The sequence below is a fragment of the Sphingobium agri genome (assembly GCF_023051225.1).
GTDB lineage: Bacteria > Pseudomonadota > Alphaproteobacteria > Sphingomonadales > Sphingomonadaceae > Sphingobium > Sphingobium agri.
This window is the reverse complement of sequence record NZ_JALKHS010000021.1, coordinates 1-53,905: the sequence shown is the minus strand read 5'-3', so window position 1 is coordinate 53,905 and position 53,905 is coordinate 1. Positions and strand designations below refer to the sequence as shown.

At 62.7% G+C, this 53,905-nt stretch carries 65 protein-coding genes, 1 tRNA gene and 2 pseudogenes (1 of these 68 cut by a window edge); 44 read left to right on the top strand and 24 right to left on the bottom strand.

Annotation, left to right across the window (positions count from 1 at the left end):
* From MU848_RS17865 to MU848_RS17825, 9 genes are all read right to left on the bottom strand, one after another.
* On the bottom strand, window positions 1-937 hold the 5' portion of the coding sequence (locus tag MU848_RS17865) for a cryptochrome/photolyase family protein (RefSeq protein ID WP_247234633.1). 599 nt of this gene lie to the left of the window's left edge; the window shows 937 of its 1,536 coding nt (coding positions 1-937); it begins with the start codon at window positions 935-937; the stop codon falls past the left edge of the window.
* 42 nt (window positions 938-979) lie between these two features.
* Window positions 980-2,725, bottom strand: coding sequence for a DEAD/DEAH box helicase (locus MU848_RS17860; RefSeq protein WP_247234631.1), 1,746 nt, complete (start codon window positions 2,723-2,725; stop codon window positions 980-982).
* Window positions 2,726-2,956: 231 nt separating this feature from the next.
* On the bottom strand, window positions 2,957-3,655 hold the full coding sequence (gene rplA, locus MU848_RS17855) for a 50S ribosomal protein L1 (RefSeq protein WP_097091083.1): 699 nt from the start codon (window positions 3,653-3,655) through the stop codon (window positions 2,957-2,959).
* Window positions 3,656-3,659: 4 nt separating this feature from the next.
* Window positions 3,660-4,091, bottom strand: coding sequence for a 50S ribosomal protein L11 (gene rplK / locus MU848_RS17850; protein WP_167301861.1), 432 nt, complete (start codon window positions 4,089-4,091; stop codon window positions 3,660-3,662).
* 248 nt (window positions 4,092-4,339) lie between these two features.
* Complete coding sequence (nusG, locus tag MU848_RS17845) at window positions 4,340-4,876, bottom strand: transcription termination/antitermination protein NusG (RefSeq protein WP_097091085.1); 537 nt, start codon at window positions 4,874-4,876, stop codon at window positions 4,340-4,342.
* A 57-nt stretch (window positions 4,877-4,933) separates the two neighbouring features.
* The gene (gene secE / locus MU848_RS17840) at window positions 4,934-5,140 is read right to left on the bottom strand and encodes a preprotein translocase subunit SecE (RefSeq protein ID WP_066529257.1); all 207 of its coding nucleotides are present in this window, start codon (window positions 5,138-5,140) and stop codon (window positions 4,934-4,936) included.
* Window positions 5,141-5,308: 168 nt separating this feature from the next.
* Window positions 5,309-5,384, bottom strand: a tRNA-Trp gene (locus MU848_RS17835).
* Window positions 5,385-5,441: 57 nt separating this feature from the next.
* A complete protein-coding gene (locus MU848_RS17830; protein WP_247234629.1) occupies window positions 5,442-6,665 on the bottom strand; it encodes a dihydroorotase in 1,224 nt (407 codons plus the stop codon).
* Window positions 6,662-7,657: an aspartate carbamoyltransferase catalytic subunit gene (locus MU848_RS17825; protein ID WP_201514910.1), complete on the bottom strand. Its 996-nt coding sequence runs from the start codon at window positions 7,655-7,657 to the stop codon at window positions 6,662-6,664. The genes MU848_RS17830 and MU848_RS17825 overlap by 4 nt, the downstream gene beginning before the upstream one ends.
* 81 nt (window positions 7,658-7,738) lie before the next feature.
* Here MU848_RS17825 and MU848_RS17820 point away from each other — a divergent pair, with 81 nt between their 5' ends.
* A complete protein-coding gene (locus MU848_RS17820; RefSeq protein WP_201514909.1) occupies window positions 7,739-8,170 on the top strand; it encodes a DUF488 domain-containing protein in 432 nt (143 codons plus the stop codon).
* Window positions 8,171-8,173: 3 nt separating this feature from the next.
* Here MU848_RS17820 and MU848_RS17815 read toward each other — a convergent pair whose 3' ends face one another.
* The 4 genes and pseudogenes from MU848_RS17815 to MU848_RS17800 all read right to left on the bottom strand — a co-directional run.
* Window positions 8,174-8,896 carry a TIGR02186 family protein gene (locus MU848_RS17815; protein WP_201515464.1) on the bottom strand — a complete coding sequence of 241 codons (723 nt, stop codon included), beginning with the start codon at window positions 8,894-8,896 and terminating at the stop codon, window positions 8,174-8,176.
* A gap of 38 nt (window positions 8,897-8,934) precedes the next feature.
* Complete coding sequence (locus tag MU848_RS17810) at window positions 8,935-9,849, bottom strand: sulfite exporter TauE/SafE family protein (protein WP_097091090.1); 915 nt, start codon at window positions 9,847-9,849, stop codon at window positions 8,935-8,937.
* 60 nt (window positions 9,850-9,909) lie between these two features.
* Complete coding sequence (locus MU848_RS17805) at window positions 9,910-10,905, bottom strand: hypothetical protein (protein ID WP_247234627.1); 996 nt, start codon at window positions 10,903-10,905, stop codon at window positions 9,910-9,912.
* Window positions 10,906-10,961: 56 nt separating this feature from the next.
* A pseudogene (locus MU848_RS17800) lies at window positions 10,962-11,726 on the bottom strand (glycosyltransferase family 2 protein); the annotation flags it as partial.
* A 92-nt stretch (window positions 11,727-11,818) separates the two neighbouring features.
* Here MU848_RS17800 and MU848_RS17795 point away from each other — a divergent pair.
* The 3 genes from MU848_RS17795 to MU848_RS17785 are packed head-to-tail and all read left to right on the top strand — an operon-like array spanning window position 11,819 to window position 13,665.
* On the top strand, window positions 11,819-12,493 hold the full coding sequence (locus MU848_RS17795; protein WP_247234625.1) for a hypothetical protein: 675 nt from the start codon (window positions 11,819-11,821) through the stop codon (window positions 12,491-12,493).
* Window positions 12,490-13,110 (top strand): hypothetical protein, encoded by a 621-nt coding sequence (locus MU848_RS17790; RefSeq protein WP_247234623.1) that lies wholly within the window; start codon window positions 12,490-12,492, stop codon window positions 13,108-13,110. Before MU848_RS17795 ends, MU848_RS17790 begins: the two co-directional genes overlap by 4 nt.
* Window positions 13,111-13,116: 6 nt before the next feature.
* Window positions 13,117-13,665, top strand: coding sequence for a hypothetical protein (locus tag MU848_RS17785; protein ID WP_247234621.1), 549 nt, complete (start codon window positions 13,117-13,119; stop codon window positions 13,663-13,665).
* On the opposite strand, the gene MU848_RS17780 is transcribed toward MU848_RS17785, so the two are convergent.
* The 6 genes from MU848_RS17780 to MU848_RS17755 all read right to left on the bottom strand — a co-directional run bounded on the left by MU848_RS17780 (window position 13,662) and on the right by MU848_RS17755 (window position 17,339).
* Entirely contained in the window at window positions 13,662-15,263 is a 1,602-nt protein-coding gene (locus tag MU848_RS17780) for a recombinase family protein (protein WP_247234619.1), read from the bottom strand. The two genes, MU848_RS17785 and MU848_RS17780, sit on opposite strands and share 4 nt — an antisense overlap.
* 111 nt (window positions 15,264-15,374) lie before the next feature.
* On the bottom strand, window positions 15,375-15,749 hold the full coding sequence (locus MU848_RS17775; RefSeq protein WP_247234617.1) for a hypothetical protein: 375 nt from the start codon (window positions 15,747-15,749) through the stop codon (window positions 15,375-15,377).
* Window positions 15,742-16,440 (bottom strand): hypothetical protein, encoded by a 699-nt coding sequence (locus tag MU848_RS17770; RefSeq protein ID WP_247234615.1) that lies wholly within the window; start codon window positions 16,438-16,440, stop codon window positions 15,742-15,744. Before MU848_RS17770 ends, MU848_RS17775 begins: the two co-directional genes overlap by 8 nt.
* Entirely contained in the window at window positions 16,437-16,724 is a 288-nt protein-coding gene (locus MU848_RS17765; RefSeq protein ID WP_247234613.1) for a hypothetical protein, read from the bottom strand. The genes MU848_RS17770 and MU848_RS17765 overlap by 4 nt, the downstream gene beginning before the upstream one ends.
* A complete protein-coding gene (locus MU848_RS17760) occupies window positions 16,717-16,893 on the bottom strand; it encodes a hypothetical protein (RefSeq protein ID WP_247234611.1) in 177 nt (58 codons plus the stop codon). The genes MU848_RS17765 and MU848_RS17760 overlap by 8 nt, the downstream gene beginning before the upstream one ends.
* Window positions 16,890-17,339: a hypothetical protein gene (locus MU848_RS17755; protein ID WP_247234609.1), complete on the bottom strand. Its 450-nt coding sequence runs from the start codon at window positions 17,337-17,339 to the stop codon at window positions 16,890-16,892. Before MU848_RS17755 ends, MU848_RS17760 begins: the two co-directional genes overlap by 4 nt.
* A gap of 143 nt (window positions 17,340-17,482) precedes the next feature.
* On the opposite strand from MU848_RS17755, the gene MU848_RS17750 reads away from it, so the two are divergent.
* On the top strand, window positions 17,483-17,890 hold the full coding sequence (locus MU848_RS17750) for an HIRAN domain-containing protein (RefSeq protein ID WP_247234607.1): 408 nt from the start codon (window positions 17,483-17,485) through the stop codon (window positions 17,888-17,890).
* Here MU848_RS17750 and MU848_RS17745 read toward each other — a convergent pair.
* The gene (locus MU848_RS17745) at window positions 17,853-18,467 is read right to left on the bottom strand and encodes a helix-turn-helix domain-containing protein (protein WP_247234605.1); all 615 of its coding nucleotides are present in this window, start codon (window positions 18,465-18,467) and stop codon (window positions 17,853-17,855) included. The two genes, MU848_RS17750 and MU848_RS17745, sit on opposite strands and share 38 nt — an antisense overlap.
* A gap of 90 nt (window positions 18,468-18,557) precedes the next feature.
* On the opposite strand from MU848_RS17745, the gene MU848_RS17740 reads away from it, so the two are divergent.
* From MU848_RS17740 to MU848_RS17575, 34 genes are all read left to right on the top strand, one after another.
* Entirely contained in the window at window positions 18,558-18,812 is a 255-nt protein-coding gene (locus tag MU848_RS17740) for a hypothetical protein (RefSeq protein ID WP_247234603.1), read from the top strand.
* Window positions 18,813-18,815: 3 nt separating this feature from the next.
* Window positions 18,816-19,310 carry a phage regulatory CII family protein gene (locus tag MU848_RS17735; protein WP_247234601.1) on the top strand — a complete coding sequence of 165 codons (495 nt, stop codon included), beginning with the start codon at window positions 18,816-18,818 and terminating at the stop codon, window positions 19,308-19,310.
* Window positions 19,311-19,319: 9 nt separating this feature from the next.
* Complete coding sequence (locus MU848_RS17730) at window positions 19,320-19,820, top strand: winged helix-turn-helix domain-containing protein (protein WP_247234599.1); 501 nt, start codon at window positions 19,320-19,322, stop codon at window positions 19,818-19,820.
* Window positions 19,817-20,221 (top strand): hypothetical protein, encoded by a 405-nt coding sequence (locus MU848_RS17725; protein ID WP_247234597.1) that lies wholly within the window; start codon window positions 19,817-19,819, stop codon window positions 20,219-20,221. Before MU848_RS17730 ends, MU848_RS17725 begins: the two co-directional genes overlap by 4 nt.
* Complete coding sequence (locus MU848_RS17720; RefSeq protein ID WP_247234595.1) at window positions 20,218-20,481, top strand: hypothetical protein; 264 nt, start codon at window positions 20,218-20,220, stop codon at window positions 20,479-20,481. The genes MU848_RS17725 and MU848_RS17720 overlap by 4 nt, the downstream gene beginning before the upstream one ends.
* A gap of 5 nt (window positions 20,482-20,486) precedes the next feature.
* Complete coding sequence (gene dnaN, locus MU848_RS17715) at window positions 20,487-21,608, top strand: DNA polymerase III subunit beta (protein WP_247234830.1); 1,122 nt, start codon at window positions 20,487-20,489, stop codon at window positions 21,606-21,608.
* Between the two features lie 2 nt (window positions 21,609-21,610).
* A complete protein-coding gene (locus MU848_RS17710; protein ID WP_201530789.1) occupies window positions 21,611-21,796 on the top strand; it encodes a hypothetical protein in 186 nt (61 codons plus the stop codon).
* 113 nt (window positions 21,797-21,909) lie between these two features.
* Entirely contained in the window at window positions 21,910-22,374 is a 465-nt protein-coding gene (gene ssb, locus MU848_RS17705) for a single-stranded DNA-binding protein (protein ID WP_247234593.1), read from the top strand.
* A gap of 60 nt (window positions 22,375-22,434) precedes the next feature.
* Complete coding sequence (locus tag MU848_RS17700) at window positions 22,435-25,218, top strand: phage/plasmid primase, P4 family (protein ID WP_247234591.1); 2,784 nt, start codon at window positions 22,435-22,437, stop codon at window positions 25,216-25,218.
* 247 nt (window positions 25,219-25,465) lie between these two features.
* Window positions 25,466-25,954 carry a hypothetical protein gene (locus MU848_RS17695; protein WP_247234589.1) on the top strand — a complete coding sequence of 163 codons (489 nt, stop codon included), beginning with the start codon at window positions 25,466-25,468 and terminating at the stop codon, window positions 25,952-25,954.
* Window positions 25,955-26,343: 389 nt separating this feature from the next.
* Window positions 26,344-26,856, top strand: a complete 513-nt coding sequence (locus tag MU848_RS17690; protein ID WP_247234586.1) for a hypothetical protein — start codon at window positions 26,344-26,346, stop codon at window positions 26,854-26,856.
* Complete coding sequence (locus MU848_RS17685; protein ID WP_247234584.1) at window positions 26,822-28,891, top strand: terminase gpA endonuclease subunit; 2,070 nt, start codon at window positions 26,822-26,824, stop codon at window positions 28,889-28,891. The genes MU848_RS17690 and MU848_RS17685 overlap by 35 nt, the downstream gene beginning before the upstream one ends.
* 3 nt (window positions 28,892-28,894) lie before the next feature.
* The gene (locus MU848_RS17680) at window positions 28,895-29,455 is read left to right on the top strand and encodes a hypothetical protein (RefSeq protein ID WP_247234582.1); all 561 of its coding nucleotides are present in this window, start codon (window positions 28,895-28,897) and stop codon (window positions 29,453-29,455) included.
* A gap of 79 nt (window positions 29,456-29,534) precedes the next feature.
* The gene (locus MU848_RS17675) at window positions 29,535-30,983 is read left to right on the top strand and encodes a phage portal protein (protein WP_247234580.1); all 1,449 of its coding nucleotides are present in this window, start codon (window positions 29,535-29,537) and stop codon (window positions 30,981-30,983) included.
* 16 nt (window positions 30,984-30,999) lie between these two features.
* Window positions 31,000-33,009 (top strand): phage major capsid protein, encoded by a 2,010-nt coding sequence (locus MU848_RS17670; protein WP_247234578.1) that lies wholly within the window; start codon window positions 31,000-31,002, stop codon window positions 33,007-33,009.
* A gap of 65 nt (window positions 33,010-33,074) precedes the next feature.
* A complete protein-coding gene (locus MU848_RS17665) occupies window positions 33,075-33,311 on the top strand; it encodes a hypothetical protein (protein ID WP_247234576.1) in 237 nt (78 codons plus the stop codon).
* 84 nt (window positions 33,312-33,395) lie between these two features.
* Complete coding sequence (locus MU848_RS17660) at window positions 33,396-33,590, top strand: hypothetical protein (RefSeq protein WP_247234574.1); 195 nt, start codon at window positions 33,396-33,398, stop codon at window positions 33,588-33,590.
* A 3-nt stretch (window positions 33,591-33,593) separates the two neighbouring features.
* Complete coding sequence (locus tag MU848_RS17655; RefSeq protein ID WP_247234572.1) at window positions 33,594-33,896, top strand: hypothetical protein; 303 nt, start codon at window positions 33,594-33,596, stop codon at window positions 33,894-33,896.
* Entirely contained in the window at window positions 33,893-34,324 is a 432-nt protein-coding gene (locus tag MU848_RS17650; RefSeq protein WP_247234570.1) for a hypothetical protein, read from the top strand. The genes MU848_RS17655 and MU848_RS17650 overlap by 4 nt, the downstream gene beginning before the upstream one ends.
* Window positions 34,325-34,342: 18 nt before the next feature.
* The gene (locus MU848_RS17645) at window positions 34,343-35,575 is read left to right on the top strand and encodes a hypothetical protein (RefSeq protein WP_247234568.1); all 1,233 of its coding nucleotides are present in this window, start codon (window positions 34,343-34,345) and stop codon (window positions 35,573-35,575) included.
* 7 nt (window positions 35,576-35,582) lie between these two features.
* Window positions 35,583-36,293, top strand: coding sequence for a hypothetical protein (locus MU848_RS17640; protein WP_247234566.1), 711 nt, complete (start codon window positions 35,583-35,585; stop codon window positions 36,291-36,293).
* Window positions 36,294-36,413: 120 nt separating this feature from the next.
* Window positions 36,414-37,088: a DUF6441 family protein gene (locus MU848_RS17635; protein WP_247234564.1), complete on the top strand. Its 675-nt coding sequence runs from the start codon at window positions 36,414-36,416 to the stop codon at window positions 37,086-37,088.
* Window positions 37,088-37,459: a hypothetical protein gene (locus tag MU848_RS17630; RefSeq protein ID WP_247234562.1), complete on the top strand. Its 372-nt coding sequence runs from the start codon at window positions 37,088-37,090 to the stop codon at window positions 37,457-37,459. Before MU848_RS17635 ends, MU848_RS17630 begins: the two co-directional genes overlap by 1 nt.
* 95 nt (window positions 37,460-37,554) lie before the next feature.
* Window positions 37,555-40,512 carry a hypothetical protein gene (locus MU848_RS17625; protein ID WP_247234560.1) on the top strand — a complete coding sequence of 986 codons (2,958 nt, stop codon included), beginning with the start codon at window positions 37,555-37,557 and terminating at the stop codon, window positions 40,510-40,512.
* Window positions 40,512-40,871, top strand: a complete 360-nt coding sequence (locus MU848_RS17620; RefSeq protein WP_247234558.1) for a hypothetical protein — start codon at window positions 40,512-40,514, stop codon at window positions 40,869-40,871. The genes MU848_RS17625 and MU848_RS17620 overlap by 1 nt, the downstream gene beginning before the upstream one ends.
* Window positions 40,868-41,668 carry a hypothetical protein gene (locus MU848_RS17615; protein WP_247234556.1) on the top strand — a complete coding sequence of 267 codons (801 nt, stop codon included), beginning with the start codon at window positions 40,868-40,870 and terminating at the stop codon, window positions 41,666-41,668. Before MU848_RS17620 ends, MU848_RS17615 begins: the two co-directional genes overlap by 4 nt.
* A complete protein-coding gene (locus MU848_RS17610; protein ID WP_247234554.1) occupies window positions 41,668-44,397 on the top strand; it encodes a hypothetical protein in 2,730 nt (909 codons plus the stop codon). The genes MU848_RS17615 and MU848_RS17610 overlap by 1 nt, the downstream gene beginning before the upstream one ends.
* Window positions 44,394-44,909: a hypothetical protein gene (locus MU848_RS17605; RefSeq protein WP_247234552.1), complete on the top strand. Its 516-nt coding sequence runs from the start codon at window positions 44,394-44,396 to the stop codon at window positions 44,907-44,909. The genes MU848_RS17610 and MU848_RS17605 overlap by 4 nt, the downstream gene beginning before the upstream one ends.
* A complete protein-coding gene (locus MU848_RS17600) occupies window positions 44,909-46,273 on the top strand; it encodes a tail fiber domain-containing protein (protein ID WP_247234550.1) in 1,365 nt (454 codons plus the stop codon). The genes MU848_RS17605 and MU848_RS17600 overlap by 1 nt, the downstream gene beginning before the upstream one ends.
* Window positions 46,273-46,710 carry a hypothetical protein gene (locus MU848_RS17595; protein ID WP_247234548.1) on the top strand — a complete coding sequence of 146 codons (438 nt, stop codon included), beginning with the start codon at window positions 46,273-46,275 and terminating at the stop codon, window positions 46,708-46,710. The genes MU848_RS17600 and MU848_RS17595 overlap by 1 nt, the downstream gene beginning before the upstream one ends.
* Window positions 46,711-46,771: 61 nt before the next feature.
* On the top strand, window positions 46,772-47,287 hold the full coding sequence (locus tag MU848_RS17590; protein ID WP_247234546.1) for a TIGR02594 family protein: 516 nt from the start codon (window positions 46,772-46,774) through the stop codon (window positions 47,285-47,287).
* On the top strand, window positions 47,284-47,454 hold the full coding sequence (locus tag MU848_RS17585) for a hypothetical protein (RefSeq protein WP_247234544.1): 171 nt from the start codon (window positions 47,284-47,286) through the stop codon (window positions 47,452-47,454). Before MU848_RS17590 ends, MU848_RS17585 begins: the two co-directional genes overlap by 4 nt.
* Window positions 47,454-47,936, top strand: coding sequence for a hypothetical protein (locus tag MU848_RS17580; RefSeq protein WP_247234542.1), 483 nt, complete (start codon window positions 47,454-47,456; stop codon window positions 47,934-47,936). The genes MU848_RS17585 and MU848_RS17580 overlap by 1 nt, the downstream gene beginning before the upstream one ends.
* Window positions 47,890-48,063, top strand: coding sequence for a hypothetical protein (locus MU848_RS17575; protein ID WP_247234541.1), 174 nt, complete (start codon window positions 47,890-47,892; stop codon window positions 48,061-48,063). The genes MU848_RS17580 and MU848_RS17575 overlap by 47 nt, the downstream gene beginning before the upstream one ends.
* A gap of 24 nt (window positions 48,064-48,087) precedes the next feature.
* Here MU848_RS17575 and MU848_RS17570 read toward each other — a convergent pair whose 3' ends face one another.
* On the bottom strand, window positions 48,088-48,411 hold the full coding sequence (locus MU848_RS17570; protein WP_247234538.1) for a hypothetical protein: 324 nt from the start codon (window positions 48,409-48,411) through the stop codon (window positions 48,088-48,090).
* Window position 48,412: 1 nt separating this feature from the next.
* Window positions 48,413-48,589: a hypothetical protein gene (locus MU848_RS17565; protein ID WP_022681140.1), complete on the bottom strand. Its 177-nt coding sequence runs from the start codon at window positions 48,587-48,589 to the stop codon at window positions 48,413-48,415.
* Window positions 48,590-48,754: 165 nt separating this feature from the next.
* Between MU848_RS17565 and MU848_RS17560 the strand changes: the two genes are divergently transcribed.
* Together MU848_RS17560 and MU848_RS17555 are read left to right on the top strand one after the other, a co-directional pair.
* Window positions 48,755-49,594 (top strand): DNA adenine methylase, encoded by an 840-nt coding sequence (locus MU848_RS17560; protein WP_247234536.1) that lies wholly within the window; start codon window positions 48,755-48,757, stop codon window positions 49,592-49,594.
* Between the two features lie 75 nt (window positions 49,595-49,669).
* Window positions 49,670-50,413: a hypothetical protein gene (locus MU848_RS17555; protein WP_247234534.1), complete on the top strand. Its 744-nt coding sequence runs from the start codon at window positions 49,670-49,672 to the stop codon at window positions 50,411-50,413.
* A 55-nt stretch (window positions 50,414-50,468) separates the two neighbouring features.
* Here MU848_RS17555 and MU848_RS17550 read toward each other — a convergent pair.
* A pseudogene (locus MU848_RS17550) lies at window positions 50,469-51,125 on the bottom strand (glycosyltransferase); the annotation flags it as partial.
* Between the two features lie 273 nt (window positions 51,126-51,398).
* On the opposite strand from MU848_RS17550, the gene MU848_RS17545 reads away from it, so the two are divergent.
* On the top strand, window positions 51,399-51,578 hold the full coding sequence (locus tag MU848_RS17545; protein ID WP_097091092.1) for a hypothetical protein: 180 nt from the start codon (window positions 51,399-51,401) through the stop codon (window positions 51,576-51,578).
* A 14-nt stretch (window positions 51,579-51,592) separates the two neighbouring features.
* On the opposite strand, the gene MU848_RS17540 is transcribed toward MU848_RS17545, so the two are convergent.
* Complete coding sequence (locus MU848_RS17540) at window positions 51,593-51,991, bottom strand: low affinity iron permease family protein (protein ID WP_097091093.1); 399 nt, start codon at window positions 51,989-51,991, stop codon at window positions 51,593-51,595.
* Between the two features lie 63 nt (window positions 51,992-52,054).
* Here MU848_RS17540 and MU848_RS17535 point away from each other — a divergent pair, with 63 nt between their 5' ends.
* The gene (locus tag MU848_RS17535) at window positions 52,055-52,390 is read left to right on the top strand and encodes a hypothetical protein (protein WP_097091094.1); all 336 of its coding nucleotides are present in this window, start codon (window positions 52,055-52,057) and stop codon (window positions 52,388-52,390) included.
* Window positions 52,391-52,527: 137 nt separating this feature from the next.
* Window positions 52,528-53,727 (top strand): ADP-forming succinate--CoA ligase subunit beta, encoded by a 1,200-nt coding sequence (gene sucC, locus MU848_RS17530; RefSeq protein WP_097091095.1) that lies wholly within the window; start codon window positions 52,528-52,530, stop codon window positions 53,725-53,727.
* The last annotated feature ends 178 nt before the right edge of the window (window positions 53,728-53,905 follow it).

Here is a 53,905-nt window from a genome sequence, read left to right as displayed (position 1 = left end):
CGATGATCTGGCGGATGAAGCCTTCCGCAGCGTTCAGCGGCACCTTGCCTGCTTGATAGCGCTGCTCCACCTCCTTCACCAAGGCCAACGGATCGAGCAGGCCGTTGTTGATATAGGGGGACAATATGGAGTGCCACAGGAAGGGCTCTCCGGTGAGCATCGCGTCCTGATAATCGCCGAACCGGGGGAGTGCTTCGTCTAGAAAGCGCGCCTGCTGGCGTTGGGCGTCTTCGTGGGTGACGGCAAAGGCGAAATGGTCGAGCGAGCCGATGTGATTAGTGAAACGCTCCGCAACCAATGCAATGACCTCCCGGGTGATTGCGTCCGGTTTGAAGGCGAGAGGGCGGGGCATCAGTAGATCGCGTTGGGGCGGAGGCTTGCGGTTTTCGGCGTCGAAATTCCACTGGCCGCCTTCAGGTTGGCCCTCTTCGTCAATTAACAGGCCGGTCTTGCGGCGCATGTCGCGGTAGAAAAATTCCATGCGGAGTTGCTTGCGTGCGGCTGCCCAGGTGTCGAACTCGGCATGGGAGCAAAGGAAGCGATCGTCCTCGTGGATCATGACGGGCAGGGCGAAGCGGCCTTCCCATTCCTCCAGCATCGCACGGACGCGCCATTCACCTGCTTCGGTGACGTGGATGGCGCGGGGCTGGTGACGATCGATTGCGCGGGTGATTTCGCCGGTGAAGCTGCCGCTATTTGCCGGGTCGTCGAGGCGGACATAATCGACGGTCCAACCAAGTGCGCGCATCCGTTCGGCATGGTGGCGCATGGCAGAGAGGATGTAGGCAATCTTGGCCTTGTGATGGCGAACATAGGTGGTTTCGTCCGCCACCTCCATCATCAGGAGGACGCTGTCTCCCGGATCAGCCTCGGCAAGCGAGGATATATCCGGCGTCAGCTGATCGCCCAGGATCGGGATGAGGATAGGGGGCTTCATTATGGCGCTAATGCGTGAAGCCCCAATCCGTGTCCGTGGCAACTATCCGCGGGATTTGCGAGGGCCTCCCTTGCGCGGGGCGCCCTTGAACGGGCGGGCGCCATAAGCGGGCTTGGGTCCGCGTCCTTCGTTGGGGCGGCCCTTGCCGCGTGGGCCTTCGCGGCGGTTTTCGCGAGCGGCTTCCCGGGGTGCGCCCTCGATCTGTTCGAAAGCGACGTCCGCGCCCTCGTCATTCGCTTCCCCGGTACGCTTGACCGCGCCGATGAAGCGCGAAACGATAGCGGACGGGATTTCGAACATCGTCTCGTTCGCGGCGATACGGATGGCGCCAATGTCCTGGCGCGAAACGTGACCGCGGCGGCAGATGAGCGGCAGGATCCAGCGCGGATCGGCGTTCTGGCGGCGGCCGATGTCCATGCGGAACCAGACGGTGTCCTCGAAGCCAGGGCGCGGGCCGTCGCGCCGTGGAGGGGCTTCGCTGGCGTCGAGCAATTCTTCGGGCGCGGGCAGGGCGGCGCGAGCGCTATTCACCAGCATGGCGGCGATTTCCTTGGGGCTCTTTTCGGCGAGAAGCTCGGCACCGAGCGCCCAGTCCTGCTCGTCCAGCTCGGCACGCTCCATCAGGCGCTCGCGCAGGCGGGCATTGTCCTGCTGCTGGATCGCCTCCTTGCTGGGCGGGGTGCCCCATTCGACCGGGATCTTCGCACCACGCAGCATGGATTCAACGCGGCGGCGGCGGGGATAGGGGACGATGAGGACAGCCGTTCCCTTCTTGCCCGCGCGGCCAGTGCGGCCGGATCGGTGCTGCATCGTTTCGGCATCACGCGGGATTTCGACATGGACGACAAGGCTGAGGTTGGGCAGGTCGATGCCACGCGCCGCGACGTCGGTGGCTACGCAGACGCGGGCGCGGCGATCACGGAGCGCCTGAAGGGCGTGGTTGCGCTCGTTCTGGCTATGCTCGCCCGACAAGGCGACCGCCGCGAAGCCGCGCTCCGTGAGGCTGGCGTGGAGGTGACGGACATTGTCCCGGGTGGCGCAGAAGAGGATCGCGGTTTCCGCTTCATGATAACGCAGCAGGTTGACCACCGCGTTCTCGATATCGGCGGGCGCTACGGTCACGGCCTGATAACTGATGTCGCCATGACCGCGTTCATCGCTGACGGTGGAGATGCGCAGCGCGTCCTTCTGGTAGCGCTTGGCGAGCGCCACGATGGGCTTGGGCATGGTGGCGGAGAAGAGCAGCGTGCGGCGGCCTTCCGGCGCGCCGTCGAGGATTTCCTCCAGATCTTCGCGGAAGCCCATGTCGAGCATCTCGTCCGCTTCATCGAGGATCACGGTCTTAAGGCCCGAGAGGTCCAGCGCGCCGCGTTCAAGATGGTCGCGCAGACGGCCGGGGGTGCCGACGACGATGTGCGCGCCGTGGGACAGGGCGCGGCGTTCCTTGGCGGCGTCCATGCCGCCGACGCAGGTGGCGATGCGGGCGCGGGCTTCACCGTAGAGCCATTCCAGTTCGCGGCTGACCTGCAGCGCCAGTTCGCGGGTGGGGGCTATGGCGAGAGCAAGCGGCTTTACGGCTACGGGCAGGCGCATCTGTTCGCCGAGCAGTTCGCCCGCCATGGCGAGGCCGAAAGCGACCGTCTTGCCCGAGCCGGTCTGCGCTGAAACGATGAGGTCGCGCCCTTCGGCTTCGGGTTGGGTGACTTCGGCCTGGACGGGCGTCAGGCTTTCATAGCCTTTCCGCGTCAGCGCGTCCGAGAGGAGAGGGGGTAGATGTTCAAAAGACATTATATTTTCCGTCGGTAAAGCGACCCGCCATTCCCGACGGATACATGGATGACCTGATGTGCTCCGGCTGCTGCTGGAGCCCGGAGTGCAGGTCGCACACCCCGAAGTTCACACCGTTGTTGGGGTCGTTCGAGGCGACTGAAATCCCCGGTGGCGGGATACCCAAAATAAGAAGGCCGCCTTCCCCCGCAAAGAGGGAAGGCGGCCCCTTTAATTGCTTGTCAGCGAGAATCAGACCGAAGCGACTTCCGCCACGTCGACCTTCACGCCCGGGCCCATCGAGGACGACAGGGCGATCTTGCGGACATACTTGCCCTTCGAACCCGATGGCTTCGCCTTGACGATGGCGTCAACGAAAGCGTCGAAATTCTTGCGCAGGTCTTCGGCCGAGAAGCTCGCCTTGCCAAGACCGGCGTGGATGATGCCGGCCTTTTCGACGCGGAACTCGATCTGACCGCCCTTGGCAGCCTTGACCGCTTCGGCGACATTCGGGGTGACGGTGCCAAGCTTCGGGTTCGGCATCAGGCCCTTGGGACCCAGAACCTTACCGAGACGGCCGACCAGACCCATCATGTCGGGGGTGGCGATCACGCGCTGGAAGTCGATGTTGCCAGCCTGGATGCTGTCGAGCAGATCCTCGGCACCCACGATGTCGGCGCCAGCGGCAGTCGCGGCTTCGGCCTTGTCGCCACGGGCGAACACGGCGACGCGGACGTCCTTGCCGGTGCCTGCGGGCAGGGTGACGACGCCACGGACCATCTGGTCGGCGTGACGCGGGTCAACGCCCAGGTTGATCGCGATTTCGACGCTTTCGTCGAACTTGGCGGTCGCGTGGGTCTTGATCAGGCCCAGCGCTTCATCGACGCCGTGCAGCTTTTCACGGTCAACGGCAGCGGCGAGAGCCTTCGCCTTCTTCGTCAGCTTTGCCATGGTCTTAGCCCTCCACCACTTCGAGGCCCATCGCGCGAGCGGAGCCTTCGATGATCTTCGTCGCTGCGTCGATGTCGTTCGCGTTCAGGTCAACCATCTTGGCCTGGGCGATTTCAGCGAGCTGTGCGCGGGTGATCTTTCCAGCGGTCACCTTGCCCGGCTCCTTCGAGCCCGACTTCAGGTTGACGGCCTTCTTGATGAGATAGGTGGCGGGCGGCTGCTTCGTGACGAAGCTGAACGAACGGTCCGCATAGACGGTGATGATGGTCGGCAGGGGCGTGCCCTTGTCCATCTTTTCCGTCGAGGCGTTGAACGCCTTGCAGAATTCCATGATGTTCACACCGCGCTGACCCAGCGCCGGACCGATCGGCGGCGAGGGGTTGGCGGCTCCAGCGGGCACTTGGAGCTTGATATAGCCCGTAATCTTCTTGGCCATTTTCACTCACTCTGTTGCTGGCGGACTTGCGGGCAAATCCACCGGTTCAAGTTTAGCGGTCAGACAGCTTGCTAAGAGCAAGCCTCCCGCGCTGCATTATCCTCGCCCCTTCAGGGGAGAGGATACCGTAGCTTGCCAGTTTTCTGGCTAGCGTAGGTTGGAGAGGGGCTATGCCCTCTCCCGCTGCGACTAGGCGGCTGAGCCGCCAAGTCTCGCTGCCCTCTCCCGCCTGCGGGAGAGGGGAATAGTTACTTCGACAGTTCGACCTGTTCGAAGTCCAGTTCCACCGGCGTGGCGCGGCCGAAGATCGACACGGACACCTTGACGCGGTTCTTTTCGAAATCCAGTTCCTCGACCGTGCCGTTGAAGCTGGCGAAGGGGCCGTCCAGCACCTTGACGCTGTCGCCGATTTCGTAATCAACATTGACCTTGTGCTTGGGCGCGGCTTCGGCGGCCTTCTGCGCACCGAAATAGCGGGCGGCTTCGGTTTCGCTGATCGCCTGCGGCTTGCCTGAGCTACCCAGGAAACCGGTCACCTTCGGCGTGTTCTTGACGAGGTGGTAGATGTCGTCGTTCATCGCCAGCTTGGCGAGGACGTAGCCGGGCATGAACTTGCGTTCGACCTGCACCTTCTTGCCGCGCTTCACCTCGGTGACGGTCTCGGTGGGGACTTCCACCTGCTCGACCAGCTGGGAGAGGCCCATGCGCTCGGCTTCGGACAGGATCGATTCCTTGACCTTGTTTTCGAAGCCCGAATAGGCGTGGATGATGTACCAGCGCGCCATGTTACCGTTTCAAACTCCCACAAGCGATTTCCTGGGAAACCGCGGCAGATAAAAAACTCAAGCCTGTCCGGCAGCGAAGCTCAGCAGCCACTGAACGACCGCGCCGAAGAAGGTGTCGATGCCGAAGAAGAAGAGGCCGAGCAGCGTGGTCATGATCCCGACCATGACCGCGGTCATGACCGTTTCGCGGCCGGTGGGCCACACGATCTTAGACGCTTCGGTCTTCACCTGATTGACGAATTCGCCCGGAGAAACCTTCGCCATCACTGCCTCAAAAAACGTTCGAACAAACACCAAAGCGCGAAGCAACAGTCCGCCCTCCGGACCCCGCCATGTCGGCGTCCCGGGGTGCGGCCGCTGGCTTCGCGACCCATCTTCGCTCGGGCAGCTAGCCGCGAACCGTTGAAAAATCAAGGATCGCGACCAGTTGCTTGGCAGGAGTGGAGGGACTCGAACCCCCGGCATTCGGTTTTGGAGACCGACGCTCTACCAGCTGAGCTACACTCCTGTGCCGGCGAAGGAGGGCGCTTTAGCGTGGCATGCGTGGGAGGGCAAGCAGGAAACTTTAGAGGAAAAGCCCGCCCTTCATGACCCGGCGGGCGCGGCCCTGCACTGGCATGCGATTGAAGGGGGTGTTGCCTGCCTGCGCAGCCATCCTGGCGGAATCCACGATCCAGGGTGCGCCGGGATCGATGAAGATGAGGTCGGCCGCGCTGCCGCTTGCGAAACTGCCCGCGTCGATGCCCAGGATGCGCGCCGGATTGGCGCTGAGCAACGTCATCAGGCGCGTCATCGAGAGATGGCCTTCGCGCACGAGGTTGAGCGACAGGGCGAGCAGTGTCTCCGCCCCCGCCATGCCGGGCGCGGCGTCGGCGAAGGGGAGCCTCTTGTCCTCAGGGCCGCGCGGATCATGGCTGGAGGTGATGACGTCGATGGTGCCGTCAGCCACCGCCGCAATGGCTGCTTTGCGGTCATCCTCCGATCGTAGCGGAGGGGACAGGCGGGCAAAGGTGCGGAAATCAGTGACGGCATTGTCCGCAAGGTAGAGATAAGCGGGGCTGATCCCGCAGCTGATCCTCAGCCCCTCTGCCTTCGCCGCCCTGATGAGGTCGAAGCCTGCCTTGGTCGTCACCAGCCGGAAGTGGACCGCAGCGCCGGTTTCCCGCGCGAGCATGATATCGCGAGAGATGGCGATGGCTTCGGCACAGGCGGGAGCGTGGGACAGGCCAAGCCGTGTCGCGGTTTCGCCGCTCGTCGCCACGGCCTTGCCAGCAAGACCGCTATCCTCGGCATGGGTGATGACGGTGAGGCCAAGACCCGAGGCATAGGCAAGGACGCGCATCATGACGCCTGAATCGGCGATCCACTGACGCCCGGTGGCCACGGCCTTTGCACCCGCCGCCTGCATCATGCCGATTTCAGCGAGTTCGGTGCCCTTGAGGCCGCGTGTGGCGGCGGCGATGGGGTGGACCCAGAAGTCGGGCTTGCCGGCGCGCGCGGCCTGGCGGATGAGCCCGGCTTCGTCGAGTATGGAGGACTGGTCGGGCATCAGCGCCGCCCGGGTGATGCCGCCAAAATGGAAGGCGGGCTTGTCCGTTGCGAACACGCCCAGGTCGATGAGGCCGGGCGCGACTACGAGGCCTGCGGCGTCGACCTTTTCCGCGTCCCTCGGCACATCGATGTTGCCGGCGGCGAGGATACGGTCGCCTTCGATCAGGATCGCGCCGGGGCGGAGGTCGGCGGTGGCGGGGTCTGCCAGCTGTCCGTTGATGATGGCGATCGTTGTCATACCCAACCCTCCACACCGCGGGCACTCCGCGTCAGAACGTCGAGGCAGGCCATGCGGATGGCGACGCCCATTTCAACCTGCTCCGTGATGGCCGAGCGTTCCGGATGGTCGGCGACCACGCTCGAGATTTCGACGCCCCGGTTCATGGGACCAGGATGCATGACCAGCGCATCGGGCTTGGCGATGGCGAGCCGTTCCGGCGTCAAGCCGTAGAGCATATGATATTCCCGCGGCGAGGGTATGAAGGCGCCGTCCATCCGCTCATTTTGAAGGCGCAGCATCATGACGACGTCGGCGCCGTCCAGACCTTCGTCCATGCGGTTATAGGGCGTAGCGCCGAGCATTTCGACTTCCGGCGGCATCAGCGTGGGGGGCGCGACCGCGCGTACCTGCGCTCCCAAAGCCGCCAGGCATAGCATGTTGGAGCGAGCGACGCGGCTGTGCAGCACATCGCCGCAGATGGCGACGACCAGGCCTTCAAACCCGCCCTTGCGGCGGCGGATGGTGAGCGCGTCCAGCAGCGCTTGCGTCGGATGTTGATGCCAGCCGTCGCCCGCGTTCAGGACCGGACAGTCCACCTTGTCGGCAATCAGCGCGACCGCGCCCGAGCTGGCGTGACGGATGACGATGACGTCAGCGGCCATGGCGTTCAGCGTCATGGCCGTGTCGATCAGTGTTTCGCCTTTCTTCACGCTCGACTGCCCGGCATGCATGTTCACCACGTCCGCGCCCAGACGCTTGCCTGCGATCTCGAAGGACAGGAGGGTGCGGGTGCTGTTTTCGAAGAAGGCGTTGATTTGCGTCATGCCCGCCAGCCGATCGTCATGCTTGCGCGCGCCGCCTCTGTTGCTCTTCGCCCAATGTTCCGCCTCGTCCAGCAGGAAACGGATTTCCCACGGCTTCAGGTCGGCGATGGAGAGAAGATGCCGATGCGGGAACAACGCCCGGCCAGTCAGGTCGGGCGAGGCGGATGGAACGGTGATGTCGGGCATGAACGGACCCTTTAGGCGAGGGCAGGAAAGAGGGCAAGGCAGGAAGCTTGGAAGTCGCTGCCGCCTTCCTATCTCAATGTCATGCGCATTTTCACTATCGGGTATGAAGGGGCTACGCAGGCCGAGCTGATAACGGCGTTGCAGGAGGCGGGCGTCACGCTGCTGGCGGACATAAGAGCGGTTCCGCTGTCGCGGCGGCCGGGCTTTTCCAAGAACATCCTGGCGGCGGGGTTGAAGGAGGCAGGGATCGACTATGTCGGGCTGAAGGCGCTGGGCACGCCTGCCGAGGGCCGGGAAGCAGCGCGCAAGGGCAATCATGCGAAGTTGCGGGAGATTTACTCGGGCCAGCTCGACCTGCCTGAAGCCATCGTACAGGCGGAGCAACTGCGTGAGATGGCGGGAGAGCGGCCTACTGCTCTGCTATGTTTCGAGCGGGAGGCGGATGGATGCCACCGCTCCTTGCTGCTGGAATATCTTTTCCCCGACGATGAGCGGGTGGACCTGAAGCCCTGATCTTCAGAGGCGCCGGGCAATGGCTCCGGCGGTCCAGCCCATGCCAACGGCCAGCAGGATCGCGGTGAGGCCGTAGAGGAAGGACCATCGTTCGGCGGCGACAGCCATGAAGCGCTCGAACCCCGATTTGCGTATGGTGATGTCGCGGACGGCAGCGGCAACGACCCTGCCGTCCTGCACAAGGAAGGTTTCCGCCGTATAGTCGCCAACGATGACACGTGCCGGGAGCGGGATGCGGGCGCGGTACAGCACGCCTTCGGTGATTTCGACCGAACCCTGATGCTCGGCGAAGAGGCCGGTGCGTTCGCGCAGGTCGATCAACCCGGCCTGGAAGCGGTTCAGCTCCGCGCTGTCGTTGAGAGAGGAGGGGGATAATTGCAGCTTGTCCACGCCGAGTTCGTAGATGGCGGCCGTTCGTTCATCGACCAGCTTCGCGATGGGGCGCGACGAAGCGACCGCATAGAAGCTGGGCGCGGATCGGAAGCGGGCGCTGTCGGCATTGACCCAGATGCCAGCGACCTTTTGCTTTTCGCGCATCGTGATGGACTGGTCGGGCCCTTTGAGGACCACCAATATATCCGCTGGCTTGCTAGGCATTCGCCCGTCCGGATAGACGATCGCGCCGAATAGCAGCAGGTCGGCTCCGGTGAAGCTGTACTGGATTTCGACTTCCCGTTGCGAGACGTCGGGCACGAGCATCGGCTCTCCGGCCGCGCCGAGCAGCATTGATAGGGCAGGAAGAAGAGCGAGACGGACGCGCGATCTCAACGCACTTCCACCGTGTAGATTTCATCCGGGCGGAAGCCGAGGCCAAGCGCCATGCGCGCGGCGACCAGCAGCACGATCACCGACAATAATATGCGCAGATATTCCGGCCGCACCGTCATCGAGATGCGGGTGCCGATCTGCGCTCCGGTCACGCTGCCGATCAGCAGCAGCAGGGCAAGGACAAGATCGACCGCCTTGGTGGTCATGGCGTGCATCATGGTGGTCGCCATGGTGACGAAAAGGATCTGGAACAGTGAGGTGCCGACCACGGATTGGGTAGTCATGCCGAGCAGGTACAACATCGCGGGCACAAGGATAAAGCCGCCGCCGACGCCAAGGAGGGTGGTCAATATCCCGGTCGCGACGCCGAGCAGCAAAGGCGCGAGCGGAGAGATGTAAAGTCCGGACCGATAGAAGCGCCACCGCATGGGCAACGCCGCGACCAGGGGGTGATGGCGGCGCTTGCGCGCTTGCAAACGCTTGCCAGTTTTCAGCATGATGAGCGCCTGGATCGATTCCTTCGCCATCAAGATGCCGATGCCGCCGAGCATCAGCACATAGAGGATGCCGATCGCCGTATCGATCTGCCCGATGGACTGGAGTAGCCGGAACAGCAGCACGCCAATGCCAGCGCCGATGACGCCGCCCCCGATGAGGACGCCGCCCATCCGGAAATCCACCGTGCCTCTGGCCATGTGGGTGACCACGCCTGAAACGCTCGCGCCGGTGACTTGAGAGGCGGCAGATGCAGCCGCGACGGTGGGCGGGATGCCATAGAAGATGAGCAGCGGCGTCGTCAGGAACCCGCCGCCGACGCCGAACATGCCGGAAAGCAGGCCGACCACACCGCCAAGGGCTATGATCACCAACGCGTTCACCGATAGATTGGCGATAGGCAGGTAGAGATCCATGTGCCTGCAGGGTTAGGCTGATCGGGTGGCAAGATAAAGGTGTAGAGGGCTGGATCGGCCTTAAAAATCGCCGCCGAGCGTCACCGCGAGGCCGGATGAGGGTGAGGCTTTGCCAGCTACGCGCCCCCGCCACTCTATGCTGAGCCGCGATGCTGCGCGAGGCATTGGCAGGCGGAGCTGTACTTCGGGCCCGATGTCGAGCCGTTCCACCTGAGGCTGCGCGCCTCCTGAAAGACTGATCCCCGTACGCACCGGCGTCCGGGTCACAGGTGCCAGCAGGGAGAGTTTGCCGTCGGCGAAAAGATCGCGCCGGTTGAACCCCACCATGCCTGCCTGGGCATAGGCTTGGGCTTCCACCTTGCCGAGCAGGGGCCGGGGGCCGAAGCCGCCCACCGCAAATACCGCGTTAGCATTGCGCGCGCCGTCTCCCAATGCAATGCGCCGTTCCGCAGCGATCGTAAGCGGGACAGACCTTGCAGGCTGCCAGGCGACACCCACCGCGCCTTCAGGCGACGCGGGGCGATTGAGGGCGCTGCTCAGGCGGCCGTAGAAGGCGGTGCGGCTGATGCTCGCTGGCGTTATGTCATAGTCGAGGCGAAGGCCAGCCTGCGATCCGCCGAGCCTGCCAGCGGTGACAAGGTCCTGGGGATTTCCGCTGCCTTCGCGCCAGAGGATCCAAGCGCTGGCACGCCAGCGATCACCCTTTGCGCTTGCCGGGGAAGACATGGGAAATGCGGGCGGCGCCGGTTGATCAGGTGAAGGGGATTGGCCGGGCTGAGCGGCTTCTACCATCAGCGGTGCAAAGCTTGCTTCGGGCCGTGGCCCGATGCTTTCAGCCCTTGTGATCGGAGCCTTTTCCGCAGCGACGAACACCTTGCTCACCGCCGATCGCGCAGAATATGGGCGGGCTGGTAACGAGGTCGTCAATACCTTTCGTTGCAGCGGAGGCGTGACCAGTTCGGCGGCAGCGACCGCTTCCAGCTGCAATGGTGAGGGTGGTGCCGTATCTCCGCCCATCACGGTGCTGGCGATGCGCAATGATACCCAGCCGGCCATGAGGATCGCAAAAAAACGGACGGGTCGTCCGCGTGTCATACTGTGCATGATGACCGTCAAAGATTGGGAAAACGATGCTGCGTCTTGTCCCAGACCAGCGGCTTTCCGAACAAGGATTTGAGGTAGAGAAACACTGCGCGCCGTGCTGCGAGCATCGCGATCAGGTTGGCAATGATCGCGCGGGGGATGGCTCCGACGCCGTGCATCCAGCCATAGCTACGGCCCACGAAGATGGCACGCATGGCTGCACGCCAAGTCATGAAGGCGAAGTTCAGCCAGAGGAGCAACTCTACAGCGGAGGATGGCCGGTGGTCGGCCTCAAGCCCCAGCCAGCGTGCCACGACGAGCAAGCCCCAGAGCAGGAATGCGACATAGGCAGCAAAGAGAATGACGGCGGCAATCGCCGCCCGCCGGTCGCGGACGCGCATCCACCACTCTGCAAGGCCGCCTTGCCAGCCCATGCGGTCCCACCCGGCGAGCGAAATTCCCACCATCCAGCGCGCCTTTTGCCGCACGGCGCCGTCCAGGCTGTCCGGGAAATATTCCCGGGTGGCGACAAGCTCCCCTGCTGCGTCGCGCATCCGTACGAAGACGCCGCGCCCGCCCATATTCCTGATGCGCAGGCCGACTTCATAGTCTTCCGTGAGGGAGTCGGGATCGAAGGGCCCGCCATTTGCCGGATTTACGAGGCGTTCGAGCATCAGCCGTTCAAACGCGCAAGCGACGCCGGCCGAGGGGACGGACGCGCCCATGGCTTCGCGAATGGTCAGATATTTTCCGTGGCTCTCCCCGCATTGGGTGTTGGCGTAGCTGTCAATTAAGGACGAACACGAAGGGCGGGTCGATTTTTTTGTGGATTTTTCTACATTAAATTCGTCAGAGACGCGAAACGACTCGAAGGGAACGTGCGAAGGTGCTTAAGGCTGCTCAGATTGCTCTGTTCGTACCCAATCCGCCGAAGGCGGACGAGATTGCTAGAATTTGCTTCCCCGGCGTCGAAATCGTGTCTTCCATGACACAGCCTCAAGGCTCTAATGCCAATCTCTCAGGTGAGCTAGAGCGACAGGTGGCGTCCTCGCCCGTGATGGGCAGGATCGACTTCACATGGGAAGTGAAAGCCAGTCCGCCCGCATTTCCGGACGGCAATCTGGAATTGGCGCATCTAACAGGTGATTTTGCAGGGGTTGATCGTTTCGCGGACACGCTGCCCGTTGCCCGGGTTGCCTGTGTATTGACGTCGCGCGCGAGGGTGGATAGCCCGCAGGCCGCACTAGCTATTGGTCGCCAGCAAATTCCGGGTGTTGAGATCCCAAGGGATGCCACCGAACTAATTTACAGAACTAATGTGCCTCGCGACGTCAGTGGATACAGACTGAATCGCCTAGCGCAGTGGCAAGCCTCCGCTGTTTGGTTTGTCGGGATAGTAAATGGCCAGCCCTCGCAGGTTCAGCACCATGTCTGGGAGAGCACCTTCGACGTCAACACGGCGGCCGAGCGGCAGCTTAACCAAGGTGAGGCGTCGCGAGCATTAGACATCGTAAGAGGTGAGGCTCGCCGTCTGCTTGAAACAGGGTTTGCTGGATTATGAGCGCAAGCATCGAACGGATATCGTCTGGAGCGACAGAGCTTCCCCAGAGTATTGGTTCTGCGCTGAATGATTGGAGCTCGCTGCGGACCGGATTTAAGTTTGCCATGGCGTCCGGTGCTGTCGCGTTGGCGGCTCCGGCGTCGTCTGCTACTTTCGATGAGATAAGGACGACGGAAGAAAGTCGGCCTCCTGCTAAGAATTTCGAAATGCTTGGCAACTATGCCCGCTTGGAGGCGCGCATGATGACGGCATATTCAAATACTGCCCAGGCTCTAGCTGGCTTGAATAGTCGGATAGATCAGCTTGCGAGCGTCGTGAGCCTCCTGGCACACCAACAGACTGACGCCACTGCTGCCCTCGGTGAGGATCTAGGATCATTAGACGCAGAGTCTCTGCTCAATCGAGCATGTGACGCCGGTATGGTGGATCAGGCAGTTGTTACTTTGGCAGAGACTGAGCTCTCCAATGATGACGTTTTCACCCGGATCGCTGCAATTCGGACGATTGCACTTGCCGATCCCGCGCGCGGGAGAGCGCTTATCGAGCAGACTTTGCAGACGGAACGGAGCCCATCTATCCAAAATGCGCTTGCAGGCACGCTCAGGGCAATTGTGTAGATGTGGGTGGGCAGGCTTGTCGAGGAAGGTGGAGCGTGGCTGAAGGCTAAGCTCGCGGCCGAAGAATCTTTGGATAAAATCGCTCCGCAGGTAATCTCGGCGTTTGTCCCTTCTGCTGCGGATAAAGAGTGGCTTTCGCTCTACGCAATCGCCGATGAAGCCGAAGCTGAATTGCTCGCTGCGGCTCTTCGATACAACCAAGGCAATATTGTCGCATGCCACTTCGCGACGGCTGACACCTCCCATTTGGAAGCACTTGGTATCGCAATCCGGAAAACTGCGGGGACTACCTATCATCCGTGGGCGAATGATCGACACTACGAGATACATATCCCAGATTTGGGCGGCCTCACCCGCGCCTTGCAGGCATTCGCAGCGGGCCCCTATTTTCGCGTCGAGCAGCCGACGGTACTAACGTGCCTTCAAACAAGTGCCGTGGAGGGGAAGATCGATATTGACGCCCTGGTTGAACCTACAAAGATCAATGGTCAGGTCGCGACGCGCACAATGGAACTAGTCAAAACAAGCCATTTACAACTCTCGCCTGCGACTTAGCGGCGCGCTGCTTTGTCGACCCTTTCAAGGGCGAGACTACTTGTCGCAAGCGATAGTATCTCGTCCATCTGACGGATCACCTGGACGACAGTGCCGCGCTGCTTGGTGAGGTCGGGTTTGACGATCACGCGGGCGATCATAGCGCGATAGCGGCTGATTGCTTCGGGCTGGGCTTCGGGCGTTGAGAGCGCGGCGGACAACTCCTCGACCTGTTTCCTGTACTGCTCCTCGACATTCGGGTGGAGCGCCAGGACGTTGGGCAGGGCGTCCATGCTGGCGAGCTCGCGCTGCAGGCGGTCGGCTTCGTCGCGCGCGGCCGCGAGCATCGTGCGGATCTCGGCGAACTCGCTGCCGCCCTCCGCAAACGCCTTCAGCATGCGCTCCTTCTTGCGCTCTGCCTCCTGTAGCTTGCGCTCGATCCGCGCGCGATCGCGGCCGAGATTGGCGGCCTGGTGCGCGAAGTCGCGGTGATACTCGCGGACATATTCACTGATGGCTTCCGGCGAAAGCAATCCAGCTTTAAGGTCGGCGAGCACGCCTTCTTCGTAAAGCCGGGTGTTGATCATCCGGTTGTTTGAGCAACCGAGCCGGTAGCGATAGTTGCTGCAACGCCAGAAGTCGCCGCTCGCCTTCACCCACGCCGCGCCGCAAACGCCGCAGAAGCCCAGGCCAGACAGGACATGCTTCGGCCGGCGCTTGCGCTCGGGACGGACGCCCTGGTTCGATGCGAGGCGCTCCTGCGCCTTCTTCCAGGTTTCGTCATCGATAATGCGCAGATGCGGGAACGCCTGGCGCTCGACCGCTTCTTCAGGATTGGGCCGCATGATTTTCTGCCGTGTCTGCGGATTGATGACCTGACGGCTGCGGCCATAGGTGACAACGCCGATATAGGTTTCGTTGCGCAGAATGCCCCGTTTGTGGCGGACGTCGCCGCTGATGGCGGTGTCGTGCCACAGTCCGCCCTGCGGGCTGGGGATGCCTTCGGCGGTCAGCATGGCGGCGATCTCACGCGGGCTGCGGCCGGCAACATATTCGGCAAAGATCCTGCGCACGATATCCGCGCTCTCGGGCTCAATCTCCCGAATGCCGCGAATGAGCTCGCCCTTGTCGCTCAGCTGGTTGGCCTGACGATAGCCATAGGCGATGCTGCCGGGGATGCGGCCTTGCCGCAGCGTCCCGAGCTGGCCGCGCCGCACGCGCTTGGCAAGGTCGGTGCGGAACTGTGCGTCCATGAAGCCTTTGACCAGGCCGATCATGGGCGTGACAGTGCCGTCGAAGAGCGTGAACAGCCGCGCGCCGGCGAATTCGATCCGCTCGCGGATGGTATGCGCGTCGGCCACGTGGCGAGTGATGCGGTCGGTCGATTCGGCAAGCACCTGATCGACGCCGCCCGCTTCCACCAGCTGGAGCATGGCGTTCAGGCCCGGTCGCTGATCGGCATTGATGCCAGCGGCCCCATGGATGGCAGCGTCCTCGAACGCACCGACGACCTGCCAGCCTTCCTGCTCGGCGCGCTGACGGCACAGGGTAATCTGATCCGCGGTCGAGCGCGGGTTCTGGTTATCGCTGCTGAAGCGCGCGTAAATTACCGTGCGCACTGGCTTCTCCCTGCTGGCCGCCTCCGTGCGCGGCACGAAGGGTGGCAATGTCTCTCGCTACCTGGGCGCGTGCAAGCGCCTTTACGAATTCGCGCATCTTGGGATCGAGGCTCATGCCGCCGCCTCGGTGAAATAGGGCGACCAGCCCACGGGCTTCAGCCAGCGGTATAGGTGCCAAAGAGCGCTGATCTTGGCTCCGTTGGCCTCGATCGACGCGTCGAGGCTGGCCTCTGCCTTGCAAGCCGTCGACCAGGCGTTGCGCGCCATCGCGATACGCTCCACCCTGGTCCAGTACCAGGGGTGGCGCTTCATACAGAGGGGATCCCCCGCCTCGCGGCCAAGCATCTGTTCGATGTTGGACCAGAGGGCATCGTCCTGCTGCGCGCGATCGGATAGCCCCTGACCCGCCGCCTGCCATGCAGCCTTGCGGCGGGCGCGTTCGTCCTGCGCGAACTGGTGCAGGTCGGCAGGGGTTGGGCTAGGCATCGATATTGCCCTTCCGCACGTCGAAGGACACGGCGACCACCCAAGGGTTCGCCTCCCATGCGCCCGCGCCGTTGATACTGTTCCAAAGCTCGGCGTATTTCCGCTGCGGCCATCCCCAGTCCCCGAGTTCGGGGTAGTGGATGCGGTCAATGCCTTCGGCCAGCGCGTCGGCCTCGCTGCATTGATGAAGCCGCTCCACCCGAACGTCTGTAACGGTCAGGGTCAGTCGGGAAAGTCCTCGCCGCATGAAGATCGACGGCTTCCACTTGATCTCGCTCTCGGCCGGATATGGCTTTTCGAAGCCGTGGCGGTCGCACTCGGCCTCGTATCCTGAAGCGCGGTAGAGCGTCCAACGGTCCGCATCGCCGACGCAGGCATGGGTCTCTTTGACCCACAGCCGATCGCCGACAGCAAACCGCGCATCATAGACCATCGGGAAACCAGCATCGCGGAACACGCCGACGCTGCCGTCCAGATCCCACTTGGTGGGATGCTTGGGCTGGCGCTCGTAATCGTTCAGGCTGAACAGCTTCACGCCATCGGCAACCTTACGATTGATGCCCATCACCGAATGCGGGAAATCTTCCTGCCGGGGCGGCTGGACCTTCATGATCCGCCGCGTTTGGGTCTTCCGCCCGTCGAGCAGGGCGCGCACCATCGGGGCGCTGAAGAGGATAGGACGATCAGTCATCGCGTTAGCATCCTGAGCGGAACGCGGACGTGGCGTGGCCACTCGCGCGGCGCGTCGGTCACGACGATTTGGCGCCAGTAGATCGGGATCTGGCCATGATGTTCATGGCCCTCGGGGTAGGGCTCGCCATATTCGCCGAGCCACCAGTCGGCTGAAGGTGTCGTGTGCCAAGGGCGCGCTGCTCGGCGCCACTGTTTGCCGGGCGCCGTGCCGGTCGGCAGCGACGTCGAATATTCCGGCAGCGAGCGGAGCTGCTTTACGGTCAGAAAAGCGGGTTCAGCCATTGAATGACCGAACCTTCTGCGGCCGACCGGCACGGTACCGCGTCTCGCTCGGCATCGGCTGGAAGTGCAGCGCGGCGGCGATCTTGTGGCGGTACTCGGCGAGCGTGCCGCAGATGATCGACAGGGCGAACCAGGCGCTGGCGAAGATGATGACAGCAGAGCCGCTCACTGGATTGCTCCGCGCACGTAGAGAGGGGTGCGGTCATAGCCTTCGCCGGTGTGACCGGCCTTGCGCCAGCCCAGGCGGCGGAGCAGCTGCGAGATCTGGACGTTGTCGCGCGGGGCTGGGATCCGGCCCTCATGTGCTGCGGCCGTCAGATCGCGGGCCAGCGTCTGCAAGCCGACCTCATTGGCGGTGCGCAGGTGGCGGGCGATGTAGAGGCCGATGCGTTCGCCTGCCTCGCTGGCGTCGGTGAACGCGAGCTTTGCGTTTTCGTCGGCGATCTTCGGATCGACCAGCGCATCGATGTCGGCGCGGCGGCTAAGGCTGGCTGCTACGCCTTCACGCGCGATGTGGGCAGTGCCGTCGGCTGCGTGGCTGAGAACGCGCCAGCGCAGGCCGAGAAACAGCGCTACGCTGCCGGGGTAGGGGAATTGGTTTTCGCACTGAAGCATGTCGAGCCTCCGTTGATGTTGGAGGCACAAATAGTGTGACGCATCACACTTCGTCAAGCAAATATGGTGTGATCAATCACAAGGTTCTTGAATTGTTCTCATCGTTGAGGAATCTGACGGCAGAGCGAAGGAGGTGGCGAGTCGTGGATGAAGTCTATTTCGTGCGTGTGGTTGGCGTGTCGAATTATCAGCAGGCGCTGGCAGAAAGCTACGCTGGGCAGGCCGTTCGCTTCGTGCATGAGCCGGACAACCCCTATGACGCAATGGCCCTGCGAGTAGAAAACTCCGCTGGCGCTACCATCGGTTACATTCCCCGAAACAGCTGGCTGCGTGCAGTCATCCACGAAAGGGGGCGCGGCGTCACAGGCTCAATCTCAAGCGTTGGCATGGCTCGGTCATGCATGTTGGGGGTGACGATCAGCGTTGCAATCTGTGACGATGAGGTGATCGTTGCATCGTACTTTCCAGATCAGCTTCCGCCTGAGCCGCCCAAAGGGGGGTTCCGTTACTGGGTCACTTCTGCAGAAGCGTCCGACCAGCGCGCGGCATGACGAAGATGATGGGCGTTGCCCACGTTACTTCTACGTCTTCAATGTCCGCAGCATTAAGCGATCGAAGGGTGTGAAAACCCGGCCTGCTGCCTCGCGCCAGTAGTTTGATGTATGTCTCGCCTGTAGCCAATCGCACAGCGCAATACTCACCTATGTAATGCTCCAGCACCCCATCGTGCTGACGGCTGATGTACACGATATCCCCGGATGAGTAGCGGGGGAGCATGGAATCGCCGACCACCTCAAGCGCTTCCAACGGCCCTACCGCTCCTGGCGGACGTGGCGCCGTCTCGATGCCTGAAGTTTCGTCGAACACGATGGATCCGCCAGCGCCAACGCGACCTGTGATTGGCACCTGCTCGAACCCCAGCAAATCTTCTAGTGGCGCGTCGAGAGCATCAGCTAGGCGGCGCAAAGTCCCCAGCTTCACGTCCGAACCTTCGCGATCCAGAAAGTCGCGAACTGAGGTCTCGCCCAAGCCTGCCTTCTTGGCCAACGGCTTCGATTTGATCTGACGGCGCTCCATCAGATTGCGCAGAGCTTCGCGGACGCGATCAACTTCGGACAGGTGCTGCATGTGTGACGTATCACACGAACGGCCCTGTCCGGGGTAGAAGTGAAGCATCACACCTTGACGGTGTGATACATCACACTTATAGCCCGGTTTATGAATGACTTGCTCCAAGCCGTTGAGGCCTACTTGGCCCAGACTGGGATGGCTCCGACCGCTTTTGGTGATGGTGCTCTGAACGACCGTCATTTTGTCCGTCAACTTCGCAAAGGTCGCCGCACTTTCCGCGACACCGAAGACCGAGTGCGGAAGTTCATGGCTGCCAATCCCCCGGTTGATACGGAAACGGAACAGGCGGCGTCATCGGGAAATTTGGGCGACGTTTCCCCTCAGGTTGAGGAGGCTCATTAGGAAATGCCACGGGGGGACATTGCTACGGGGGAGAAGGCGCTTGCGCTGGCGACGAAACGCGCCATCGAAGCAGCTGGCGGGCTGGAACGCTGCGCCGAAGAAACCTCAGTCAAAAAGAGCCAGTTGTCGCGCTGCAGTTCGGTGAATGAGCCGGACAGCATCACTATCCGCGACGCTGTCACCATCGATCTGCTGGGCACCCGGGTTGAGGGCCAGCCTTTCATCCTGCGCGCCTATTGCCGCCAGATGGGCGGCGTGTTCGTGCCGATGCCGGAGGCGCAGGACGATGCCAACGGGCTGACCCTGTCGGTGGTCGAGCTCGCGGGTGAGCTTGGCGACCTGTCGGACAGTATCCGGTCAGCAATCAGCGTCGATGGCGAGCAGCGGGAGGCGGTTTCGCCCCGCGAGCGGGACGCCATCCGCGCGGACATCCAAAGGATGCAGGAAACGCTGGCTGCGCTCGATCAGCGCATGCTGGCGATCGTTGGGGGCCGCTGACCGATGCAGATGATGAAGCCGGATGATTTCGCCGCATGGGTGAAGCGGGCCGCGCCCGGGGAGGATGTAGTCTATTCAGTCGGCATCCGGCCCGCCAAGGCGATCGGCGAGGCGGTGCGGGCGCTGCATGATCAAGGCCTGGTCTCGCTCACGTCCAAGCGGACGGATAGCGGGCTCCGCTTCATTGCGCAGCGTCGGCCGGATCCCCGTCCGGCACAGGAGCGCAAGCCGATGCCGCGTGGGCGGTTCACGCTTGGCGCAAGCGACGGCAAGATGACCACCCGCGCGGTGCTGCGGATCCTTTCGCAGGCTGCTGGCCGCGATCTGCCATGCCCGACCAATGCGGAACTGGCAAAGCGGGTAGGGCTGAAGGATGCGGTTGCGGCTTCCTATCGCATGCGGCGGCTGGTCGCGGACGGCAAGATCACCGTCGAAGAGCCTTCGCCCACCGAACGGCGCGTGGTGACGATCGTCGCCACTGGCAAGCAGACGCGGAGGGCCTCGCTGTGAGCGGTGAAGGCATGATCGCGTCGGGCGGCCGGGCGGACATAGTCCAGTGCTTCACCTGCTCCGACATGGTGCAGGGTGTGCCGGACGGTGCCCTGCCGGAGGGCTGGGATGCGCTGCGCGAGCCCGGCTATGGGCCCGCATTCTTCTGCGTCACCTGCGTCGTGCGCGGATCGATGGAGCATTATCGGGCGCGGCTCGGGTTGCCACGGCGCGAGCGTTGGCGGTTCCAGGGCGGCGTCATGGCGCTCTATCGTCCAGCTGCGCGCCAGCTGCTGATCGCGACGCCGGACGGCATGGCGGAAATCAGCGAGCGGGAAGCGGAGCAGCTGCACGCTGCGATCGGGGCGGCGCTCGCGACGCGGGAACTGGCCGATCAGCTGATGGCGGAGGTGAAGCGATGAGCTTCGTCGACATGGTCATCACCCGCCGCCATTTCGAAGCGCGGTATAACCAGGTCGGCCGCTGCATGCTGGCCGACTTAGCCGAGATCTTCGGCGTCGGTTTCGACCAGGCTGAGCTTTGGGCCGACGAAATCGATCGCGCGACCACCGAGCAGATTGCCGCCGCATGCCGACCCTTATCAGGCGGCGGCATAGCGGGGTGCGGCGCCACAGGCCCCGGCGCCGCCCCCGTGCCCCATTTCGAAGGAGAGCTGCGTTGATTCAAGTGAATGTCAAAGCCCTGCGCGGCGCTCTGAAGGCGATCAAGGCGGTGGTGGAAACCCGCAACACCATCCCGATCCTGTCGCATGTGCTGATCACGTCGGCGCCCGGGCAGATGTTTCTGACCGGCACCGACCTCGACATCATGGTCGAGAAGACGATCGACCTGGAGGATGCGGGGGCAAACAGGGCGATGAACTTCTGCGTTGATGCATCGACGCTCGCCTCGATCGCCGCCAAGCTGCCGACCGAAGGGGTCGCCTCGATTGCGGCGGACGGCAATACAGGCATCACGATCAAGTGCGGCCGCGCCCGGTTCAAGCTCAACACCCTGCCAACCGATGATTTCCCTACGATCGCAATGGGTGATTGGGATGCGGAATGGGAGCAGGATGCGACGCAGCTGATCAAACTGATTGAGAGCGTCAAGTTCGCCGTCGCGAATGAAGAGACCCGCTATTATCTCAACGGGATTTTCATTCATGTGCCCGACGGCTCCAGCTGCCAGTTCGCGGCCGCGACCGACGGCAACCGGCTGGCGCGCTATCATTGGGATATGGCTGAGGGTGCGGAGGGCATGCCCGGCATCATCATTCCCCGCAAGGCGATCGCCACGCTGGGCCAGCTCCTGGACGAGGAAGGCGGCACGATCGGCGTGTCGGTCAGTACGCAGCGCTTCCGGTTCGAGATTGGCAAGACGGTGCTGACCGGCAAGACGATCGATGGACAGTTTCCGGAATATTCCCGCGTCATCCCGGCTGGCAATCCGCTGGATTGCTGGTTTGAACCGGGGCCGCTGGCTGAAGCCGTCGAGCGCGTGCTCACGATCAGCAGCGACAAGACGCGCGCGATCGCGCTGAACTTCGAACCGAAATCGATCACGCTCGAAGTCGTGAGCCCGGAAAACGGCACAGCCAGCGAGGATGTGCCGTGTGAGTTCAACGGGGATGCGCTGCGTATCGGCTTCAACGGCCGGTACCTGCTGGATGTCCTGGCGCAGATGAAGGGTACCGGTGCTGAAGGCACTCGCGCCCGCGTGCTGCTTGCCGATCCGGCTGCTCCATCCCTCTGGCAGCAGAGCGATGAGGCGGCACTGCTCTGCGTGCTGATGCCGTTGAGGGTATGATGATGGACGCGCAGCGCTTCCTGCCATCCAGCGAATTGTATCGGCGGGCTCGCAAGGTCGAGCAGCTGGCACGCGTGGTGATGGACTGTACCAATCCGGGGTGCGCGCTGCGCGATGTCGTTCGGGCAACGAAGATCATGACGGAAATTCGTGCGATCGTGGGCGAGGCCGATGCGCCAAGAGCCTGATCGCACGGGCGCGCACCGGGGCGCATGGAGGGTCGGGCATGGCGCCCGCGCCTATTCACCCAAAGGCGGAAGCCGCCCGGACCAGAGTTTGCAGAACGCAAGGGGAGTGAGCCGTGCTGAATGAAGTTCGTCTGATCGGCAATGTGGGCGCCGATCCCGAGATCCGCTCCACGCAAGGCGGCGACAAGGTCGCTAGCATTCGTCTCGCCACGAGCGAGCGCTGGAAGGACCGCCAGACCGGCGAGAAAAAAGAGCGCACCGAATGGCACAGCATCGTCGTGTTCGGCCCATTGGTGCAGGTGGTCGAGCGGTTCGTCCATAAAGGCAGCAAGCTCTTCATCGGTGGGCAGCTGCGCACCCGCAAGTGGCAGGACCAGGCTGGGAATGACCGCTGGTCCACTGAGATCGTGCTGAGTGGGTTCGATGCTAAGCTGACGCTTTTGGACAGTGCCGGGGGCGGCCAGGGGCAGCGTGACTATTCCTCATATCAGGAAGGTCCCGGGTTCGGCGGCGGTGCTGGCGCCGGTGCCAGTAATGGCGGTTTCAATAACGACCTGGATGATGAGGTCCCGTTCTAGACCGCGTCTTTCGCTGAACATTGCTGAGTTGCTGTTGCCTGATTTTCGGGGTGGGTCCTTGTGTCCTTTGAAAATGCCTATCTGAACGCCGCGCTGGACTTTGCCGCCCGTGGCTGGCCCGTGTTTCCCTGCAATCCCCGTACGAAGCGGCCTCTGCTGCCCAAGGATGTTGATGCCGAAGGCAAGCCGATCAAAGGCAGCGGTGGTGTCAGCAAGGCCAGCCTGGATCATGATCAGATCTGCGAATGGTGGAAGCGCTGGCCAAAGGCGATGGTCGGGCTTGCGACCGGCTATGGGCGGCTTTTCGTCCTGGACTTCGATCCGCGTCATGATGAGGACACCGGCGAGGAGTGGACGCTCGAGCGGCTAAAGGATGAGCTGGAGGCCCAGATGGGCGTTCAGCTGCCTTCGTCGCTTTCCTCCCGCACGCCGTCGGGCGGCGTCCATGTCTGGCTGACATGGCCGGATGACGACGGACAGGAGATCCGCAACAGCGATAGTCTGCCTGAGCATGTCGATGTGCGCGGCAAGGGCGGATACGTCATCGCGCCGCCAAGCATCAATGCCGATGGCGTCGGCTATCGCTGGCTGCACAATGATTCGGCCGCGCCGATCGTCGAAGCTCCGGCCGAGCTGGTGGAAATCCTGCGGCGCAAGCGCGAAGCCCGGCCCGATCGCCAAGCGCCTCCGCCAGCGCGCCGCAGCGTCGGCCAGGATGGCGATGAGGCGGCGGACGATATCGTGCGGCGCTATGCCCTGTCCGCCCTGGAGGCGGAATGCCGTCTCGTTGAAACCGCAGCATCCGGCAGCCGCAATCCGCAATTGAACAAGAGCGCCTTCGCGATCGCCACGCTGGTTGCGTCGGGCGCATTGCGGGAGTCAGTCGCGCGTGCTGCGATCGAAGATGCTGCCCGCCGCAATCCCGGCCGCGACGACGATGCGCAGCTGATCGCCACCATCGACAGCGGCTGGACAGCAGGCATTCAAAAACCTCGCGACCTCAGCGAGGTCGCGGCCGCTGCTAAGGAACGGGCCGATCGGCGCGCGCGTCGCTCCGGTCCCTCCGGGGCCCTCCGCCCGGGCGCGGCCGGGGAAGCTCCTTCCGCTCCTTCCGCTCCCGGACCCTCCCCGGAGGATTATGGGCTTCCATCCTTCCAGATGGAGGATGAGGGCGAGGCGGACAGCTGGGGGTCAGGGGGTGAAAGCCACCGCATCAGCATGCCCGTGGATCCAGAGCGCGATCGCCTGTGCGCGCTCCTCCCGCAAACAGATCTGGGGAACGCGGAGCGGTTCAAGGTGCGCTTCGGTCACATGTTCCGCTTCTGCCGTGAGCTGGGCTGGTTTCGGTGGGATGGCCGCCGTTGGGCGCTGCTGACCGAAGAAAAGGACAAGACGCCGGGTGAGGTCATGCTCGCGGTGTTCCAAACAATCCGCGCCATCCGCAATGAGGCTGATCTGGTCGAAGCGAGCAGGTGCCGGGATGACCTTCCCGACGATGCCACGGCGGAGGAGAAGAAGGCCGCCCTGGACTATATCGTGAAGATCACAAAGCAGGCTGTGACCCTCTTTTCCGACACCATCCGCGCGCATGCGAAGTCGAGTGAGGGGGCGTCGCGGATCGGCGCGGTAGCCAGCCTGGCCAAGTCGTTTGGCAGCATCGCGATCGACGCGAAGCAGCTGGACGCCGACATCATGGCGCTCAACGTCATGAACGGGACGCTGCGCATCGTGAATGACGGCAACGTCCCGGTGATGAAGCTGTTTCCGCATAATCCAAAAGATCTCATCACGAAGATGGCGACGGTCTTTTACGATGAGCGGGCAACCTGCCCAAATTACGATCGCTTCTTTGAGCGCGTCATGCCTGATCAGGAAGATCGCCGCTTCTTGCATCAATGGGCCGGGCTAAGTTCCACCGGCGATATCGGCTATCACAAGATGGCATTTTTCTACGGCATGGGCCGTAACGGCAAATCGACCTGGACGGATATCATCGCACATATCCTTGGCGACTATAGCCAAGTGATCAAGTTTGATACGTTTCTTGAACAGTCGAACAAGCGCAAGGGGTCGGATGCTACTCCGGACCTCGCGCAGCTGCCCGGCGTCCGCTTCCTCCGCACCTCCGAGCCTGAGAAGGGCGCCAAGCTGGCTGAAGCGTTGATTAAGGAAGTGACGGGTGGTGAGCCGATCCAGGCGCGGCACCTCAACAAAGGCTTCTTCTCCTTCCTGCCATCATTCAAGCTCACGGCGCAGGGCAACTACAAGCCCAAGATAACGGGCCATGATGACGGCATCTGGGGACGCGTGCGCCTGGTCCCCTGGACGGTCCGCATTCCAGACAGTGAGATTGATATCCGGCTTCCCGCCAAACTGAAGGAAGAGGCGTCTGGCGTGCTGAACCGCATGATGGCGGGACTGATCGACCTGAAGATGAACGGCTTGACGGAATCGGCCAACGTGAAGGCGGCCACAGCCAAATACCGTGAGGCCAGCGATCAGCTAGGCAAGTTCCTGCGCGACTGTACCGTCGACAAGGAAGGGGCACGCACCCGATCCTCCGAGCTGTTGGAGGTCTTCAATGAATGGGTGAAGGAAAGCGGCGGCGCTGAATGGACGCCACAGGGCTTTGCGAAGGCCATGGAAGATCGCGGCTATGAGCGGAAGACCTCGAACGGGGTCTGGTGGCTCGACATCGAGGCGACGGTCGATGCGGCCGACGTGAGGGCGGGCAACTTCGGTACCGAACCAAAGACCGAACCGCCGCCTGATCCATCTCCTCCACCCGTACCCGAGCCCGCGTTGGCGGCGTCCGATGGAGACGATTGGGTGCCGCCGTTCTGACAAATGGAAGGACAAGTCCTTCCGTGGAAGGGCCTCAAACAACATCATGGAAGGAGCGCGAGGCAAGGAAATGCGCGGGTTTGGAAGGAGTGGAGGGAGTTTTCAGGGTGGCCATCCACATATGCGCGCATGGGCGCGCATGCATGCGCGATACGACCCGTATTTATACTTCCATGTCCTTCCATCCTTCCATTCTCTCTCCTTCCACATTCTCTAAGTGTCGATAAAGCAAAGGGAAATCTCGCAAATGACAGATGCCAGCAGCAGCGTGGATCATCCTTCCGCCGACAACTACGCGGAAGGACAGGTCCTTCCTTCCACATTTTATGACTTCGAGCGGGTGCAGGAGCGGCTCGTTGAGGCGCTGCAGTTCCAATGGCGGATCGAGGGCGGGCGCTGGTCGTTCGCGTCGGACGGGCCGTGGCATCTGATCGTGCGGGATTGGTGGGACTGGGCCTCGCATGAGGACAAGCCGGTGCCGCGCATCCCGCTGTCCCGTGAGCAGCATGCCAGGATGGAGGAGGCGTCGGGTTGGCTGACGCTGGCGCCCGAGCGCGATCGCAAGTTGGTGGTGCTGGCCGTCACGGCGCTCGCGGCCGGTCGCAAGCAGGTGCCGTGGCGGCGGCTGCTGAAGCCGATGGGGCTGACGCGTGGTGCAGATGGGCTTCGCATGCGCTATGGGCGTGCGGTCACCTGCATCTGCCATGCGCTGAATGGCGCAGATTTCCGCGCATAGAGACGGCGCAAGGGGTAGAATGTGATGGCCAGAAAATATTCCGTGTTCGTCTCTGAGCCGAAATTGGCTAATCAGGAGATACGCTTAGGGCGGTCCTGTGAGCAGGGCAGCACGGGCGTCCTCTCCTACCTGCGCCGCCTCGTCTGGTCCCTTGACCGGCGGGGCGGTGCCGTTTCGGGGCGGAGGTGGTCAGGGTTGGCGCGGGGGCAGGCCCCCCTTTGGGTCCTCCCTGGCCTCCAGCCCTATACGGGGGCCAAAGGCGAGGAAGACGCGGTTATCCGATTTTTTTCCGTAGCCTCTTGTTTTTCTTTGGGTTTTGATCGGTGAGGGGAACGCTAGGGGAGTTTGCGTCTCTGCCGGGGACGCCGTCGGAGCCCACGCTTCGGGCCATGATCCGGGACTATCCGGACTTCCCGATCATTGAACGCGGCACCAACGGCCGATCCTATGTGATCGATTTCGCCGAAGCTTGGACCTTCATCAAAAGCCTGCGCGATAGCGAAGAGGCGGAGCAGCGGGCGCGGGCTGATGAGGTCCGGCAATATGGATTGTCGCTGCTAGGCGGCGAAGCGATGGCGCAAACGCAGGCGGGGCTGTCCCCGACTGAACATCGCGCCATCATGGAAAATGAGCTGCTGGCGACGAAGCTGGCAGAGAAGCGCGGTGACCTGATCCACAAGGCTTCCGTTGAGGAAGCGCTGGGCGAACTGGTCGCATGGTTTCAGCAACAGGGTACGTCGCTATCAGCGCGGCTCGCAAAGAGGGGTGACTTCAGCCGCGACCAGCTGGCGATCATCGACGCGGTGATCGCGCAGGATCAGCGCGAGCTGGCGGACAGGATGGAACGGATCGGAAGAGCGACAGGCAATGCTGTATCGTCCGATCGAGATCCCGCCATTTGAAACTGGCTTCGATATCGTCCGGCGGCTCGCGTCGCTGATCCGGCCCAAAGAGGGACTGACTGTCTCGCAATGGGCAGAGCGTTATCTGCCCGAATATGATCCGCTGGCGCTGCCATACCTGGCCGAGATCATGGACGCATGCTCCGATCCGGAAACGTCCGAAGTCGGGGACATGGGGCCCGCGCAGGGTGGCAAGTCCAAGGTTGGTGAAGCTTTCATAGGCTGGTCGATCGAGCATAGCCCGGCACCGTTCATGGTGACGCAGCCGGACAAGGTGCTGATGCAGGACTTCGTTGTCCGCCGCATCGGAACAATGATCGACAAGTCCCCGGTGGTGAAGGCGCAGCTGCTGCCCACTGCCAGCGCGGACAATATCTTTCTGAAGCAGTTCCGTGGGATGCTGCTGACATCGACTTGGCCCGCCAACATGGGTCGCGCTCGACCCATCCAGCGCGGGTGGCTCGACGACTATGACCAGTTCCCGGCCGATATCGATGGCCAGGGCGACGGCGTGTCGCTGATGTTCGGGCGCATGACATCGTTTGAAGGTCGCGAGACCATCCTGGTATCGTCCTCGCCCGCATGGGAGCAGGGTTCGCGCAAGGCCAATATCGAGGCCTTTATCGTGGCTGGCACGAACGAACGACTGCATCCCGTCTGTCCGTCCTGCGGCGACCGGATCGAGCTGGATATCCGGCGCGATCTGCACTTCGACCGGGGCTCGATCGAACTGGCGGAGGAAACGGCGCATGTGGTTTGCCCAGCAAACGGCTGCGAGCTGCTGCCATCTGATCGGTCGCGGCTCATCGCCAGCACGGCGACGCTGCCAAATCGGGGCTTTGTCGCGCACAACAAGGCGGCAAGCCGCCGCCGACGCACGTTCCACCGTGACGGTCTGCTGGCCTTCACCTCATGGGGCAAGCTGGCCCGCCAGTGGCGGGAAGCTGAGCTGGCATGGGAGTTGCGCCAAGACGAAGCGCCGCTGAAGTCATTCTTTAACACGAAGGGCGGTTACAACTATCGCTCGATCCTTTCCGGCGAAAAGCCGGTAGAGACCGACGTGCTGAAGCAGCGCCGCGAGGCGGGTTGGAAGCTGGGCACCGTCCCGCGCGGCGTGAAGGTCGTCAACGTCGTGGTCGATGTGCAGCACGATCGGTTCGAGTGTGGCGCGGTCGGCTATGGCAAGGATCGCGAAAGCTGGCTCATTGACCGGTTCTCGATCGATGTCCTGGACGACGGGCTAACGCAGGTTTCGCCGTTCACGCATCCAGAGCACTGGAAAGTGTTGCTGGGGCTGTTCGATCGGCTCTACCCGCTGGCGGAGCTTGGCGAGGATGGGAAGCCGATCGGCCATGCGCCGGTGCTGTCGGTGCTGATCGACACGGGCGGTTCCGATCGCAAGGGCGACCAGGCTACAGCGGGTGCGAAATGGTTCTGGAATGCGGCGCGGGCGCTGGGCGTGCATCCGTCGCGGATCACGCTGGTGAAGGGTGGCTCGAACCCTAAGGGCAAGCTGATGCCGCCGGGCCAGTTTGCTGACCAGAAGGCGAAGGGCGGGGCGAAGCGCAACAGCGCCAAGCTGTGGATCCCGAACGTCCATGCTGTGAAGAATATGATTGATGCCCGCCTGCGACGATCGACGCCGGGGCCGGGTTACATCCATCTGCCGGAGGATCTCAGCGACGAACATGTCGAAGAGATCACGGCCGAGGAGCTGAAGGACGGCAAGTGGGAGAAGCGCCGGGCTCGAAACGAGACCTGGGATATCCTCGTCTATGGCGAGGTGGCTCTCCTGCGTCCGCCGTTCGCGCAGTCGCGCACTGACATGCTGTGGGTGCCCAAGGGCTTCCGCATCATTTGGCCGAAGCAGGGTGTCGCCATCCTGCCACGCCCCGCCGCCAACGATCCGGACCAGGGCGCTACTGTGCCGGAGCCGTTGGCGGCGATCACGTCACCTGCCGCCCCGCAACGCAAGGCGCGGAACCGGCCTGTCCCGCGCAAGCAGGGCTGGATGAACAGACTAGGAAACCGATAGCCGATGGCGAATTTGCTGACTGAGCCCCGGTCCACGATGCCTGCGGCGATCGTGGCGGGCGATAGCCTGCGCGTCGATCGCGCGGATCTGGCGGCGACCTATCCGGCTGCGGATGGCTATACTGCGTCATTCGTGTTCGTGCCCGTCGCGGGTGGAGATCCGGTGTCGATCGAGGCCACTGGTGGCGCGTCGGCCTGGTCGCTACTGCTCCCCGCTGACACCACTGAGGCATGGGGTGCAGGTGATTGGCGCTGGGCGGTGAAGATCGCGAAGGGTGCCGATCGCGCGACGGCTGAAAGCGGGCAGCTGCGCGTCAATCCTGATCCGGCCGCGAACATCGATACGCGCAGTCATGCGCGCAAGGTGCTCGCGAAGATCGAAGCCGCCATCGAGGGCAGGGCATCGCAAACCGACTTGGAATACACCTTTGCCGACGGCCGCCAGATCAAGCGGATGGCGCATCGCGAGCTGACCGAGCTGCGCAGCTACTATGCCAAGCTGGTCGCCGGTGAGGATCGCAAGGCGGGCCGCTCTGGCCCGGGCCGCGTGCTGGTGAGCCTGTAATATGCGGATTCTTGGCTTCGAAATCGGTCGCGGAAAGCGATCGTCGCAAACGCCAGCGATGCCAATGCGCCAGCGCATCATGCACGGCGGACATCGGCGCGGCTTTCAGGCGGGCGTAACTGACCGTCTGACCAGCAAATGGACGACCACCGACGAAACGGTGAACATGTCGCTTCTGCGCCACCTGCGGGCGATGCGAGCGCGCAGCCGAGATTTCGCCCGCAACAATGAATATGGGCGCAAATTCTTCTCGCTTGTGCGCACGCATGTCGTCGGCCCGGTCGGTTTCACGCTGAAGGTCGACTGCCGCCGCCCAGATGGCACCGTCGACAAAGCGGACAGTCAGTTGATCGGCGCGGCTTACCGGCGCTGGGGCAGACGCGGCAACTTCGATGTGACCGGGCGCTTGAGCGAAACGCAGTTCGATGCTCTCGCGCTGATCATGGTGGCGCGTGATGGTGAAGCTCTGGTGCGCGTCGTCGAGGGGCGCGATCGCGGGCCGCATCGCATCCAGCTGCAGTTGCTGCCCGGTCATCTGCTGGATGAGGATCACAACCGCGATCTGGCCAACGGCCACCGCATCCGTATGGGCGTGGAATTCGACGCGTTCATGAAGCCAGTGGCCTATCACCTGCGCGTCATGGACGGCAGCGCCGACATGCACGGCACCGCAAGCCAGCGCTATCAGCGGGTCGATGCGTCGGAGATCTTTCATCTCTTCATTCCCGAAGAGATCGATCAGTGGCGCGGCGTGCCATGGGCCTATGTGGCGCTGCGCGACGCGAAGCATCTGGACCAGTTCGATGAGGCGGCGCTGGTGGCGGCCAACGTCGGCGCGGCAAAGATGGGCTTTTTTCAGCAGAAAGATCCGGAAGCCGGTCCACCGATGCAGGTCGATGGCGAAGAGGGTGACGGTTACGCAAGCGATCGGGGTGACTTTGTCAGCTCGGCCGAGCCGGGCACGTTCGACATCATTCCCGATGGCTATGAGCTGAAGGAATATGATCCGACCTATCCCAATGAGGTCTATGATCCCTTTACCCGGAACGTTCTGCGGCGGCTGTCTACGGGGCTGCTGGTCGCCAATCATAGTCTGACTGGCGATCTCACGCAGGTAAACTTCAGTTCGATCCGCGCGGGCACGCTTGATGAGCGCGACATGTGGAAGACGATCCAGGGCTGGTATGCCGAAATCAAGGCGGAGATCTTCGAACGCTGGCTCGGCCGCGCGCTGATCCACGATGCCGAACTGAAGCGTCTGCCCTTCACCAAATTCGACAAGTTCAATGCGCCGGTATTCTTCGGCCGCCGTTGGGATTGGGTCGATCCGAGTAGCGATGCAGCTGCTGATCGCGAATCGGTCGCGCTGGGCGTCCGGAGCCGGGCCCAGATCATCCGCGAATCGGGACGGGATCCCGATGAGGTGTGGGCCGAGCTGCAGGTAGAGGCTGGAATGGGAATGGCGCAGCCACATGCGGGTGGCGGCGGCAGCAGCGGCGGAAGCGCTCCGGCTGAGACAACGGACTGATTTTCAGGAGGCAATGATGAGCAAGCTTGCCCCCGCCTTGCTGGCGGGAACAATGACGCACGCCCTAGCGAGCCGCGACAGCGAGATCGACCAGAGCCTGCGCCGTGACATGCAGATCGAGGTGCGTGCCGAAGCTTTCGACGAAGAGGCGCGCACTGTTGAACTCAGCTTCTCCAGCGAAGAGCCATATGAGCGCTGGTGGGGCACTGAAATTCTGGATCACGCCGACGTCGCTGTTCGCCTTGGCCGGTTGAACAACGGGGGCGCGCTCCTGATGGACCACAATGGCCGCGACCAGGTCGGCGTTGTGGAGCGTGCCTGGATCTCAGGCAGGAAAGGCCGCGCGGTCGTCCGGTTCGGCAGATCGGCACGAGCGCAGGAAGTCTTTCAGGATGTCGTCGACGGCATCCGCAAGCTGGTGAGCGTGGGATATCGCATCGTCGAAATGGTGCTGGCGCAGCGTGACGGCGACAATGCGACATACCGGGTGACCGATTGGGAGCCCTACGAGATCAGCCTGGTCTCGATCCCTGCAGACACGACCGTCGGGGTCGGCCGCGAAGGCGAGGCCGCGCCCTTTGATCCCAGAAGCCTTGTCAAAGAGGAAGAAGACATGACATTCGGTACCCGTAATGCCGGTGGCGGCGCTGCTGCGCCCGCTGCCGCCGTAGTCGCAGCTGCTGGTGCAGCAGCTGCTCCCGCCAACGAACAGCGCTCGGCCGTTCCTGCCGCGCCGGTTGATCATACCGCCGCGATCGCATCGGAACGCGAACGCGGCGCCACCATTCGTGCCATGGGCGCCCGCCTGAACTGCCGCGAGCTCGCCGACGCGGCGGTTGCCGACGGTCGCTCGGTCGAGCAGTTCGTGCGCGACTATGAAGCCCAGGCAGGTAACGCTGCGACCATCCGGACCGCTGAAACTCCGGTGATCGGCATGTCCGAGCGTGAAGTTCGCCGCTACAGCTTCGTGCGCCTGATGAACGCCATGGCCAATCCGCAGGATGCGGAAGCGCAGCGCGCTGCAGGCTTCGAAATGGAATGTTCCGCCGCTGCCCTCTCGCGGGGCCAGGCATCCGCCAAAGCTGGCTCCCTTCGCATCCCCCTGGATGTGCTGCGTTCCGACATCAACGGTGAGCATCGCGACCTCAGCGTCGGCACCGCAACTGCGGGCGGCCATACCGTCGCAACGGATCTGCTGGCGGGCAGCTTCATCGACCTGCTGCGCAATGCCATGGCGCTGACGGGTCTGGGCGTCCGCATCCTGGGCGACCTGAACGGCAACCTTGCCATTCCGCGCCAGACTGGCGGGGCCACGGCCTATTGGGTCGGTGAAGGCGCCGCGCCTACCGAGAGTCAGCAGGCGTTCGATCAGGTCGCGCTGACCCCCAAGACGGTGGCGGCGTTTACCGACATGTCGCGCCAGCTGCTGCTGCAGTCGTCGATCGACGTTGAGGCTTTCGTCCGCATGGATCTGGCGGCAACCCTGGCGCTTGCCCTCGATCTGGCTGGCGTGAGTGGCTCCGGCTCCTCGAACCAGCCTCGCGGCGTTCTCAACACCAGCGGCATCGGTTCGGTGATCGGCGGGACCAACGGCGCGGCGCCCAGCTGGGATAACATTGTCGGGCTGGAAACGGCCGTCGCCAACGTCAATGCGGCGATGGGAAGCCTCGGCTATCTCACCAACACCAAGGTGCGTGGCAAGCTGAAGCTGACGCAGAAGTTCAGCGGCACCAACGGTGACCCGATCTGGGAGAAGGGCAACGAAATGAACGGCTATAATGCCGCCGTTTCGAACCAGGTGAGCTCGACCCTCACCAAGGGCACGGCCTCCGGCGTCTGCTCGGCAATCATCTTCGGCAATTGGGCGGACATGCTGATCGGCCTCTGGGGCGGCCTGGATGTGCTGGTTAACCCCTACATCCTTTCGGGCACTGGCTCGGTTCGGATCGAGGCCTTCCAGTCGGCTGATATCGCTGTCCGCCACCCGGAAAGCTTCGCGGCGATGGTGGATGCTCTCACCGCATAAGCCATCCTCGTGAGGGCGGCTGATGTCCTCGGCCGCCCTGCTTTTCAATATTCGGGAGTATCATCATGACCGATAAAACGGCGCAGAAGCTTTACGCGCAGCGCGATCTCGCCATCGACGGCAAACACTTCAAGAGCGGCCAGGAAGTGAAGGGTGTGAGCACCGAACAGCTCGCGCTGTCCGAGCGGCAGGGCTTTGTCGCGGCGACCAAGCCCAACGCCAAACCCGTTGCCGATGATGCCGACCAAGAAGGTGGCGAGGGCGGCGAAGGTGAAGGCGCGGGCGAATCCGCAAAAAACTGAGCGGCGGTCTGAGCACCGTTTCTGCCGGGGCGTTGGTGGCGATCGCTGCCAGCGCCCTTTTGCATTCCAGCCAAAGGACCTGACATGGCCCGTTCCATCATTCTTCACGCTGCCGCGCTCGATCGGAGCGGCGGCTATCGCGACGCGGGGGCCACGCTCACCGTCGGCGCCGATGACGACACGCAAACCGATATCGGCGAGACCGCAGCAGGCGAACTGGTCGCCGCCGATCGCGCGATCTGGGCCCCGGAGCCGGGGCAGCGCAAGGCGAAGGCCTGATCGATGCGCCCGGAAGAGGAAGCCGCGCTGGCCGACATTCACGCGGCCTTTTCCGGGTCCGTCGCTTACACCGGCGCCGGGCTGATCGGCGCTGCGATCGCCGCTGTGCGGATGGAGGATACGGCCCCTCCGTTTCAAGGCGCTGGAGCGACGCTGCGCAAGGTCTGGTATGAAATCATGCAGGATGTTCTCCCGTCCGAGCCGCGCAAGGGCGATCAGATCGTCGACGGCGGGGCGGAGCGCAAGGTCATCGACGTAACGCGACGCGATGATCTCGCCGCCTGGTGGGTAGTGGTGCAGAAGTGACAAACCTGCGCGAAGCGATCTTCGCGGCGATCGAAAGCCGCCTCACCGCAATTCCGTCCATTGGCCGGGTGGAACGCATGCCTGCAGGCGACCCGGACCTGTTTCCGGCGCTTAGCATCTTCGACGGCGTGCAGGAGCCGATCGAGCGCGGTGCCAGCCATACGCGGCACGAGCTCACGATCACGATTGAGGGCTTTGTCGAGCAGGCTGACGGCGTCGAGGCGCACGCTGGCCTGAATGACCTCTATGCCCAAACGGTCGCTGCTCTGCTCACAGAGCCGCCGCTGGGCGGCCTGATCGACGAAATCAACGAAGGCGGGATGCGCGTGAGTGTCGCGCAGCTCGCCTCGGAAAGCCGTCTCGGCTTCGGCCTGGACTTCACCATTCAGTTTTCAACTGCCCGCGAGAACCCGGCGCTGCCGGCCTGACAATAAGGAGCTTTTACCATGCCAGATCCGGTTATTCGGCCGCGCAACGGCGTCCTGCTGATTGCGCTGCAGTCGGCCGAAGGGACGGCGGCGACGCCCTCTGCTGCAACCGACGCTGTCCCTTTTGAGGATGGCAGCGTCAGCTTCAATTCGCCCTATCAGACAGAGCAGTCGGCGGAAGCCAGCGGTTCGCTGGTCTCGGCCGCGCCGCTCGTGGTCGGTCAGCCTGCTACGATCAGCTTTCGCAGCCGCATCAAGGGCGCCGGGGCGGGCGCCACCTATTCTTCGTCGGTCAAGCCGCCGCTGCACGCAGCCCTGCAGGCTTCCGGCATGCGCGGCCAGTTTACCGCCGCGATCGCCGCTGCTGCCCTGACGGCCGGTACCACCACGAGCGGCACGCTCGGCACCGGTTTCAACACCACGGCGCAGGCCTATCGCGGCATGCCCTTGATCCTGTCCGGCGGCCCTGGTGCAGGCCGGATGCCGCTTATCACCGACTACAGCGCCGCAAAGGTGGCTGTTCTAAGCGATCTTTATGGCTCGGTGCTGACAACTGCCACGCTCGCGGCGCTGCCTGCCAACTGGACCTATGCGGGAACCTCTCCGGCCGACAACAGCGCTCGCGCCACCGATCATCCTTGCGCGACCATCTACTGGTATGAGGATGGCAATCTCTATCAGTGGGTGGACTGCCGTGCGACGGTCGATTTCGACGGCAATTCGGCCCGGCCGGGCATGGCGGCTTTCTCCTTCACCGGCGTGTTTGTCGGCCGCTCGGCCGCTGCGGTACCGGCGGCGACGATCGCAAGCCATTCGGCTCCGCTGCTGGTGCAGGGCTCCGGCCTGCCGCCCGCAATGCAGGTGAACCGCAAGGGCCTCGCGATCAGCCGCTGGTCGCTGTCCAACGGCGGCAATATCGAAAGCCCAGAGGATCCGAACACCAGCTTTGGCTATGGCGCGGGCCAGATCGGCGGGCGCACCCCTGTTTTCGAAGCGGATCCGCTCGCTACGCTGGTGAGCACCCGCGACGTGCTCGCGGAGATCGCCGCCTTTAGCCAATATCCGATTGCGCTGCAGTTCGGTTCGGTCGCTGGCAATCGGGCCTCGCTGCTCTTGCCGGTGGCGCAGCCGATCGAGGCTTCGCCGACCGATCGCGGTTCCTTCCGTGCGGAAACCACGCGCTGGCAGGGCACGTCGCCGGGCAAGGATGCCTATGGCCGCGACGGTGATCGCATCCTCTGTTTCTCGTGAGGCGCTGATGATCCCGACAGATACCAAGACGGGGCACGACTATGTGCCCAGCTGGCGAAAGAGCGAAGCCGCGCCGCCCCGATATTTTTTCAGGGCGGCGTCGGTTATCGAGCGCGCTCAAATGGAGGCGGAGCTTTCCGGTGAGCAGGCGGCGGGCCGGGTTTTCCCGTTCGAGCTGATTGCCGCCTTCCGCAACGGCCTTCATGCGCTCCTAAGCGGAGATCCGGGAATCGATACGCTGCTCGAACTGATCGAAACCGAAGCGCGGGGCGAGATCCTCACCGGCGACGATCGGCAGGCGCTGATCCAGGCACGCGGCGTGCTGGCGCAGCACTGGCCAGAATATCGCGAGCTGGTCGCGCAGCAGGAGCGGCGGAAGGAGATCGCGCCGATCGTCGTGTTCCGTCGCTTCTGCATTGGCTGGGACAATGTCGATGTAACCTGGTCGCTCGGCAAGGATCGGCAGATCCCCGAAGCCGTGCTGGCGCAAATCGATCCGATGGAGATGATCGGGGCCGGGAACTTCGGCTATGGTCTGCTCTATGGCGCGACGGACGACCGGACTTTTCAGCAGCCCTCGCAGTCCGACGCCGACCCCTCGACTTCGTCGAGCGACATGTCGAGGGCGGATGGGACATCGGCGGCGAGCGATGGCCCGGCAACCCCCGCGTCGAGCTCCCCGGATGGATCTGGGGAATCGTCGATCTCTGGTTCCTGACCCAGCGCTACGCAGGGCCGTTCGGGGGAGCGGCTCTGCCGTGCGCGGGCGGTCCCGGCGATCAGCCCGCCGCTTTGATGGACGCCTTTGCCTCCCTAGACAGACTTTCGAAGGACAAGGATGGCTGACAGCATAGCGTTCGGGATCGACACCGGGGCGATTAGGGCGGCGCGCGATGATGCCGCGCGCCGGTTCCTGCGCGCCGGGACCGAAGCTATAAGGGTGACCACGCGTGAGCTTGAGCAGGATCTGGAGCAGCTCGTGCGCAGTGCCGTCCCAGGCGGTCTGTGGCGAGCGCTGAAATCCAGCGTCTATCCTCGATCGGGAATCGCCCGGAACCCTGCAGGCGAAATCTACATCAACGGCGGGGCGAGGACGCAGGGCGCGTTTTCCTTCTTCACGACGCCCGGTCGGGTGGCGGGGAAGGATGGCTTTTTCCTGGCTATCCCGCTGCCCGCTGCGGGGTCTCGGGGGCGGAACCGGAATCTGACGCCCGGGGAGTGGGAGCGTCGGACTGGCATCCGTCTGCGGTTCGTCTACCGTCCCGGGCGCGCGTCGCTGCTAGTGGCTGATGAGGGTGTGCTGAATGGCCGGACAGGGACGTTCCGGCCGATCACGCGCAAGCGTACGCAGGCAGATGAGCGCCGGGGGTTCCTGCGCGGCGCGACGACTACACCGATCTTTGTGCTGATCCCTTCGGTCGCCCATGCGAACAGGGTGGCGCTTCGGCCGGTAATTGACGCGGCCGGGGCGAAGCTGTCAATGAACGTGAGGCGAAGGCTAGGGGATGATTGATGCGCTGGGCAATTTTAGCAGTCTTGATGGCCAGCGCGTGCACGCCAGCTGAAGATCCTGAAATCGAAAGCGCGAAGCGTTTGGTGGCCCGCAACCTTCGCGATCCAGGCAGCGCGCAGTTCCGCGATGTAACCAAATGTGCGGGCAAGCCGGGCATGGTTACCGGGGAGGTGAACGCTAAGAATGGCTTCGGCGCTTATGGCGGATTCGAGCTGTTCTTCGTCCATTCGGGCTCGGCGTGGATGTTGAGCGCGTACCCGTTCGACGCAGCTAATGAAAAAGATGTCAGCTACTTCAAAAAGCTGGTGGATGTTTGTTACGAGGGCGGAAATCCGGATTTTGGTGCCTTCTATAATCTGTCCGGAGGTTGATCAGTTGAGAGGCTGATCCGCCTCGGTTTTATAAAAATTGATGGTTCAAGCAGGCTGTCGGGGATCTCCGGCGGCCTTTTTGTCGTGAGGTTCTTGTGGGAAATCGTTCATCCGATATCGTCGCGCGCCTGGCGCTAAACGCGGAAGCTTTCTCGGCAGAGAATGCGCGGGTATTTGGTGAAATGGAGCAGCGAGCGGCAAGTTCGGCCGCGCGGCTGAAGTCAGCTTTTGACAGCAACTTTTCCCAGATTCAAAGTTTGGCGAAGAAGGCGCTCACTTTACCGCGAACCGACACAGGCGCGCTTAATCTGGACCCTTCCGCAGCCCGTGCGGCGGCAGCGGCGGCGGAGAGCGAGGCTGTTGCCCTGCGTGAAATTGCCACCGCCGCGCGGCAAGCTGCCATCAACACGGGCGATACGACCCAAGCTACCCGTCTTTATGTGCAGGCCGCCGCCGCTGCTGCCGTGGAGGCAGAAGGTAATGCCCGTGAGCTCGGGCAGCAGGCGATTGCGCTCGAGCGGCTGCAGGCGGAGCTCGGCCGAACGAACGTCCTGATGGCCGACAATGACAATATGGGCAGGAAGGTCACTGCGTCCGCTGGTGCGCAGCGTGCTGGGATGCAGCAGCTGGGCATGCAGCTGGGTGACATGGCCACGATGTGGTCAATGAACGCGCCTCCCATGCAGATTTTTACCAGTCAGGCCTCCCAAGTCGTGGGATCGCTGTCGCTGATGACAAACAGCACGAAGGGCTTCCTTGGCTTTATCGGTGGGCCATGGGGCCAGGTCATTACGACCGGCGCCATCGTGTTGACTGTCCTGGCAGACAAGATGTGGAACACGGGCGAGGCTGCGGACAGTACCAGTGGCAAGCTCGCCGGTCAGGTCGGCGTAGTGAACCGCTTGACGGCGGCTTATGACGGCCTTGCCCAAGCGATGAACAAGGCGGGTGCAAAAGCGGTGGAGGCGCAGGGCCTCGCCATGGTGAAGCTGCGCCAGGACGAAGCGTCGGTTGAGCGGCTGCGAACGGCTGCAGCCCAGGCGGAGGCGCGATTGCAGGCGTCCAAGCGTGTGGACCCAAAGGGCCGGGGATCGGCCCCGCTGCTTCGCGACGTTGAGCAGGCCAAGAGCGATCTGCGGTTTGCCGAGCAGCAGCTCGCCACCAGCAAAAATCTGACCGTTGAGTTCGAAAAGCGCAGGAAGATTGCCGAGCAAGCTGCGAGGGAGGTGGATAAGCCGAGTGCTGGCAAACCGCGCTCCACCCGCGCGGCCGAAGCACGAGAGGTGCGTGAAGCCCTGAAGCTCGAGACGAGTTTGCTCGGTGCTCGAGCCGGGGCGCAGGGGAACGTGCAGAAACTCGCTGCTGAGGCGATGGAGCGGCAGCAGGAGTGGGGCAAAGATCAGATCACCGTGGGTGAGACCCTGATTGATCAGGCCCGCGATCTTGAAAGCCTGGATGAGGCTCGTGCCGAAGGTGCGCGACAGATCCTAGAATATAATCTGCGGCAGCTTGACGCCATGCAGCGTATGGGCGGAGCAGCTGGCACGGTGGCCGGTATCGTGGCAGGCATCACGGATGGCGGGAACTTCCTTGGTGTTCCTGGTTCCCTAGGCAAGGCGCTCAACCTTATCTCTCCGACCGTCGGGCAGGATGGCTGGAAAGCGATTGAGGAAAAGCTGGATGAGATATTTGGCGGAAGCGGCACCTTCGCCAATACGATGAAGGACCTCCTGCAGGGCATGGCGCTCGGGCAGGTAGGTTCGTCCATCGTGGGCGGCGGCGGCCGTGCGGGTTCGCTACTTGGGGGATTGGGCGGCGTGCTCGGCAAGGAACTGCTGGGCGGTACGCTAAGCAAGGGGCTCGGCTCGCTCGCCAGCGGCGCTCTGGGCAAGACGCTCGGCGCATTGGGTGGCCCTTTGGGCGGCATCATCGGCGGGGCGCTTGGGGGTATCGTTGGCGGCCTGTTCAAGCCTGCTCCGAAGTACGGCACTGCCAGGCTGCAGATGAACCAGTATGGCGAGCTGGAAGGCGGCTCTGCGTCTGGCAATGATGGTGCGTCCAAGCGCGCCGCCTCTGGCCTCGCCAGCAGCGTTGCCGACGGCCTTATGGGCATTGCGGACCAGCTGGGCGCGAAGATCACCAATGTTCCGACCAACATCGTGCTGGGCACCTTTGACGGCAAGTATCGCGTCAACACAGAAGGGCGCGGCGGCAAGATGGACTTCAAGGGGAACAGCGCCAAGGGGCTCCACAACTTCGGTGATGATCAGCAGGCCGCGATCGAGTTTGCTATCCAGAAATCGATCGAAGGTTCGGTTATCACCGGCATCAGCAAGGCGACGGAAAATATCCTGAAATCGGGGCAGGATCTCGATCGCGCAATGCAGAAAGCGCTTATGATCGAAAGCATTCCCAAGGAACTGCAGCGCCGCCTGGATCCAGTGGGCTACGCGATCGACGAAGTGAACCGAAAATGGGAGCGCACGGTGGATGCCTTGCGCGAGGGTGGCGCCACGGCCGAGCAGATGGCCGATGCGCAGAAGCTCTACAACATGGAAATGGCGGAGGCGAAGGAGAATGCGGGCGAAGCGTCGCAGAGCCTGAAGGACTTCATCAAGTCTATGAATATGGGCTCATCTTCACCCCTGTCGCTCCGCGATCAGGAGGAAAACGCCCGCAAGGTGCTGGATCCGTATCTGGGCCAGATCGCCCGTGGCGAGACGATCGACCAGGACAAGTACCTGTCGGCAGCGCAGACGTTCCTGGATATCGAGCGGCAGCTCTATGGATCGACCGCCAAATATTTCGAGGCGTTCGACATGATCCAGGGGGCGACCGGCAGCGCCATTTCAAAGATCGACAATGCGGCGCCGATCCGCACCACGTCCGACCCGTTCAACGAAACGACGGCGCAAGCCAGCCAAGCGACGGCGGCGAATACCAGCAACATGAGCGCGAAGCAGGACATCACCAACGATCTGCTGCGGCAGGTTCTCGACAAGCTTGAAAAGAACGGCGCGACCTGGACCGGTTCGCTTCGGAACTACGCCTGATGCCAGCGCTACCGTCGGATATCGCCGCAGCTTTGCGGCAGCAGATGGTCGTGTCCTCGCAAGATGCGACCATCAAGACCCGCTTTCCCTCTGCCCGAGACGGCATCGACGCTCCGGCGGAAGGCTTCTTCGACAGCGCGGCGGACGCGGCGACGGCGTTGGCGCAGCGTGTGGCGCTGCTGGGAACGGTTCGCCGCCGCTTCGTGGTCAGGGTCGCGGACCTCGTGGATGTGACGCCCGGCACGGTGCCAACGCACCGCGTGATCGATGCGGAGCAAGGCCTGGATGCCGTGATGCTGGTGTCGCGGATCGAGGTCGATCTGGAAAATGAACAAAGCAAGGTGGAGTATTTCGGGTGAGCAACGCGCTGGTCGTCAAGCCGCTGCCGATGGCGTCTATCAGCGCCAGCTCCACCGTGTCTGGCTATGATGCGTCCTATGTCGCCAATGATCATATGGGGGTTGTGTGGAAGAGTGCGGCCGGTGCTGCGTCGCGCACGATCACGGTCGACATGGGCGCCGATGTCGTCATCGACACTGCGCTGCTGCTGGGCTGCACAGGCGCGGATGCGAGCTGGACGCTGAAGGTCGAGGCAGCGACGGCGGCTCAGGGTAGCGCCTTCCCGGCCGGATCCTGGGCTGGCGCGGTGCAGACGTTCCTGGCGGGAACTGCCATGCCGGTTTCCGGCCGGGGGCGGGCGCTGTGGCTGGCCCCTGCTTCCCCGCCGCCTGCATCGCGTTACTGGCGCTTCACGATCGGCGGGCTCGGCACTGGCGCAGCAACGGTCGGGCGCCTGGTGCTCGGACGCAAGATCCAGCTGGAGCGCAACTTTCAGTTCGGTGCTGCCTTTGGCGTGCGCGATCTCGGCGTCACTGACTTTTCCGTCAACGGCGTGCTCCTGCGGCGCAGAGGGAAGAAGTTGCGCTCGATCGGCATCAGCTTCGGCGCTGTGAAACGTGATGAAGTCGAAGCGAAGGTAAGCCCGCTGATCGAGGATGTGGGTGTCAGCGAGCCGATTGCCATCATCCTGGATCCCGACACCCATGAGCAGCGGCAGAACCGGATCTGGTTCGGCCCTCTGGTTGGTGACCTTGGCACCACCTGGGCGAAGCCGGGCGGATTTGAATGGCGCGCTAGCCTGGTGAGCCTCGACTGATGCGAAGCTATCTGATCCAGATCGATGGCTGGAACGGTGCGACGGCAACGCCTGTGCGCCTCGCCAGTCATGACGACGATCGCCTTTGCCACCACAATGGGCAGGTGTGGTGGCCCGCGATCGCGTCGCTGCCGACACTGCGCTATGACTTTTTCGATGGCGCGTTCGATGCCCGATCGATCACGTCGCCCACTGGTTCTTTCACGGCAGCGATAGGCGCGATTCCGAACCTGCCTGCGCTCGCGCTACATGATGCGCGGGTGCGCATTTGGCGCGGCGAGCTGGGCGACGTCTGGGCGGCCTTCACGCTGATCTTCGACGGCCGTGTCAAAGAGCAGCCTGCGATTGCTGATGGCATTGCGACCATCAACATCGGCACCGATGACAGTTGGCTGGATCAGCCGCTGCTTGCGACCTACGCGGGAACGGGCGGGGCTGAGGGCTCAACCGACCTTCAGGGGCAGGTGAAGCCGCTGGCGCTGGGTGCGCCTCGCTTCGCGCCTGCCGTGCTGGTCGATGCTGTCGATAATATCTATCAGATTTCCGCCTATGGCGCGATCAACGCCGTCACGGTGGCTTTCGACCGTCTGACCCGCTTTGGCGCTGTGCAGGCCAATCATGCGAGTTTTGCCGCACTGGATGCGGCGACGGTCACGCGGGGCCGGTGGGCCACCTCGCTCGCGGGTGGATACGTTAGGCTGGGCGCGCCTGCTGATGGGCAGGTGGCTTTCCATGTAGAGGGTGACGCAGTCGGCGGATGGTCACGGCTTCCAGGCGCGCTCATCGCTCGGATTGCGGCGATCGCAGGCGGTACTGCCAAGGTAGCGTCGGCCGACGTCACGGCGTTGAACAGCGCCCGGCCGTGGAACCTGTCGCTGATGGTGTCTGCGCAGACAACAGCCCGCGAGCTTATCCAGCGCATCGCGGCCAGCGTCAATGCGGTGGCCTATGTCGATTGGCTGGGCATGCTGCGGGTGGCGCCGGTCGGCATTGGTGCGGCCACCCTCACCATGGCGGCCGATGGCAGCGCTCTGCCGCCCGTTGCGAGCGTCGAGCAGGTCGCGATCGCAGCGCCCTACTGGCGACTTGCGCAAGGCGCGGTGCCGACATGGCAGGTGCATGCGCCCGGCGACATCGCCTATAATCTCAATCAGCCCCAGGGTGAGTATCAGGCCGGGACGGCCTACCGACAGGGCGACATCGTGTCGCTGCCCAACGGCTCGCAATGGCTTTTCATCGGCGCGACGCCAGTGGCCGGATCTGCGCCTGCAACCGGCAATGCCAATTGGCAGCAGATCGCCGGACCCATCGTACCGGTGGCGAACGACGGCACCTCGCTTGAGCAGCTGCTGGGCGACATCAGCACCACACTCGACAGCAAGCGAACCATCTTCGTGCAACAGACGGCTCCCACGGCGGCGGAGAGCCAGGAAAACGACTGGTGGAACCAGACCGATGCCTCTGGCGCGGTCATTGCCACCTATCGGCGCGTGGCGGGCACTGGGCGGCTGTCGATCGGCGGTAACGCGATCACCTTGGGCGGTTCATACATCACCCTGCCTTGGGTGCGTGTCGATGATCAGCGCATCACCAACGCGCTGGCAGCGGCGACGGCAGCGTCGAACCTTGCTGACAGCAAGGCTGTCGTCTTCACCATGTTCGCCAGCAGTGATCCGGTACCGGTCGCCACGGACGTGGGCGATCTGCTGGTGCGGGCCTACCTCAACCCGACGCAGATCGACCGCTGGGACGGGTCGGCATGGCAACCCGCTGCGACGTTCGGGGCGACGGCGGCACAGCTGGCGACGCTCGCCAGCGCTCTGGAGGCGGCCGAGAACGCACAGGCCACGGCTGATGGCAAGATCGACACATTCTATTCCGACTTCCCGCCTAGCGGGGCTTCGTTGGGCGATCTCTGGTTCGAAACCGACAACGGCAACGCCCTCTATCGTCACAATGGCAGCGGATGGCTTCAGGTCAGAGACAGCGGCATTGCCCAAGCGATCACGGCGGCCGCTGGTGCGCAGGCGACAGCGGACGGCAAGGTCACCACCTTTACCGGCGAGGGCACGCCCACCGCCTCTGGCATTGGCGACCTTTGGTACAAGCCAAGCGACAAGACGATGCGCCGGTGGAACGGCAGCAGCTGGGCGGTCGCATCGCCGTCGAACGTGGCGGACGGCGCCACGGTCGGTGCTCCTTCCGGGACGAACGTGGGCAGCACTCCCGCGACGACTGTTGAGGCTGGCGGCAATGCTGCCAATGGCGGGCTGAACGGGGACGGGTCAGTCAAAACGGACAAGGTATCGACAGGATCGATCCAGAACGAAGCTGTCACAAAGAGTTATTTCGCCTCGCTAGCATCGGCAGTCGTGTCGATGCCGGTGAATGTGATGACTGAGCTGCTCGTCATCACCCTGCCCGGCGTGGCCGCGGGCGAGGTTCTCCGCATAACAGGGAAACTGCGGCTGCTGTGCCCGGACGATCTGGAGGGCGACGTCTACCTTGCCTACGACATCAACGGCGCGTCGGGCATGGGAATATCGAACGACGCCTACAAATTCGACAGCGATGGTGGTGCATCAACGAAGCTAGCTGTCCCCATATCCGCAGCGCTGGTTGCTCCCTCTGCGGGTCAATACCGCGTGTTCCTCTACTACTACAACCGCAAGTCCGGGTCCGATGCGGGCACCGGAACCAATCTCGACGTCATGAGGCAAAGACGATGACCATAGCATTCGCGGTGTACCGTGACGGCGCGATCCACCGCGTCGCTAACGTGCCCGACTATCCAACGATGTTGGCCAGCACAGGGCCCGGTGAAGTCTCTTATGAGATCCCCGCCGCATCCGCGATCTTCTTTCCCATCGACCTCGCCAAGGTCCGTGCCTTCTACCACGCCCGTATCGACGCTGCAGCCGGTGAAGAACGGTCGAAGTACATCACCGACGTTCCCGGCCAGGCGCAGACCTATCAGCGCAAGGAAGATGAGGCCCGGCGCTGGACCGAAGGAGACGAAGCGGCGCACCCCGAGCTCTACCCCTTCATGATCGCGGAGGCGGAGATGCGGGCAGTGCCAATAGATCAGGTGCGCGATGAGATACTTGCGCAGGTCAATGCCCTCGCACCGCTGGCGGCCATGATCGAGGCGAAGCGCATCTGCGCGAAGCGGGCCGTGGATGCGGCTGAGGATATTCCGGGCATCGCTGGTGCGGCTGCCGTTGATTGGGAGGCCGCATAATGGCTGATACGAACTGGCAGGATTTTCCGGACGGCGCGCCTCAAGCGGCTGATATCTATGTCGCCATGCGCGGCGCGGGTGGCGTTAACTCGACCATGGCGCAGATGGCGGCGTTTGCCGCTGCGAACGCTGGCGACGGGGCTGTCGCGGCGCCCGGCATGGCGTTTGCATCTGATCCTGACACGGGCATTTATAGGCAAGCCCCAAATGTTATGGGATTTGTCGCTGGCGGGACTGAGCGCCTTAGAGTTGGAAGCTATGGCGCATCCATCCAATCGGGAAGTTTTGGCATAGGAATTGTGCCAAACGCAAGACTTCACGTTTACAACGCTGGCTTTGTATCGGCCATAATTGAAGGTGATGGCACGTCTCAAACGCAACTTATTTTCAAAGGTAACACTGCCACAAATATATTTAATCAAGACTCAACACCAATTCTGTTTACCAACCCGTCTGGCGAAATAATGCGACTTTCTGCTGACAGAAATGTTGGCATTGGAACAGGCTCACCCGGCGATAAATTGCATGTCCATAAATCGAACGCGGACCACTTTCTTAAAGTTTCAACCAATGCAGCCACATATGCTTGCCAAGTAAATATTGACAGAGGATCAACAAACCAGACGTATATTGGCGCTAGCGCTGGATCTACGGGAATTGGGATATTTAGTAATGAGAATCTGCCCATTGCCTTCAGCAACAATGGTTTTCAAACGCGCCTAGTTATTGAAAGCGGTGGCCATACTCGCCCTGGGGGTGATAATCTATATGCGCTCGGCGGCCCTTCATTTCGATGGACCGGAGTTCATGCAGCAACCGGATCAATTAACACATCGGACGAGCTCGCCAAGCGGGAAATCGGATCGATCCCCGAGGAATGGCTCGACGCATGGGGTGCGGTCGATTGGGTCCGCTACAAGTTCCGGGACGCTGTTGAGGCGAAAGGCGACGGCGCGCGATGGCATGTCGGCCTGATCGCCCAGAGGGTTCGCGACGCCTTTGCCGAAGCAGGGCTTGATGCGCTGGCTATCGGCCTCCTCTGCTATGACAAGTGGGAGGAGCAGCGCGAGCCCGTTTATGAGGAGCAAGTTGTCGACACGGCGACGGTAGTCGTAGGACAGGCGGGCACAGGCATTGTTGGCCCCGACGGTGCGGAAATCATGCGCGATGTCACGGAAGAGCAGGACGTGCGTGGGCGAGTCCAGGTCGGCGAGCGCGTCACATTGGAAGCAGGGGATCGCTGGGGCCTGCGCTATGACGAATGCCAGGCCATGGAAGCGGCATGGCAGCGTCGCGAGCTGGCGCGCAAGGATGCGCTGATCGCTGATCTCGCCAACCGCCTAGCGGCATTGGAGGCAGCATAATGGCTGATGCTGGTTCGGCTGCCAGTGAAGCTGGAGGATATATCGCTGGGGTCGTCGCCTTACTCTACGCGTTCGGCAGAGGGACGGCCTGGCTGCTCAACTGGAAAGACGCGCGGGCGAAGACGCGGGCTGCGAAGCTGCAGGCTTGGCATGAAGAGCTCCAGCAACGGGAGGAAAAGCAGGATGAGCGGGACAGGGTCTATCAGCGGCATATCGAGACGCAGCTGCGGCGGCAGGCGGTGGAGATCCGCGTGTTGAGGCGGGCGTTCGAGCTGGTGGCGGATCCGCTGCGGCGGCTGGAGCCCGACAATCCGAGTCTCGCGCAGGCGCAGGCCATGCTCGATCGCGCCTTTCCGCTCGATCCTGCCACGCCGGAGGATCTGGGATCATTGTTGGCGATGATCGATCGACCAGCACCGGAGGTGGAAGTCCTCTGAATCAGCATCATTGCTGACAATGGCGGGGCGCTTCGGTGCCCCTTTTTCATGGGGGTAAGTCATGAACTCTACTGACCCCGCGTGGCTGATGGCTGCGCGGCAACTGCTCAACACGCGCGAGGCGGCCGGGGCTGCGAACAATCCCAGCATATTGAGTTGGGCCAAGCTGCTGGGCATCAAAATTCTAGGCATCGTCTACAATGCGGACAGTACGCCCTGGTGCGGCCTGTTCGTGGCGCATTGCCTGCGCGTCGGAGGCGTCAACTTGCTGGCCATGAAGGTCGGCGTCCGTGCCAAGGCGTGGGCGACTTGGGGGCTGGCAATTGCGGCCGATCGGCTCGCGCCTGGTACAATCCTCGTATTCGACCGCGCAGGCGGTGGGCACGTCGCCTTCTATGTTGGGGAAGATTCCACGCACTATCATGTGCTGGGCGGCAACCAGGGTGACCGGGTGAGCGTCATGCGGCTGGAGAAGAGCCGCTGCATCGCGCGTCGGTGGCCCGCGCTTGTGCCTGTCGTCGGCGGGCCAGTGAAGCTCACGGCCGCTGGCGTGCCCGTGTCGAGGAATGAGGCATGAGCGCGCTGCATTGGCTTCGATCACGCCTGCAGGAGCGATCGACGTTCGTCGGCATCGGTACCGCCATCGGCGCGGCTTCGGTGCTTCCGGCCCCTTGGAGTTGGCTTAGCCTCGCTGTGGGCACGCTGGCCGCGCTGATTCCCGACAAGAATTATGGGGGTGAGTGATGGGGGCGCTCTTCTCTCGCATCTGGCCGCACTTGCTGGCGATCGCTGCGATCGTGGGCGTCGTCTGGTACCTCGATCATCGGGGCTATCAGCGCGCGGTAACGGACGCTCGCCTGGAGCGCGCTGAAGCTGCGGCTGCGTTCAACATCCTTTTGCGTCGAAGTGAAGGCCGCCTGTCGGCGATCGTCACATCGAATGATCGAGCGCTGGCCGACAAGGTTGCGGCGCTGCGGGCCTATCACAGCACAATCCTCCAGCCTTCATTTGAAAAGGAGATCGCCAATGATCCGCTTCTCGCCCGTGCTAATGCTCGCCTGTCTGACGGCCTGCTTGGGCAACTCAACGCCGCCCGCACCGGCAGCGCCTGTGCCCGCCGAGCTGACGGCGGAATTGAGTGCACCTTGCCCGCCGCTGTTACTGATCTGGGATCCGCTGGTGGCGACACTGGCGCGGGTCAGCCTGGGGGACGCCCGGACCTATGAGGAATGCCGTCTGCGTCATGCAGGCGTGGTAAATGCCTATGTGGAGAGCCGGGCCGAGATCATCCGGCACAATGAGGGGCGATCGCCTCCCGCGCCCGGGCGCGCCGATATCATCGATCCTCCCTGAACTGGAGGGGCTAGTCGGATGCCATTAGCCTCTAAACCGATTGACGACCCGCTTCCATTCCCGCTCGTCGGGGAGGGTTAGCGTGATTTGCGGGGGCGCAGCGACCAGTTCGATCCCCTTCGGCCGAATGCGCTTGCCGAGTCGGCGGGCGCATTCCCGGCACCAGAATTTCTCGCGGGCGGCCCCGAAATTGTCGTCCCATCCTCGGCGGTGGAAATGCCACCAGACGCCATGAGGGTGGAACAGGCCGAAGTGACCGCACCCGCAGATGACCTTCACCGTGCGGTGCCAGGCTGCCGCCTCGAACAGACAGGTGGCGACCTTCAGGCCGTCTCGATACCGCGCCACGTCATTTCGTCATGGCGGCCAGTTCATCAAGGCTGGCGTAGCGGATCGCCACGAGCCTCTCCAACCGGGCCGCGATGACCTTCAGGTCGCGGCCGGTGAGGCCGCCATCGTCCACCGTTTCATCGTCCCGCCAGCGTTCGGCAAACTGCCGAAAGCGGGCCTTCAGTTCATCGTCCATTTGGTTCTCCTGTCGGTGAGCCAGTGAGTTCCCCGCCTCGGCGGGGGATGAGGCGCGCCAACGCCTCAAGCCGACGGTCTCGACCCGTCATGTCCCCGGCTGGCCTGCCGGTTTCATCCCGCCTCCCGGCGCTCGGGAGGGGTGAACAGATATGGAACAAACATGATGGAGTCGAGTCCACTTTTTGACGAATTTGTCGCGCCTGTGTCGCCTGTGGCGGCCTACATCGGGGGCAAGCGACGGCTATGGAAGCGTGTCACGCGCGCGATCGACCTGGTGCCGCACCAGTCGTATGGTGAGGTCTTCATGGGCATGGGTGGCGTCTTCCTGCGCCGTGGCAAGCGGCCGCGCGCAGAATATATCAATGACTGGTCTGAGGATGTGGCTACCTTCTTCCGCATCCTGCAGCGGCATTACATCGCCTTCCTCGACATGCTTCGATACCAGCTGACGACCAGGAGCAATTTTGAGCGGCTGATGCGGGTCGATCCTTCGACGCAGACCGATCTGGAGCGAGCCGCCCGGTTCCTCTATCTCCAGCGGCTGGCGTTCGGGGGTAAAGTAGCTGGTCGCAACTTTGGCGTCGATTCCGCGAACTCAGGTGCGTTCGATGTGACGAAGCTGCAGCCCATGCTGGAGCAAGTGCACGAGCGGCTTGTCGGCGTGACGATCGAGCGACTGCCCTGGTCAGATTTCGTGCGCCGCTATGACCGCCCCGATATGCTCTTCTACCTCGACCCGCCTTACCATGGAAGCGAGGGCGACTATGGAGCCGGGATGTTCGATCGGGGCCAGTTCGCCGAGATGGCCGAGCAGCTGCGCGCGATCGACGGGCAGTTCCTGATGAGCATCAATGACGTGCCGGAGATCCGCGAGGCATTTGCTGGCTTCGCCATGGCGACCGTCGATCTGCAATATACGGTTGGCAACGGGTCGCCAGTCGCGGCGCGCGAACTCATCATCACGAACAGCCGCGAGGTGTCGATCGAGCGCCTGGTGCCATAAAGCCCTCTGCATCGCTGCCCTTGTTTCGCAGGCGGCATAGACCGATATTCCCGCCCAGCAGCGGGAGCACGGCGAATGACGACAGAAGCGGAAATGCAGTCGATATATAACGACCTGGAGGCGAGGGGTTTTCTCCGGGAGGGTGGTCCCATCGCCGTCACTCTCGTGGCTGCCGCCGCCTCCGGGATCCCGATCTTCGGCGGCCCGATTGCGCACCTGCTTGAAAAGTTCTCGGAGCGTAATCTGGAGCCCGACCTTGCCGCTCATCTCGCAACTGTGGCTCGCAAGATCGAGCAGCTTGCGCCGGAGGTCGCTGGGATCGCGTCGTTGCAAGGTCGGATCGTGCATCTGGAGGAGGCCGCTAAGCGCATGGAGCCTCTCGCGCAGCTGTTGGCTGAATTCGTGGCAAGCGGGGCTGAGCGGGTCGCTCCAGTTGAATTCACCAACTTGGGCGGCCGGCAGTCCATTGAGGATGTGATCGTTCGCGGGCGTCCCGTTAAGTTCGAGGCAAGCGGTGGGGCTCATACGACCGTGGAAAACATGAAGCAGTCTGGCGGCTTAGCGCAACATATCACCGGGCCTGGTTCGACGCAGATCATCCGTGGTTCGACATATGAGTTGACCGACGGGCGGGCGCATACTTCCAGCTACTTGGGCAATGCCATCCTCGGGCATGGATCCGTCGAAATGAACGTGCGCGAGCCAGGAGCGGTGCTCGGCATGCGGGTGACGCGGATCATTGGACCGAACGATCTTGGCGGAGCTGCCATGACCAGTATTGGAGGTGTGTCTGGGCCTCCGGGAACGCCCAAGAAGTAGGCGATCGAAGTTGGAGAAGGGCATGGTGGAAGAATTACGCTAACATCAAGCGCGGTTCGGCGAACTCATCGCAGTAATGGTTGGCGATCGCGCGCGACCACCACCCGCCTTCGCCCGTCAGCGGAAGGACCGGCAGCTGTACCAGTTGAAACCGGTCGATCATCAGGTCGAACAGGCGGATTTCGTCGGCGTGCACGACGTCTTCCGCATCGTGGAGAACAATCGCCTTGAACTTCGTGCCTGTGCGCTCTTCCTCTTCCAGCATGGTCCGCCACAGGACGTTGAGGCAATCCGCCTTCGTCGTCGGGCCGGGGCGTTCATTGACGCATATGACCAGCCGGTCATCCTGATCCGCTATCGGGTTGACTGCTGCAAGGGTAGCCAGGTCGTTGGGATAGACGCCAACGAAGATGCGATAGCGTCCGATCGACCATTGGCTGAGCGCATTGCGCAGCATAGGCCCGATCACGTCCGCTTCGCCCCAGGCAGGGACGAAGACGGCGATGGTCCCGGGCCTTGACGAGGCTGGCAGCGTGGCGGTCGTCATGCGTGGATGACGCGAATACACCGCGATGTTCCTCCACCAGCGGCGCGCGAGAAACATGATATCGACCAGAAAATCGTCGATGCCGCCAATGGTCAGCCCGACAACCGCAAACAGCAAAATCTCCTGGTAGATGACCACTAAAACCGTGGCCAGCGATTGCGCCATGATGAGAAACCCCCGAGTTGGCGCAGGGGATTGGCAAAATAGCGTTACATTTCATAGACCTTTGTCAACATTTTTTCAGAAAGGCTGAAAGAGTGGCGCCATTCCCTTGAACGAGCATCGTTCGTGTGTTTTCCGCCAAGCTGCTCCAAGGATGCGTTGGATGGAATCGTCGCATAGCTCGGGGGATGCTATCGTCCTAACTGCCGGAAAGACGACTCGACAAGAGTTGCGGCACCCCAGCCAGTCTCGTGAGCGATAGGTAGGAGGGCGTGAATGACCGGAGAGATGGATGTCAACTACCTGCTGCACAGGCAGCAGGTGTCACTGATACGCGCGCAGATGAGCCGGTCCAAAAAGGGCCGGGCGGCGTATGAAGGCCTGGCTCGTGGCTATGGCGACCAGATCGACGCATATCGCGAAGAGAATGCGCGCTTGGTTAACCCCGCGCATTGACTGGTGTGGTAGGCTTATCGCCGTCGGATCAATCGCTCCAGCGCTTGGTGGTGCGCGGCGTCGGGTCCGCATTCCTTCTCAAGCGCGGTCTTGATCCGCTCAAGGTCAGCTTCGGTCAGATGTTCGATGCCGATGAAGTCGTTGCGCGCGTCCGTGACTGCGCGGATGAGTTCGTCCAGCTTTGCCTGAATGGCTGATCCATCCCTGTTTTGGGCGTTTTGAATCAGGAACACCATCAGAAAGGTCACGATCGTCGTGCTCGTGTTGATTATGAGCTGCCACGTGTCGGAATAGTGGAAGAATGGGCCCGTCACTATCCAGCCGATGATGACCGCGGATGCCAGGATGAAAGCGAGGGGTTGGCCGGACCAGCTGGCGATTCGATGCGCGAAGATTCCGAAAATCCTGTCCATGAATGGCTACCCCGTTTCGATCTATTTACCCTGTGTTCAGGCAGTGATTGCCATGAAGTAGCGATGACGGCCATATCGCTCCGCGCCTTTGCGCTCACCTTGCCCGCAGCGGCTCTGTTCTTGTCCTCTTGCGCGACGGTATCGCCCGAATCGAAAGTGCGGGCGGGGCTGATCGAAGCGGGGCTTTCCCCAAGGATGGCCAGCTGCATGGCAGAGCGGATGGTGGATCGGTTGAGCTTGGTGCAACTGCGGCGGGTCCAGTCGCTTGCCTCGATCCGCAATTCGCACATTGGCGATCTGACGGTCGATCGGTTCCTTTACAAGCTGCGCGCGCTGGAGGATCCGGAGATATTCGCGGTGACCAGCAAGGCTGCGGTCGCCTGTGCCCTGCTCGACTGATCCTCCTGCCGGGATTATATCGGTTCAGCAGCTTTGCAATTTTGCAAAGTGGTTTTGCGAAATGATGCTGGAGTGACAGGGCTCCATGTGCTTTAGCCCCTCCAATAGCTTTTCAGGCGAAAGGACGGGCCGAGCCCATGAACATTCACGAATATCAGGCGAAGGAATTGCTGGCGAAATATGGCGCGCCGATCGCGCAGGGTTTCGCGGCATTCTCGGTCGATGAGGCCGTCGAAGCTGCCAAGAAGCTGCCTGGGCCGCTTTATGTCGTGAAGTCGCAGATCCACGCTGGTGGCCGCGGCAAGGGCAAGTTCAAGGAACTGGCCCCTGAAGCGAAGGGCGGCGTCCGTCTGGCGTTCAACCTGGATGAAGTGAAGGCCCATTCGACCGACATGCTCGGCAATACGCTGGTTACCATTCAGACAGGCGAAGCGGGCAAGCAGGTCAACCGTCTTTACATTACCGACGGTGCCGACATTGCGAAGGAATTCTACCTCGCCCTGCTGGTCGATCGCGCTACCAGCCGCATCGCTTTTGTCGTTTCGACCGAAGGTGGCATGGACATTGAAGAGGTCGCTCATTCGACCCCGGAGAAGATCCACACCTTCACCGTCGACCCTGCAACCGGTTTCCAGCCGCACCATGGCCGCTCGGTCGCGGCCGCTCTGGGCCTGACCGGCGATCAGGCGAAGCAGGCCGCCAAGGTCGCCTCGTCGCTCTACGCCGCGTTTCTCGACACCGACGCCGAGCAGATCGAAGTCAATCCGCTGGCGCTGACCGAGCAGGGCAACCTGCTGGTGCTGGACGCCAAGGTCGGCTTCGACGGCAACGCCATGTTCCGCCACAAGGACATTGCCGAACTGCGCGACCTGACCGAGGAAGATCCAGCCGAAGTTGAAGCTTCGGAATATGACCTTGCCTACATCAAGCTGGACGGCAATATCGGCTGCATGGTGAACGGCGCTGGCCTGGCCATGGCGACGATGGACATCATCAAGCTGAACGGCGAATTCCCCGCCAACTTCCTGGACGTCGGTGGCGGCGCTTCCAAGGAGAAGGTGACCGCGGCCTTCAAGATCATCCTGAAGGACCCGGCGGTGAAGGGCATTCTCGTCAACATCTTCGGTGGCATCATGAAGTGCGACATCATTGCCGAGGGCATTGTTGCCGCCGCCAAGGAAGTTGACCTCTCGGTCCCGCTGGTCGTGCGCCTCGAAGGCACCAACGTCCAGCAGGGCAAGGACATTCTGGCCTCGTCGGGCCTGGCGATCGTCCCTGCGGACGACCTGGGCGACGCAGCCAAGAAGATCGTGGCGGAAGTGAGGAAGGCAGCCTGAGGCACTTTCCAGCCATTTGAACAAACACCATGGGGCGCAGGCGGTCTTTTTAAGGGCCGCCTGCGTCCTTGTCCGCATATGCGGGCTGTGGCGTGAAACGAAAGGATGTTGCGATGAAGATCCTTGTGCCCGTGAAGCGGGTCATTGACTATAATGTGAAGCCGCGGGTGAAGGCGGA

Excerpts from the sequence above, each read along its gene's own strand:
- MU848_RS17560 (WP_247234536.1), top strand. The coding sequence starts at position 48,755 with ATGGAGTCGAGTCCACTTTTTGACGAATTTGTCGCGCCTGTGTCGCCT.
- MU848_RS17745 (WP_247234605.1), bottom strand. The coding sequence starts at position 18,467 with ATGCAGCACCTGTCCGAAGTTGATCGCGTCCGCGAAGCTCTGCGCAAT.
- MU848_RS17590 (WP_247234546.1), top strand. The coding sequence starts at position 46,772 with ATGAACTCTACTGACCCCGCGTGGCTGATGGCTGCGCGGCAACTGCTC.
- MU848_RS17790 (WP_247234623.1), top strand. The coding sequence starts at position 12,490 with ATGAGCGCAAGCATCGAACGGATATCGTCTGGAGCGACAGAGCTTCCC.
- MU848_RS17595 (WP_247234548.1), top strand. The coding sequence starts at position 46,273 with ATGGCTGATGCTGGTTCGGCTGCCAGTGAAGCTGGAGGATATATCGCT.
- sucC (WP_097091095.1), top strand. The coding sequence starts at position 52,528 with ATGAACATTCACGAATATCAGGCGAAGGAATTGCTGGCGAAATATGGC.
- nusG (WP_097091085.1), bottom strand. The coding sequence starts at position 4,876 with ATGGCGCGCTGGTACATCATCCACGCCTATTCGGGCTTCGAAAACAAG.
- MU848_RS17580 (WP_247234542.1), top strand. The coding sequence starts at position 47,454 with ATGGGGGCGCTCTTCTCTCGCATCTGGCCGCACTTGCTGGCGATCGCT.
- MU848_RS17805 (WP_247234627.1), bottom strand. The coding sequence starts at position 10,905 with ATGGCCGGCTGGGTATCATTGCGCATCGCCAGCACCGTGATGGGCGGA.
- MU848_RS17655 (WP_247234572.1), top strand. The coding sequence starts at position 33,594 with ATGCGCCCGGAAGAGGAAGCCGCGCTGGCCGACATTCACGCGGCCTTT.
- MU848_RS17755 (WP_247234609.1), bottom strand. The coding sequence starts at position 17,339 with ATGCTTCAGTGCGAAAACCAATTCCCCTACCCCGGCAGCGTAGCGCTG.
- MU848_RS17680 (WP_247234582.1), top strand. The coding sequence starts at position 28,895 with ATGGCGAATTTGCTGACTGAGCCCCGGTCCACGATGCCTGCGGCGATC.
- MU848_RS17820 (WP_201514909.1), top strand. The coding sequence starts at position 7,739 with ATGCGCATTTTCACTATCGGGTATGAAGGGGCTACGCAGGCCGAGCTG.
- MU848_RS17720 (WP_247234595.1), top strand. The coding sequence starts at position 20,218 with ATGAGCTTCGTCGACATGGTCATCACCCGCCGCCATTTCGAAGCGCGG.
- MU848_RS17690 (WP_247234586.1), top strand. The coding sequence starts at position 26,344 with ATGATCCGGGACTATCCGGACTTCCCGATCATTGAACGCGGCACCAAC.
- MU848_RS17685 (WP_247234584.1), top strand. The coding sequence starts at position 26,822 with ATGCTGTATCGTCCGATCGAGATCCCGCCATTTGAAACTGGCTTCGAT.
- MU848_RS17620 (WP_247234558.1), top strand. The coding sequence starts at position 40,512 with ATGCCAGCGCTACCGTCGGATATCGCCGCAGCTTTGCGGCAGCAGATG.
- MU848_RS17665 (WP_247234576.1), top strand. The coding sequence starts at position 33,075 with ATGACCGATAAAACGGCGCAGAAGCTTTACGCGCAGCGCGATCTCGCC.
- MU848_RS17645 (WP_247234568.1), top strand. The coding sequence starts at position 34,343 with ATGCCAGATCCGGTTATTCGGCCGCGCAACGGCGTCCTGCTGATTGCG.
- MU848_RS17735 (WP_247234601.1), top strand. The coding sequence starts at position 18,816 with ATGCCACGGGGGGACATTGCTACGGGGGAGAAGGCGCTTGCGCTGGCG.
- MU848_RS17740 (WP_247234603.1), top strand. The coding sequence starts at position 18,558 with ATGAATGACTTGCTCCAAGCCGTTGAGGCCTACTTGGCCCAGACTGGG.
- MU848_RS17565 (WP_022681140.1), bottom strand. The coding sequence starts at position 48,589 with ATGGACGATGAACTGAAGGCCCGCTTTCGGCAGTTTGCCGAACGCTGG.
- MU848_RS17610 (WP_247234554.1), top strand. The coding sequence starts at position 41,668 with ATGCGAAGCTATCTGATCCAGATCGATGGCTGGAACGGTGCGACGGCA.
- MU848_RS17830 (WP_247234629.1), bottom strand. The coding sequence starts at position 6,665 with ATGACAACGATCGCCATCATCAACGGACAGCTGGCAGACCCCGCCACC.
- MU848_RS17815 (WP_201515464.1), bottom strand. The coding sequence starts at position 8,896 with ATGCTGCTCGGCGCGGCCGGAGAGCCGATGCTCGTGCCCGACGTCTCG.
- MU848_RS17810 (WP_097091090.1), bottom strand. The coding sequence starts at position 9,849 with ATGGATCTCTACCTGCCTATCGCCAATCTATCGGTGAACGCGTTGGTG.
- MU848_RS17695 (WP_247234589.1), top strand. The coding sequence starts at position 25,466 with ATGACAGATGCCAGCAGCAGCGTGGATCATCCTTCCGCCGACAACTAC.
- MU848_RS17540 (WP_097091093.1), bottom strand. The coding sequence starts at position 51,991 with ATGGACAGGATTTTCGGAATCTTCGCGCATCGAATCGCCAGCTGGTCC.
- MU848_RS17770 (WP_247234615.1), bottom strand. The coding sequence starts at position 16,440 with ATGACTGATCGTCCTATCCTCTTCAGCGCCCCGATGGTGCGCGCCCTG.
- MU848_RS17535 (WP_097091094.1), top strand. The coding sequence starts at position 52,055 with ATGACGGCCATATCGCTCCGCGCCTTTGCGCTCACCTTGCCCGCAGCG.
- MU848_RS17585 (WP_247234544.1), top strand. The coding sequence starts at position 47,284 with ATGAGCGCGCTGCATTGGCTTCGATCACGCCTGCAGGAGCGATCGACG.
- MU848_RS17660 (WP_247234574.1), top strand. The coding sequence starts at position 33,396 with ATGGCCCGTTCCATCATTCTTCACGCTGCCGCGCTCGATCGGAGCGGC.
- rplK (WP_167301861.1), bottom strand. The coding sequence starts at position 4,091 with ATGGCCAAGAAGATTACGGGCTATATCAAGCTCCAAGTGCCCGCTGGA.
- MU848_RS17825 (WP_201514910.1), bottom strand. The coding sequence starts at position 7,657 with ATGCCCGACATCACCGTTCCATCCGCCTCGCCCGACCTGACTGGCCGG.
- MU848_RS17545 (WP_097091092.1), top strand. The coding sequence starts at position 51,399 with ATGACCGGAGAGATGGATGTCAACTACCTGCTGCACAGGCAGCAGGTG.
- MU848_RS17675 (WP_247234580.1), top strand. The coding sequence starts at position 29,535 with ATGCACGGCGGACATCGGCGCGGCTTTCAGGCGGGCGTAACTGACCGT.
- MU848_RS17640 (WP_247234566.1), top strand. The coding sequence starts at position 35,583 with ATGATCCCGACAGATACCAAGACGGGGCACGACTATGTGCCCAGCTGG.
- MU848_RS17775 (WP_247234617.1), bottom strand. The coding sequence starts at position 15,749 with ATGCCTAGCCCAACCCCTGCCGACCTGCACCAGTTCGCGCAGGACGAA.
- MU848_RS17710 (WP_201530789.1), top strand. The coding sequence starts at position 21,611 with ATGGACGCGCAGCGCTTCCTGCCATCCAGCGAATTGTATCGGCGGGCT.
- MU848_RS17635 (WP_247234564.1), top strand. The coding sequence starts at position 36,414 with ATGGCTGACAGCATAGCGTTCGGGATCGACACCGGGGCGATTAGGGCG.
- MU848_RS17730 (WP_247234599.1), top strand. The coding sequence starts at position 19,320 with ATGATGAAGCCGGATGATTTCGCCGCATGGGTGAAGCGGGCCGCGCCC.
- MU848_RS17630 (WP_247234562.1), top strand. The coding sequence starts at position 37,088 with ATGCGCTGGGCAATTTTAGCAGTCTTGATGGCCAGCGCGTGCACGCCA.
- MU848_RS17555 (WP_247234534.1), top strand. The coding sequence starts at position 49,670 with ATGACGACAGAAGCGGAAATGCAGTCGATATATAACGACCTGGAGGCG.
- MU848_RS17605 (WP_247234552.1), top strand. The coding sequence starts at position 44,394 with ATGACCATAGCATTCGCGGTGTACCGTGACGGCGCGATCCACCGCGTC.
- MU848_RS17600 (WP_247234550.1), top strand. The coding sequence starts at position 44,909 with ATGGCTGATACGAACTGGCAGGATTTTCCGGACGGCGCGCCTCAAGCG.
- secE (WP_066529257.1), bottom strand. The coding sequence starts at position 5,140 with ATGGCGAAGGTTTCTCCGGGCGAATTCGTCAATCAGGTGAAGACCGAA.
- MU848_RS17765 (WP_247234613.1), bottom strand. The coding sequence starts at position 16,724 with ATGGCTGAACCCGCTTTTCTGACCGTAAAGCAGCTCCGCTCGCTGCCG.
- MU848_RS17670 (WP_247234578.1), top strand. The coding sequence starts at position 31,000 with ATGAGCAAGCTTGCCCCCGCCTTGCTGGCGGGAACAATGACGCACGCC.
- MU848_RS17860 (WP_247234631.1), bottom strand. The coding sequence starts at position 2,725 with ATGTCTTTTGAACATCTACCCCCTCTCCTCTCGGACGCGCTGACGCGG.
- rplA (WP_097091083.1), bottom strand. The coding sequence starts at position 3,655 with ATGGCAAAGCTGACGAAGAAGGCGAAGGCTCTCGCCGCTGCCGTTGAC.